The organism is Candidatus Palauibacter soopunensis (assembly GCF_947581735.1).
Lineage (GTDB): Bacteria > Gemmatimonadota > Gemmatimonadetes > Palauibacterales > Palauibacteraceae > Palauibacter > Palauibacter soopunensis.
On sequence record NZ_CANPVT010000002.1, the window covers coordinates 115,343 to 173,013 of the forward strand.

51 protein-coding genes (2 of these 51 running past the window's edge) are annotated in these 57,671 nt (G+C 68.4%); 30 read left to right on the forward strand and 21 right to left on the reverse strand.

The window, feature by feature from the left end; all coding sequences use genetic code 11:
- Nucleotides 1-1,753, forward strand: partial view of an FG-GAP-like repeat-containing protein gene (locus tag RN901_RS00810; RefSeq protein ID WP_310754824.1) — the 3' end only. The gene continues 1,970 nt to the left of window position 1, outside the view; only the last 1,753 of its 3,723 coding nucleotides appear in the window; its start codon lies off the left edge, out of view; its stop codon occupies nt 1,751-1,753.
- A gap of 67 nt (nt 1,754-1,820) precedes the next feature.
- On the opposite strand, the gene RN901_RS00815 is transcribed toward RN901_RS00810, so the two are convergent.
- Nucleotides 1,821-2,351 carry a nuclear transport factor 2 family protein gene (locus RN901_RS00815; protein WP_310754825.1) on the reverse strand — a complete coding sequence of 177 codons (531 nt, stop codon included), beginning with the start codon at nt 2,349-2,351 and terminating at the stop codon, nt 1,821-1,823.
- Between the two features lie 193 nt (nt 2,352-2,544).
- Here RN901_RS00815 and RN901_RS00820 point away from each other — a divergent pair, with 193 nt between their 5' ends.
- From RN901_RS00820 to RN901_RS00855, 8 genes are all read left to right on the forward strand, one after another.
- Nucleotides 2,545-3,822: an amidohydrolase family protein gene (locus RN901_RS00820; protein WP_310754827.1), complete on the forward strand. Its 1,278-nt coding sequence runs from the start codon at nt 2,545-2,547 to the stop codon at nt 3,820-3,822.
- Nucleotides 3,823-3,902: 80 nt separating this feature from the next.
- Complete coding sequence (locus RN901_RS00825) at nt 3,903-4,148, forward strand: hypothetical protein (RefSeq protein WP_310754829.1); 246 nt, start codon at nt 3,903-3,905, stop codon at nt 4,146-4,148.
- Between the two features lie 19 nt (nt 4,149-4,167).
- Nucleotides 4,168-5,313, forward strand: coding sequence for a hypothetical protein (locus tag RN901_RS00830; protein ID WP_310754831.1), 1,146 nt, complete (start codon nt 4,168-4,170; stop codon nt 5,311-5,313).
- Between the two features lie 54 nt (nt 5,314-5,367).
- Nucleotides 5,368-5,592 (forward strand): hypothetical protein, encoded by a 225-nt coding sequence (locus RN901_RS00835; RefSeq protein ID WP_310754833.1) that lies wholly within the window; start codon nt 5,368-5,370, stop codon nt 5,590-5,592.
- Nucleotides 5,592-7,085 (forward strand): sodium:solute symporter family protein, encoded by a 1,494-nt coding sequence (locus tag RN901_RS00840; RefSeq protein ID WP_310754835.1) that lies wholly within the window; start codon nt 5,592-5,594, stop codon nt 7,083-7,085. The genes RN901_RS00835 and RN901_RS00840 overlap by 1 nt, the downstream gene beginning before the upstream one ends.
- 27 nt (nt 7,086-7,112) lie before the next feature.
- A complete protein-coding gene (locus RN901_RS00845) occupies nt 7,113-7,565 on the forward strand; it encodes a hypothetical protein (protein ID WP_310754837.1) in 453 nt (150 codons plus the stop codon).
- Between the two features lie 16 nt (nt 7,566-7,581).
- Nucleotides 7,582-8,250, forward strand: coding sequence for a zf-TFIIB domain-containing protein (locus RN901_RS00850; RefSeq protein WP_310754839.1), 669 nt, complete (start codon nt 7,582-7,584; stop codon nt 8,248-8,250).
- A gap of 44 nt (nt 8,251-8,294) precedes the next feature.
- The gene (locus RN901_RS00855; RefSeq protein WP_310754841.1) at nt 8,295-8,744 is read left to right on the forward strand and encodes a hypothetical protein; all 450 of its coding nucleotides are present in this window, start codon (nt 8,295-8,297) and stop codon (nt 8,742-8,744) included.
- On the opposite strand, the gene RN901_RS00860 is transcribed toward RN901_RS00855, so the two are convergent.
- The 4 genes from RN901_RS00860 to RN901_RS00875 all read right to left on the reverse strand — a co-directional run bounded on the left by RN901_RS00860 (nt 8,689) and on the right by RN901_RS00875 (nt 13,985).
- Nucleotides 8,689-10,629, reverse strand: coding sequence for a PQQ-dependent dehydrogenase, methanol/ethanol family (locus tag RN901_RS00860; protein WP_310754843.1), 1,941 nt, complete (start codon nt 10,627-10,629; stop codon nt 8,689-8,691). The genes RN901_RS00855 and RN901_RS00860 overlap by 56 nt on opposite strands.
- Before the next feature lie 218 nt (nt 10,630-10,847).
- Nucleotides 10,848-13,070 (reverse strand): TonB-dependent receptor, encoded by a 2,223-nt coding sequence (locus RN901_RS00865; RefSeq protein WP_310754845.1) that lies wholly within the window; start codon nt 13,068-13,070, stop codon nt 10,848-10,850.
- Nucleotides 13,055-13,519 carry a hypothetical protein gene (locus tag RN901_RS00870; RefSeq protein ID WP_310754847.1) on the reverse strand — a complete coding sequence of 155 codons (465 nt, stop codon included), beginning with the start codon at nt 13,517-13,519 and terminating at the stop codon, nt 13,055-13,057. Before RN901_RS00870 ends, RN901_RS00865 begins: the two co-directional genes overlap by 16 nt.
- Nucleotides 13,520-13,697: 178 nt before the next feature.
- Entirely contained in the window at nt 13,698-13,985 is a 288-nt protein-coding gene (locus RN901_RS00875) for a DUF4342 domain-containing protein (RefSeq protein ID WP_310754849.1), read from the reverse strand.
- Between the two features lie 122 nt (nt 13,986-14,107).
- On the opposite strand from RN901_RS00875, the gene RN901_RS00880 reads away from it, so the two are divergent.
- From RN901_RS00880 to RN901_RS00895, 4 genes are all read left to right on the forward strand, one after another.
- A complete protein-coding gene (locus tag RN901_RS00880; protein ID WP_310754851.1) occupies nt 14,108-15,046 on the forward strand; it encodes a hypothetical protein in 939 nt (312 codons plus the stop codon).
- A gap of 137 nt (nt 15,047-15,183) precedes the next feature.
- Nucleotides 15,184-17,883 carry a DUF5916 domain-containing protein gene (locus tag RN901_RS00885; protein WP_310754853.1) on the forward strand — a complete coding sequence of 900 codons (2,700 nt, stop codon included), beginning with the start codon at nt 15,184-15,186 and terminating at the stop codon, nt 17,881-17,883.
- Between the two features lie 72 nt (nt 17,884-17,955).
- Entirely contained in the window at nt 17,956-18,192 is a 237-nt protein-coding gene (locus tag RN901_RS00890; protein WP_310754855.1) for a hypothetical protein, read from the forward strand.
- 46 nt (nt 18,193-18,238) lie between these two features.
- The gene (locus RN901_RS00895) at nt 18,239-19,399 is read left to right on the forward strand and encodes a hypothetical protein (RefSeq protein WP_310754857.1); all 1,161 of its coding nucleotides are present in this window, start codon (nt 18,239-18,241) and stop codon (nt 19,397-19,399) included.
- Nucleotides 19,400-19,454: 55 nt separating this feature from the next.
- On the opposite strand, the gene RN901_RS00900 is transcribed toward RN901_RS00895, so the two are convergent.
- The 4 genes from RN901_RS00900 to RN901_RS00915 form a co-directional block, all read right to left on the reverse strand.
- Nucleotides 19,455-20,591 (reverse strand): DUF3179 domain-containing (seleno)protein, encoded by a 1,137-nt coding sequence (locus RN901_RS00900; protein WP_310754859.1) that lies wholly within the window; start codon nt 20,589-20,591, stop codon nt 19,455-19,457.
- 185 nt (nt 20,592-20,776) lie between these two features.
- Nucleotides 20,777-20,923 carry a hypothetical protein gene (locus tag RN901_RS00905; RefSeq protein ID WP_310754861.1) on the reverse strand — a complete coding sequence of 49 codons (147 nt, stop codon included), beginning with the start codon at nt 20,921-20,923 and terminating at the stop codon, nt 20,777-20,779.
- A 543-nt stretch (nt 20,924-21,466) separates the two neighbouring features.
- The gene (gene glpD, locus RN901_RS00910; protein WP_310754863.1) at nt 21,467-23,248 is read right to left on the reverse strand and encodes a glycerol-3-phosphate dehydrogenase; all 1,782 of its coding nucleotides are present in this window, start codon (nt 23,246-23,248) and stop codon (nt 21,467-21,469) included.
- Nucleotides 23,196-24,293, reverse strand: coding sequence for a zinc-binding dehydrogenase (locus tag RN901_RS00915; RefSeq protein WP_310754865.1), 1,098 nt, complete (start codon nt 24,291-24,293; stop codon nt 23,196-23,198). Before RN901_RS00915 ends, glpD begins: the two co-directional genes overlap by 53 nt.
- 136 nt (nt 24,294-24,429) lie before the next feature.
- On the opposite strand from RN901_RS00915, the gene sufC reads away from it, so the two are divergent.
- Genes sufC through RN901_RS00965 form a run of 10 tightly spaced genes read left to right on the forward strand, consistent with a single transcriptional unit; the run spans nt 24,430 to nt 32,213 of the window.
- Nucleotides 24,430-25,206 carry a Fe-S cluster assembly ATPase SufC gene (sufC, locus tag RN901_RS00920; RefSeq protein ID WP_310754867.1) on the forward strand — a complete coding sequence of 259 codons (777 nt, stop codon included), beginning with the start codon at nt 24,430-24,432 and terminating at the stop codon, nt 25,204-25,206.
- A 25-nt stretch (nt 25,207-25,231) separates the two neighbouring features.
- Entirely contained in the window at nt 25,232-26,647 is a 1,416-nt protein-coding gene (sufB, locus tag RN901_RS00925; RefSeq protein WP_310754869.1) for a Fe-S cluster assembly protein SufB, read from the forward strand.
- A gap of 46 nt (nt 26,648-26,693) precedes the next feature.
- A complete protein-coding gene (gene sufD, locus RN901_RS00930; RefSeq protein ID WP_310754871.1) occupies nt 26,694-28,025 on the forward strand; it encodes a Fe-S cluster assembly protein SufD in 1,332 nt (443 codons plus the stop codon).
- Nucleotides 28,022-28,333, forward strand: coding sequence for a non-heme iron oxygenase ferredoxin subunit (locus RN901_RS00935; RefSeq protein WP_310754872.1), 312 nt, complete (start codon nt 28,022-28,024; stop codon nt 28,331-28,333). The genes sufD and RN901_RS00935 overlap by 4 nt, the downstream gene beginning before the upstream one ends.
- Before the next feature lie 46 nt (nt 28,334-28,379).
- Complete coding sequence (locus RN901_RS00940) at nt 28,380-29,702, forward strand: SufS family cysteine desulfurase (protein WP_310754874.1); 1,323 nt, start codon at nt 28,380-28,382, stop codon at nt 29,700-29,702.
- A 4-nt stretch (nt 29,703-29,706) separates the two neighbouring features.
- The gene (sufU, locus tag RN901_RS00945) at nt 29,707-30,204 is read left to right on the forward strand and encodes a Fe-S cluster assembly sulfur transfer protein SufU (protein WP_310754876.1); all 498 of its coding nucleotides are present in this window, start codon (nt 29,707-29,709) and stop codon (nt 30,202-30,204) included.
- A 40-nt stretch (nt 30,205-30,244) separates the two neighbouring features.
- On the forward strand, nt 30,245-31,156 hold the full coding sequence (gene rsgA, locus RN901_RS00950; protein WP_310754878.1) for a ribosome small subunit-dependent GTPase A: 912 nt from the start codon (nt 30,245-30,247) through the stop codon (nt 31,154-31,156).
- Entirely contained in the window at nt 31,153-31,749 is a 597-nt protein-coding gene (locus tag RN901_RS00955) for a CoA pyrophosphatase (protein WP_310754880.1), read from the forward strand. The genes rsgA and RN901_RS00955 overlap by 4 nt, the downstream gene beginning before the upstream one ends.
- Nucleotides 31,746-31,940, forward strand: coding sequence for a hypothetical protein (locus tag RN901_RS00960; RefSeq protein WP_310754882.1), 195 nt, complete (start codon nt 31,746-31,748; stop codon nt 31,938-31,940). Before RN901_RS00955 ends, RN901_RS00960 begins: the two co-directional genes overlap by 4 nt.
- Entirely contained in the window at nt 31,941-32,213 is a 273-nt protein-coding gene (locus RN901_RS00965; protein ID WP_310755757.1) for an OsmC family protein, read from the forward strand. It begins immediately after the preceding gene.
- A 62-nt stretch (nt 32,214-32,275) separates the two neighbouring features.
- Here the strand turns inward: RN901_RS00965 and RN901_RS00970 are convergent, their stop codons facing one another.
- Together RN901_RS00970 and RN901_RS00975 are read right to left on the reverse strand one after the other, a co-directional pair.
- Nucleotides 32,276-33,649, reverse strand: coding sequence for a dipeptidase (locus tag RN901_RS00970; RefSeq protein WP_310754884.1), 1,374 nt, complete (start codon nt 33,647-33,649; stop codon nt 32,276-32,278).
- 116 nt (nt 33,650-33,765) lie between these two features.
- On the reverse strand, nt 33,766-34,905 hold the full coding sequence (locus RN901_RS00975; RefSeq protein ID WP_310754886.1) for a diaminopropionate ammonia-lyase: 1,140 nt from the start codon (nt 34,903-34,905) through the stop codon (nt 33,766-33,768).
- 120 nt (nt 34,906-35,025) lie between these two features.
- Here RN901_RS00975 and RN901_RS00980 point away from each other — a divergent pair, with 120 nt between their 5' ends.
- The 4 genes from RN901_RS00980 to RN901_RS00995 all read left to right on the forward strand — a co-directional run bounded on the left by RN901_RS00980 (nt 35,026) and on the right by RN901_RS00995 (nt 40,052).
- The gene (locus tag RN901_RS00980; RefSeq protein WP_310754888.1) at nt 35,026-35,400 is read left to right on the forward strand and encodes a VOC family protein; all 375 of its coding nucleotides are present in this window, start codon (nt 35,026-35,028) and stop codon (nt 35,398-35,400) included.
- A 25-nt stretch (nt 35,401-35,425) separates the two neighbouring features.
- A complete protein-coding gene (locus RN901_RS00985; protein ID WP_310754890.1) occupies nt 35,426-36,700 on the forward strand; it encodes a hypothetical protein in 1,275 nt (424 codons plus the stop codon).
- Between the two features lie 191 nt (nt 36,701-36,891).
- Nucleotides 36,892-37,299: a hypothetical protein gene (locus RN901_RS00990; protein WP_310754892.1), complete on the forward strand. Its 408-nt coding sequence runs from the start codon at nt 36,892-36,894 to the stop codon at nt 37,297-37,299.
- A 185-nt stretch (nt 37,300-37,484) separates the two neighbouring features.
- Nucleotides 37,485-40,052, forward strand: a complete 2,568-nt coding sequence (locus RN901_RS00995; protein ID WP_310754894.1) for a DPP IV N-terminal domain-containing protein — start codon at nt 37,485-37,487, stop codon at nt 40,050-40,052.
- A gap of 48 nt (nt 40,053-40,100) precedes the next feature.
- On the opposite strand, the gene RN901_RS01000 is transcribed toward RN901_RS00995, so the two are convergent.
- From RN901_RS01000 to RN901_RS01040, 9 genes are all read right to left on the reverse strand, one after another.
- Nucleotides 40,101-42,854, reverse strand: a complete 2,754-nt coding sequence (locus RN901_RS01000; RefSeq protein WP_310754896.1) for a pitrilysin family protein — start codon at nt 42,852-42,854, stop codon at nt 40,101-40,103.
- An 82-nt stretch (nt 42,855-42,936) separates the two neighbouring features.
- Entirely contained in the window at nt 42,937-44,190 is a 1,254-nt protein-coding gene (icd, locus tag RN901_RS01005) for an NADP-dependent isocitrate dehydrogenase (protein ID WP_310754898.1), read from the reverse strand.
- A gap of 385 nt (nt 44,191-44,575) precedes the next feature.
- Nucleotides 44,576-45,685 (reverse strand): PDZ domain-containing protein, encoded by a 1,110-nt coding sequence (locus RN901_RS01010; RefSeq protein ID WP_310754900.1) that lies wholly within the window; start codon nt 45,683-45,685, stop codon nt 44,576-44,578.
- Nucleotides 45,682-46,380: a hypothetical protein gene (locus RN901_RS01015; protein ID WP_310754902.1), complete on the reverse strand. Its 699-nt coding sequence runs from the start codon at nt 46,378-46,380 to the stop codon at nt 45,682-45,684. Before RN901_RS01015 ends, RN901_RS01010 begins: the two co-directional genes overlap by 4 nt.
- Before the next feature lie 14 nt (nt 46,381-46,394).
- Nucleotides 46,395-46,952 carry a sigma-70 family RNA polymerase sigma factor gene (locus tag RN901_RS01020; RefSeq protein WP_310754904.1) on the reverse strand — a complete coding sequence of 186 codons (558 nt, stop codon included), beginning with the start codon at nt 46,950-46,952 and terminating at the stop codon, nt 46,395-46,397.
- 49 nt (nt 46,953-47,001) lie between these two features.
- Nucleotides 47,002-47,889 (reverse strand): phosphatase PAP2 family protein, encoded by an 888-nt coding sequence (locus RN901_RS01025; RefSeq protein WP_310754906.1) that lies wholly within the window; start codon nt 47,887-47,889, stop codon nt 47,002-47,004.
- Complete coding sequence (locus RN901_RS01030) at nt 47,886-48,839, reverse strand: NAD-dependent epimerase/dehydratase family protein (RefSeq protein WP_310754908.1); 954 nt, start codon at nt 48,837-48,839, stop codon at nt 47,886-47,888. Before RN901_RS01030 ends, RN901_RS01025 begins: the two co-directional genes overlap by 4 nt.
- Before the next feature lie 24 nt (nt 48,840-48,863).
- A complete protein-coding gene (locus tag RN901_RS01035) occupies nt 48,864-49,994 on the reverse strand; it encodes a hypothetical protein (protein WP_310754910.1) in 1,131 nt (376 codons plus the stop codon).
- Between the two features lie 16 nt (nt 49,995-50,010).
- Nucleotides 50,011-51,213 (reverse strand): aminotransferase class I/II-fold pyridoxal phosphate-dependent enzyme, encoded by a 1,203-nt coding sequence (locus tag RN901_RS01040; protein ID WP_310754912.1) that lies wholly within the window; start codon nt 51,211-51,213, stop codon nt 50,011-50,013.
- A 208-nt stretch (nt 51,214-51,421) separates the two neighbouring features.
- On the opposite strand from RN901_RS01040, the gene RN901_RS01045 reads away from it, so the two are divergent.
- On the forward strand, nt 51,422-52,894 hold the full coding sequence (locus tag RN901_RS01045) for an FAD-dependent oxidoreductase (protein ID WP_310754915.1): 1,473 nt from the start codon (nt 51,422-51,424) through the stop codon (nt 52,892-52,894).
- A gap of 21 nt (nt 52,895-52,915) precedes the next feature.
- Here RN901_RS01045 and fdhD read toward each other — a convergent pair whose 3' ends face one another.
- Entirely contained in the window at nt 52,916-53,752 is an 837-nt protein-coding gene (fdhD, locus tag RN901_RS01050; protein WP_310754917.1) for a formate dehydrogenase accessory sulfurtransferase FdhD, read from the reverse strand.
- A 111-nt stretch (nt 53,753-53,863) separates the two neighbouring features.
- Between fdhD and RN901_RS01055 the strand changes: the two genes are divergently transcribed.
- Nucleotides 53,864-55,528 carry an NADH-ubiquinone oxidoreductase-F iron-sulfur binding region domain-containing protein gene (locus RN901_RS01055; protein WP_310754919.1) on the forward strand — a complete coding sequence of 555 codons (1,665 nt, stop codon included), beginning with the start codon at nt 53,864-53,866 and terminating at the stop codon, nt 55,526-55,528.
- A gap of 113 nt (nt 55,529-55,641) precedes the next feature.
- Nucleotides 55,642-57,671, forward strand: partial view of a formate dehydrogenase subunit alpha gene (gene fdhF / locus RN901_RS01060; RefSeq protein WP_345782336.1) — the 5' portion only. The gene runs 700 nt beyond the window's last position; 2,030 of the gene's 2,730 nt are visible here — the first part of the coding sequence; it begins with the start codon at nt 55,642-55,644; its stop codon lies off the right edge, out of view.

Sequence of the window (57,671 nt, forward strand, 5' to 3'; positions counted from 1 at the left end):
GTCCGAGCTGCTTGGGCACCGTCACCGGGAGAACGCGTTCGACGACTTCGCGCAGCAGCCGCTCATCACGTGGCGCCTGGGCCAGGGCGGCCCGGGCGTCGCGTGGAGCGATATCGACGGTGACGGAGACACCGACGCTTTGGTCGGCGGCGGGGGCGGGGCCGGCCTCTCGGTCTTCCTCGGCGACGGCGAGGGCGGGTTCTCGCCGGACCGGGGAGCGCGTGGCGGCGTGGCGGCCGGGCCGGCGCCATCCCCGGGCGACCAGACGGGCCTCGTCATCGTCCCCGGCCGGGCCGGCGCCACGGTGGTCGTCGGAACCGCGACGTACGACGGCACCGACCGGGCGGCCCCCTCGGCCACGGCGCTGCGGGTCTCCGGCACGGCGCTCCGCGAGGTGCAGACGCTCCCGGCAGCCGAGTCGAGCACCGGCCCTCTCGCGGCGGCGGACTACGACGGGGATGGCGATGTCGATCTCTTCGCGGGCGGCCGGGTGGTCCCCGGCCAGTATCCGGCCGCGGCGACCTCTCGCCTCTTCCTCAACGAGGGCGGCCGTTATGTCCTCGACGAGTCGAACGCGGCGGTCCTGACCGACGTGGGCCTCGTGTCCGGCGCCGTCTTCAGCGATGTGGATGCGGACGGAGACCCGGATCTTCTGCTCGCCATCGAGTGGGGACCCGTTCGGCTCCTCGTCAATCGCGACGGACGATTCGAGGACGCGACCGCCGCCTTCGGACTCGAGTCCCGGACGGGGTGGTGGAACGGAGTGACGACGGGAGACCTGAACGAAGACGAGCTACCCGACCTCATCGCCTCCAACCGGGGCCTCAACTCGCAGTTCACCGCGAGTCCCGAGCATCCGGCGACCGCCTATCACGCGGATCTAGACAACGATGGTTTCCGCGATGTGATCGAGGCGCGCTACGACGAGTTCACGCGCTCGATGGTGCCGGTGCGGGGACTCCTCACGCTGGCTGGCGGCCTCCCCTTCCTTCGCGGCCGCATCCAGGGGTTCGAACACTACGGGCAGTTGGGCGTGAACGAGATCCTGGAACAACCGGCGGATCTCCTGCCGACGGTCGAGGCGACGACGTTGGCGCACACGGTGTTCATCAACCGCGGGGGGTCGTTCGAGGCGGTCGATCTGCCGCGCGAAGCGCAGTTGTCGCCCGCCTTTCACGCGGGCGTGGCCGACATGGACGCGGACGGGCACGAGGACGTCTTCCTGAGTCAGAACCTGTTTGCGCTGCGCGCCGAGGCGGACCGGAACGACGGGGGCCGCGGCCTGTGGCTGCGCGGCGACGGGACGGGGGCGCTGACGCCGGTCCCCGGACAGCGGTCGGGCATCGCTGTGTACGGCGAGCAGCGAGGGGCGGCCTTCGCGGACTACGATGGAGATGGACGCGTGGACGTCCTCATCGGCCAGAACGCGGGCGGGACGAAACTGTACCGGAACGCGGGAGCGAAGCCCGGGCTGCGCGTGCGGTTGCGTGGCGGCGCCGGCAACCCGGCCGCCATCGGCGCCGCCATCCGCCTCGAGTACGGCGGAGGAGCGCTCGGTCCGTTACGGGAGGTGCGGGCGGGCGGCGGCTACTGGTCGCAGGACGATCCGGTTCAGGTGATGGGATTCGCGGCGGAACCGACCGCCGTCCGGGTTCGCTGGCCCGACGGCTCGGAGACGGTTACGCCGCTCGACACGCCTACCCCGTTGGAGGTCACGATCGACGCCAGCGGCGCGCTCGCCGACCGCCGGTAGAAGCCGGAACCGCCCTCCGGCGGCGCAGCCCATCGTCCCACGCCTCAGCCGGGGCCTCGGCAGCCCCTCAGCCGCCCGTCAGGGCCCGGATCCGCTGGGCGACCTCGCGGGCCATCTCGTTCGGAATCGGGATCGTGAGATTGTACTGCGCGATCTTCCAGGCCCCTTCTTCCATCACGAGCACGCCGCTGCCGCGCGTTTCGCCGAGGTTGGCGTTCTCGAGGCGCTCGTCGAACCAGGCGGTGCCCCCGCCGGGCGCGATCGCGATGTGGCGCTCGAGCATGTGGTAGGTCCAGCCCGTGCCCGTGTCGAAGCGGGCCTTCGTGTAATCCATGAACTCTTCGCGCGTCCACCGCTCGGTCGCGTCGGTGCCGAGGAAGACGGCCTCGCCGGCGTAGAGGCTGAAGTAGCGGTCGAAGTCGGCCTCCGAGGCGGCCTCGTGGAGCGCGTCGAGGGTCGCGGAGACTTCGTCCCTGGCGTCATCCTGCGCGGCGAGGGGCGCGACTGGCAGCGCCGACGCGATGACGAAGGCGAAGACGGCGTGGCGACCTGGGGAGCGGCGCGACCGGCGGCCGGAGTCGTGCATCACGTTCAGCATGGATTCCTCGGGGTCTGGCAGCGCGTGGCTGCGGGGGTTTCGCACGTTTGGGGTGATCCTACCTGAGCCACCCGCGAGCAACTAGTCTCTCTGGGGTCCCGCCCAGGGACTCCGCATCCACGATCCTGTTCGCGCTCCGGAGGATGTCATGCCGCCACGTGCCCCTGGTTCGATGCGAGGCCACGGAGTTTCGATGGCCCGCCCGGCCGCCGTGTTCAGCCTCGCGATCCCGATCGTGAGCGGGTGCGCGACGGACGGCGGGCAGGACGCTTCGGATCCGTACCCCGCCGGTCCCGACGCGGCCGTCGTGATCCGGGCGGACCGGATCCTCGACGGACGCGGTGCCGTGCTCACGGGCCGGGAACTCGTGGTGCGCGGCGGGCGGATCGAAGCCATCGCCGAGGCGGGGGCCACGCAGGGCGCCGTGGTATACGAACTTCCGGGGGCGACCGTGCTGCCGGGGCTCATCGACACGCACGTCCACCTCGGTTGGCACTTCGACGCGACGACGGGGCGGCTGAGCAGCGCGGAGTCGACGGAGACGGCGGGGGACCGCGTGCTTTATGCGGCCGAGAACGCCTGGAACATGCTCGCGAGCGGCGTCACGACGGTGCAGAGCCTGGGCGGACCCGAGGACGTGCCCGTCCGGGACGCGATCGCGCGCGGCTCGCTGCCGGGACCGCGGGTCCTCACGTCGATCGAGCCCATCACGCTCGCGAGCGGCGGACCGGAGGAAATCCGGGCCCGCGTGGACGAGCTGGCGTCGGCGGGCGCGGACGTGATCAAGATCTTCGCATCCGCCAGCATAAGGGTCGGCGGCACCCCCACTTTGAGCCAGGAGCAGCTCGACGCCGCCTGCGGCCAGGCGCGCGAGCGTGGCCTGCGCGCCGTGGTCCACGCTCACGGTCCCGAGAGCGCGCGGCGCTCGGCCTTCGCCGACTGCCGGCAGATCGAGCACGGCGCCCTCCTCGACCGCGAAACGCTCGAACTCCTGGCCGAACGCCAGCTCTACTACGATCCGCACACCCACCTGATCTTCGAGAACTACTTCGTGAATCAGGACCGCTACCTCGGCATCGGGAACTACACGGAAGACGGATTCCGTCAGATGCGCGCGGCGGTGCCGATCGCGCTCGCCGCCTTCCGCGAGGCGCTCGATGTCGAAGGGCTCGATATCGTGTTCGGCACCGACGCCGTGGCCGGAGCGCACGGGCGCAACTGGACGGAACTGGTGTACAGGGTGCGTGAGGGCGGACAGGACCCCATGGATGCCATCGTCTCGGCCACGAGCCTGGCGGCGGCTTCGCTCGAGCTCGAGGAGACGGTGGGCACGCTCGCGCCGGGGTTCGAGGCCGACGTGATCGCGGTGGCGGGGGATCCGACGGCCGATATCGGTGCCCTCGAGCATGTCGTACTCGTGATGCGGCGCGGAGTGGTCTACCGGCACCGGCCGCTCGCGGGGACTCCGTGAAGCGGCGATCCTTTCACCGGCGGCGCGACGGCTTGCCGCCACGGCGACACCCGCGGAGCGGGACTCTCGTAAGGAGGCGCATGAAACGCTCGATCGAAGATGCGCAGCAGCGACTCGCCGAGAAGCTGCTTTCGCGCAAGGACGTATCCGCCGTGGGCATCGGGGCCGACAACGGCGACCCGTGCCTGAAGGTCTACCTCTCCGGGTCCTCTTCCCGGAAATCGATCCCCGACCGCTACGACGGACACCCGGTGCGGGTCGTCGGCGGGGGGCCGTTCCGGGCGCAGGGGAACGGTCCGGCGGGCCCATCGGCCGGCAGCGCGTGACGGGCGGAGAGGACGGGCGATGACGCCGCGGCGAAACCTCGTTCTCGCGCTCGCCATCGCGGCCGCCACATGCGTCGGAGTCAGCATCCACTGGACGCTGACATCCTGGCCGACGCGGCCCCCGACGCTGCCTCCGCCGCGGCTTCCCACGCGTCCGCCGTTGCGGCCCCCGGGCCCCTCGGCCCAGGAGTTGCTGACCGCCGCGATGCAGGTACAGAGCGACAACGAATCGATGCTCTTCGCCGTTCCGGGCGTGGTCGGCGTGGGGATCGGTTTCTCAGGCGCGGGGATGCCGACGATCAAGGTGTTCGTCGACCCCGCCGCGTCCCCGGAATCGCCTGGCCTGCAGAACATCCCGGAGGCGCTCGGTCTCTTCCCGGTCACCGTCGAGCCGGCCGGCCCGTTCCGCGTTCTGCCGCCCGAGCCCGTCGCGCCGGTTGCGTCGGACGAAGGGCCGGTGCCGACGGGGCGCTTCGATCGGCCGGTGCCCATGGGCGTGTCCACGGGGCACACCCGCTCCACGGCGGGCACGATCGGCGCCGTCGTGACCGATGGCGAACGCCGGTACGCACTCAGCAACTGGCACGTGTTCGTGCCGGGCGGCGAGGGACAGGTGGGCGACGTTCTCCTGCAGCCGGGCCCCGTCGATGGCGGCTCGGATCCGGGCGACGCGATCGGCACGTTGACGGAGTTCGAGCCGGTGGCTCTGTCGCCGTTTGCGTCGAACCGGATCGATGCGGCGATCGCGCGCACGGACGAAGTGCTGCCGGAGACGCCGGTGGGGGGCTATGGGTCGCCGCGCAGCACGACGATGGCGGCGAAGCCGGGGCTGGGGGTCCAGAAGTACGGGCGGACGACGCGCCTCACGGTCGGGGAAGTGGAGGCGGTCAACGCGTCGATCAACGTGACCTACGGGTCGGCCGGGTCGCAGGTGGCCCGCTTTGTCGGTCAGATCATGGTGTGCTGCAACTTCAGCAAGGGCGGCGATTCCGGCTCCCTGATCGTGGCGCGCGATCTGGACCGCGACCGGAACGCCGGCCCGGACGACCGCAAGCCGGTCGCGCTGCTCTTCGCCGGCGACGGCCGGCTCACGATCGCGAATCCGATCGACCTCGTGCTCGACCGCTTCGACGTGACGATCGTGGGCGAGGACGCGGACCGCTGACGCCGGATTGCCACGGCTGGCCGCTGGTGCGGACCGGCCAATAGTTTGGCGGTCATGACACGCTTCCGGTCGCACTTCCTGCCGCGAACGCCGACGGGCCGCCGGCTCGTCGCCCTCTTCCTCGTCCTGTTCGCGTTCACGCAACCGCCGCTCGTGTACTGGATCGGCAACCGCGTGGAGCCGTGGATCGGCGGCCTGCCCTTCCTCTACGTGTACCTGCTCGTCGTCTACATCCTCCTCATCGGCGTACTGATCCAGGTGCAGAGGCGAGGGCTCTGATGGAGGCCTGGGTCGTCGCGACCGGTCTCATCTTCGTGTATCTCCTGGCCACCATCGTGTTGGGGGCGATCGCGAACCGGCGCATGTCGGTGGACCTGGAGGACTTCCTCCTCTACGGACGGAAGGCCGGGTTCATCGTCCTCTATCTCACGGTCGTCGCGACCTACCATTCGGCGTTCGCCTTCCTCGGCTCGGGCGGTTTCTTCTACACGCACGGGATCGGGTTCTGGGCGGCAGGCGCGTGGACGGTGCTCGTCGGCGGGATCACCTACGTGCTCGGGAGCCGGATCTGGGCGCTGGGGAAGACGTTCGGCTACATCACGCCGGCCGATCTCCTGGCGGACTTCTACGAGTCGGATGCCGTGCGCGTCGTGACCGCCATCGTGTCGGTGCTGTTCACGATCCTCTACATCCAGGTCCAGGCCGTGGGGCTGGGCTACATCCTCTCGGTGGCGTCCGGCGACCGGATCTCGTTCGAACTGGGGACGCTGATCCTGCTCGTGGTCGCCGCGGGCTACCTCATCGCGGGGGGACTGCGCGCGGTCTACTGGACGGACGTGATCCAGGGCGTGTGGATGTACGTCGCCGTGTGGGCGGGCGCCCTCGTGCTCGCCTTCAAGCTGTTCGGCGGACCGTTCGAGCTGTGGCGGCAAGTGGCGGCGGAGCGGCCCGATCTGCTGACGCTTCCGGGGCCGGAGGGGTTCTTCACGCCGGGGATGTGGTTCGGGATGATCGTCGTGCTGTCGTTCGGGATCATCTTCCAGCCGCACCTCTTCATCCGCTACTACACCGCGGTCTCCGCCCGCACGATCAAGCTGCTGGGCGCGACGACGCCGATCTACCTCATGACGCTCTACATCCCGGCGGCGCTCGTGGGCCTCGGCGGTGCACTGGTGATGCCGGACATCGCGATTCCGGACCGGATCTTCCCGGAGATGCTCTTCGCGTACGCCCCGGCCTGGCTCACGGGCGCGATTCTGGCCGGCGCGACGGCGGCGGCGATGTCCACGCTCGACTCGATGCTGCATGCGAACATGACGGTGCTGACGCGCGATGTGTACCAGCGCTACATCCGCGCCGGCGCGAGCCAGAATCACTACATCCTCATCGGTCGGCTGATCGTCGTGGCGCTCCTCGCCGTCGGGTATTTCCTCTCCGTGAGCACGTTCGATTTCCTCGTGCAACTCGTGGCCCTGTCGGGTTCCGGGGCGCTGCAACTGATGCCGGCCGTCCTCGGGGTCTGCTTCCCGGGCCGACACCTGACGACGAAGGCCGGAGTGATCGCGGGCATCGGGGCGGGTCTCGCGACGCTGTGCGTCACGCTCATCTTCGTCCCCCATCCCCTGGGCCTGCACGGCGGCGTGTGGGGACTGCTGGTGAACTTCATCGTGACCTTCGTGGTGAGCCGGTTCACGCTTCCGCCGAGCGACGTGACCGTGTCGCGGATCCACGGCGCGGTCGAACGCTTCGTGTACGAGGGCGACCCCGCGTGAGCGTGGTCGCGGTCGGGGCCTGACGCAGTGGGAAAGCTCATCGGAGGCGTCGTTCTCCTCGGGCTGGCGCTGTTCATGGTCGTGGGGTTCCTTCGCTCGGGCGCGGATCCGCTCGCCTTGAGAACCCTCTTCGCGCTTTTCATCGCGGCCGGACTGCCCGCCGCCGGCGGCGGCCTGCTCCTGGCACGCCACTTCGGGATCGGACGCCGCATCGAACACCGACGCGAGGAACTCCGCCGCGACACGCTCGAGGCGGAGGTCCTGAAGATGGCCGGGCGCCACGGCGGGAGGCTGACGGCGGTCGAGGTCGCCGGGGAACTTGCGGTGCCGACGACGACGGCCGAGGAACTCCTGAACGAACTGATGGCGCGGGAGATGGCCGAGATCGAGATCACGGACTCGGGCCTGCTCGTGTACACGTTCCACGACGTGCGACACCTGTCGGAGAAGGACACCGCGCGCGGGCTTCTCGAGTCGTGAGGGGAGAGCCGCGGTCGTGAGCGAGACGCGCTGGCCGTGTCCCGTATGTCTCGGGGCCAAGATGGAGAAGACGTCGCTCGGGACCGGGGCCGGAGACGCCTCGGGCCCGCTGACGCTCGACCATTGCGCCCGTTGCGGCGGCATGTGGTTCGAGTTGGGAGAGGTGCAGCGCCTCCGTTCCGAGCGGCCCGAGTCGCTGTGGGCGCAGATCCCGGCGCGGGAGGAGCGGCACCGGGCCCAGTGTCACTCCTGCCGCGCATTCGTGGACCGCGACGCGCCTGCATGCGCCGCGTGCGGGGCGAAGACCCGCCTGAACTGTCCCGCCTGCGACACGCGGATGCTGCAGGTCCGCCAATCGTCGCTGACGCTGGACGTTTGCAAGCGATGCAAGGGCGTATGGTTCGACCACCACGAACTCGAGGCGATCTGGAAGATGGAGAGGGACAGGCTCGTCGCGCGGCGGGGACGCGACGGCGCCGTCGCGCGCACCGCGGACACCGGCGCCGATGTCCTGTTCGAGACGCTCTTCTGGGCGCCGGACCTCGTCTTCGTGGGCGCGCACGTCGCCGGCCACGCCGTGGCGGCCGCTGCGGAAGCGGCGCCGGCCGCGCTCGACGCCGTCGGCGATGCGGCCGCCAGCGTGTTCGAAGCGATCCTCGAAATCGTCGGCGGCATCTTCGGCTGACGCTCCGATCGCGGGCTGTTTCTTTCCTACTGGAGAACCGACGAATGGAAATCGTGCTGGCTACACTGGCCGACGCCGCCAATACCTCGAGCGACGGCAAGCTCAATCTCATGGGCCTCTTCGACACGCTGTACGCCGGGGCCATGCCGGTAACCCACCCATCCATGCAACTGGTCCTGAGGATCCGGGCCGAGCCGTCCGAAACCGACCGGCAGCACGAACTCGAAATCCGGTGCATGGACGAGGACGGGCAGGAACTGTTCAAGGTGACCGGCGGGTTCTCCGTTCAGGCCCCGCCGGGGAAGGCGGCCACCTTCAATCACGTCGTGGGCATCAGCAACCTGACGTTTCAGAAGTACGGCGGGTACACGTTTCCGATCTTCATCAACCGGGACCTGAAGCGGACGGTCGAACTCGACGTGATGAAAGCGGAGGGACCTACCGACCCGCCCCGGCCGACTCCGCCTCCCACAGGCGCCTCTGCTCGCTCGTGAGATAGTGCCGGATCGCGGTCACGTCCTCCATCGAGAGAAGGTCGCCAAAGGCCGCCATGCCGTTCACGGCGAGCGCGCCGCCCAGCACCACGGCGTCGAAACTCTCCCACGCGCCGCCATCCATGCGGCGCAGATCGGGATAGGCGGAGAGGTGTTCGTCCGAGGCCCGGTGACAGATGCCGCAGTGGATCCCGAAGAGTTCCGCCCCGCGCCGGACCCTGGCCGCGTCGAGTGCGAGATCCGGCGGTTCCGGCGTGGTCGGCACGATCTGCGCGGGGGGTAGCGGCACCTCCCGGCCATCGAGCCTGAAGACGAGCAGCCGCCCCGCGCTGTCGTAGTCGTACGCCGCCGAGCCGAGCGGATAGGCGGAGCCCCTCGGCCCGCCGTAGCCCGCCATGACCGCGATGTACTGCACGCCGTCGACCTCGTACGTCATGGGCCCCGCCATGACGCCGGTGCCGAGATGGATGCTGTGGATGCGCGCGCCGGTGTCGGCCTGATGGAAGTCGAGCGTCCCCGCCGCCGTCCCCTGGATGACGAGGTTCCCGCCCGTTACGAGAGTGCCCCCGTTCCACATGCTGCCGCGCGGAACCCGCCATAACTCGCGCCCCGCGACGGGGTCCCACGCGAGAAGAAACTCGTTCGGGCCGATATCGGGAAGACCGTCGGCGAGGTGCGCGAACTCCTCGGGGAACGGCGGCCAGGAGGCCGTGAAGCCTTCGTACGCGACCTCGGGGCGATGGTCGAACTCGGCCAGCGAGCGCCACAGCATGGCTTGTTCGCGGGCGGGGATGTAGGCGATGCCCGTCTCCGGATTGAAGGACATCGGCTGCCAGTTGTGCCCACCCGCGGAGGAGGGGAAAACGACGCGCGGTTCGTCGCGATAGTCCGCGGCGGGGTTCGGGATCGGCCGACCCGTCTCGAGATCGATCCCGTGTGCCCAGGTGACGGTCACGAAGTTCTCCGCCTGCAGAAGTTCGCCCGTGGCGCGGTCGAGCACGTAGAAGAAGCCGTTCTTCGGAGCCTGGAGCAGGACGTCGCGCGGGCGGCCGTCGATCGTGACCGTGCTCAGGATGATGTTCTGCGTCGCGGTGTAGTCCCAGATCTCGGCCGGCACCGTCTGGTAGTGCCAGACGAGGCGACCCGTCTTCGGATCGATCGCGAGGATGGAGACGAGGTAGAGGTTGTCGCCGCCCGACGGGCTTCGGTGCCAGATCGGGTAGGGGTAGGAGTTTCCCGTGCCCACGTAGAGAAGATCGAGCGCGGGATCGTACGCCATCTCTCCCCACACGGTGCCCCCGAGTCCTCCCTCCCAGGCCGAATCGGGATCCCATGTCGCGGCGGCCGCCTCCAACTCCGGGTGCTCGAAGCCGTCGCCCGGATCGCCGGGAACGGTGAAGAAGCGCCACGCCTCCTCGCCGGTCTCGACGTCGTAGGCCGTAATGTACCCGCGCACGCCGAAGTCGCCGCCGGCGTTGCCGAGGACCACGACGTCACCGGCGATCTGCGGCGACCCGGTGCTCGTGTAGGAGAGGGACCGGTCGATGAAGGTGTCGACGCGCCAGATCTCCTCGCCCGTCGCCGCCTCGAGCGCCACCAGCCAGCCGTCGAAGGTGCCGACGTAGACGCGGCCTTCCCACACCTCCAGTCCGCGGTTGATCGGGCCGCAGCAGCCCTTTCGCGTGTAGCTCGGGTCGACCTGCGGGTCGTAGCGCCACACCGGTTCGCCCGTCGCCGCGTCGAGCGCCGCGACGCTGCCCCAGGGTCCCGGCGAATACATGACGCCGTCGACGACGACTGGGGTGGCCTCGAGCCCCCAGTGCACGGAGCCGACGTGGGACTGCCACGGATACTCCCAGGCGAGACCCACGGCGGCCGCGTTCATGACGAATGCGCCCGAGCGGCGAATACCGCGTTTCCCCGAAATCCCGGCCGGAGGTCAGCCACTCCGCCGGGACGGTGTCCGTCGCCAGCAGGCGGTCCCGGGTGACGTCGCCGGCCGCGTCAGGGGGCGGCGACGGTTCGCAGGCCGCCAACGCGCAGGCTGCGAACAGCGTGCCGGCCAACCGGCGGGCGCCGGGATTTCCGCAAGCCACGGGCGTACTAGAAGCGGGGAGTTACGGTGAGGCGGAAGCTTCGGGTGGGTCCCGGACTCCGTTCCTGCACGTCCACGTAGGTCGTCTGGAACAGGTTCTCGATCTTCGCCTGCACGCGGGTCCCCAGAATCTGGGCGCGCACGCGCAGGTCGACGAGGTTGATGGCGCTACGCTCGTCGAGCGGGAAGGCGAGCACCTGCTCCACGCGGCTCCGGTGGCGGAAGTCGACCGCGACCGCGCCTCTCCAGCCGGACGCCGTGGCCGTGAAGTTGTGGCGCGACCGGTAGGGGAGCGCGCGCCCGGTCCGGTCGTCCCGGGTATCGAGGAAAGTGTAATTCGCGTTGAGGTCGAGGCGGGTCGGAATCACGCCGATCCGCAGGCCCGCGTCGACTCCCCGCACCATGGCTTCGGCGACGTTGCGGAACTGGAACACGAACACGTTGTTGGGCGCCGGCGACGGTTCGATGAGATCCGTGTAGTCGCTCCAGAAGAGTCCGGCGTCCAGCCAGACGCGATCGCTCACGTGCACGGTCGCCCCGACCTCCCGGGCCCAGGCGGACTCTCCCCGCAACTCGAGATTGGGGATGACTCGAAAGCCGAACTGGGTCGTCGAAGTGAACTGCTCGGACACGCTCGGCGCCCGGTATCCGCGGCTGAGGGACCCCCGAAGGCTCAACCGGTCGCTCGCCTCGTAGACGATCCCGAGTTTCGGATTGACGAACCGGTCCTCCATCGCCGCCGAGGCGTTGTGGTAGTCGAGTCGCAGGCCCACCGAGCCGCGAACCCGGTCCGAGAACGTGATCTCATCCTGCGCGAATAGCGCGAGGTCCGTCACATCGGGCGACGGCGCGAGGAAGTTCGAGGTCACGCCGGTGAAAGCGCCTTCCGCCCCGATCGTCAGCGCGTGCGACCGGTTGGGGAAGAGAGACCACTGGACATCGGTGCCGATGCGCGTCGAGCGGTGGAAGTCCTCGTTGTCGTGGAAGTAGTTCTGGTTCCGCGCGTGGTAGATGTGGGGGCGTATCTGCACGCGATGTTTCGGCGTGACGATCGGATTGGCCGTCACACCGAGGACGAGGTCGTCCGACCGAATCCAGTCCCCGAGTTCCGTCGGATCGACCTCCAGCGGACGATCCGCCGACAGCCAGGTGAAGAACTCCTCCTCGTCCTTCCGCGTCCAGTTGACGAAGATCTCCCACGGATTGGCGGATTCCGCCGGGAAGACGGTCTTGAGCCGCACCCTCCAGCGTTCCAGCGCGCCGTTCTGCCGGAACCCGTCCGATTCCTCGCGCGCGACGTACAGGGTGGTGCCGACATCGCCGAGGCGCCGGGAATGTTGGAGCGCAATCCCTTCCCTGCTCAGCCGCTCGTCGGTGAACGAATGTCGGGCCGGCGTGTCGAAGAGGCCGAAGTACCCGCGCACGATGGTCTCGGGCGCCGCGGATGGCCGCTTCGTGATCACGTTCACGACGCCGCCCAGCGCGTTCGTCCCCCACAGCGTGGAATGCGGACCCTTCACGATCTCGATCTGGTCCACGTCCAGCACGGGCAGACCGCTGAAATCGATGGATGCGCCCACGCCGGAGAGCACGCGGTGGCCATCGAGGAGCATGAGAACGCGGCTCCCAACGCCCCGCGCCAGACCGGTGGCGCCGCGGATGTCCATCTGGCCGGAATTGAAGATCACACCCTGCGCGAACGGAAGCGCTTCGTCGAGCGTCACGATGTCGCGGTTGCCGAGTTCGTCGCCGCTCATGACGGCAACGCTCACCGGGGCTTCGCCGGGGCGGGCGGCGGATCGGTTCGCCGTCACGGTCAACTCGGGAACGTCGAACAGCCGGCGCTCGAGCAGAATGCTGAGTTCTCCGGACGCCTCGGGCTCGATTCGACGTTCGGAGGCGCGAAAACCATCCGCGACCACGATCAGCGTGTAGGCCCCATCGGACGGCGAGGGGATCGCGAAACCGCCATCGGGCCGCGTGGTCGCACGCAACGGAGTGTCGCGGATGAGCACGGTGGCGCCGGCGAGCGGTGCGCCCGTTTCCGCGTCGAGGACACGGCCGCGTACGATGGCGTCCTGGGCCTGGGCGGCGAGCGGGGCGCTCGCGTAGAAGGAGACGAACGCCGCCCGCGCGTAGAAGGAGGCGAGCGCCGCGCGCGTGTAGAAGAAGGCGAGCGCGGCGCCTGCCGTGAGACGTCGTCGGATCCCGGCCGCTACTGCCGCTGCCAAATCGTAGTCGCGACGGCCGCCGGGGGCTCCGTCACCTGGACGGTTAGAACGTTCCCCGCCAGCGTGTACGTGCCGATGTTCTGTTGCAGCTGGCCCGAGAACTCCCAGCTTCCGTCCGTCCGTAGCGTAAACGTCCCCTGGTCCTCGATTGTCGTCACCTCGCCGTTCAGCGGGTTCGTCACCGTGAGGGTCATGGACATCGAGCCGGTCGCACTGTCGCCCGTTCCGGGATTCTGCGTCAGCATGGCCGTCCCCACGGCGATCGGCGGTCCGATCGTCGCCCCCTGGGTGATCACACCGGTCAGGGATACGAGACTGTAGGTGCCCGAGACGTCCGGCGGCCCCGCGACGTCGGGCGGCTCCGGCTCCACCATGTCGTCGCCGCCGCAGCCTGCGACAACCGCCGCGACGACAACCGGCACAAACAACGTAAGCAAACGCTTCTTCATGAACCCTCCGTCCGTTTTGAAGTGGGGCCGGGGCTCCCGCCCGCTGGCACTCCACGTTTCGCTAATGTTGGATCGGGCATCCTCGTGAAGACGCCGCTTCTTCAAGGTAGTCGACAAGTTCCGAGTTGCCGAGACCGATGCCCCGCTCAGCAGTCCGTGGCAAGACCCCGCGGGCTGCTTATCCGTCGCCCTCGTCGTCGGCGGACACCGGGTATTGGTTCGTTTCTCCCTCGGGTTCGTCGCGTTCGACGACGATCGAGCAGTTCGTGACGAGCGCGGCGATGGCGCCGATCGCCGCCCAGGCGGGCAGCATCAACGTGCCCACTACGCCGATGGAGAGCGGCACCTCGATGAGCTCCTTCCCGTCCTCGTTCCGGATCGAGATGCGGCGGACGTTCCCCTCCCGGATGATCTCCTTGATCTTCCGGACGAGGTTCTCACCCGGCACTCTGTGTTCCTCGGTCATGTCCACCTCCCTTGCGGCGCGGCCGTGAGTCCGGCTTGATGTTGGATTCTCGCAGTCCGCCGTACGCTCGCAATCCGGTCCGGGTTTTGCGAGCCGCGGAAACCCCTCTCCCGAGGAAAACGATGAAACGCTATCGAATGGAACTCCGCGCCCTCATGGTCGCACTCTGCCTTGCGGCCTGCGGGGAGGCGGCGGACGAGGCACAAACGTCGGCTGCCGGAGACGGACTCCCGGAGGGGGCGGAGGCGATCTCCCCCGCTTCGGCCGAGCAGGCGCAAGACATCGAAGTCGCCCGAGCCGATTACGACGCGGATCCGGATGATGCGGACGCGATCATCTGGCTCGGACGGCGCGTCGGGTACACGGGGGCCTTTCGCGACGCGATCGAGATCTTCTCGGAGGGGATCGAGAAGTACCCGGACGACGCGCGGATGTACCGCCACCGGGGCCACCGCTGGATCAGCGTGCGAGAGTTCGATCGCGCGATCGAGGACCTTTCCCACGCCGCGGACCTGGTGCGAGGAGAGGAGGACGAGGTCGAGCCGGACGGCCAGCCCAACGCTCGCGGCATCCCGACGAGCACGCTGCAGTCGAACATCCACTACCACCTCGCCCTGGCCCGTTACCTGCAGGGCGACTTCGCGGGCGCGCTGCCGTCGTACGAGGCTTACATGGCGGTCACGACGAACCCCGACCAGCTCGTGGCCATCTCGCACTGGTGGTACATGGCGCTCCGCCGTCTGGGCCGCGACGCCGAGGCGGCGGCCGTCCTCGAACCGGTGACGGCGGAACTCGATGTTATCGAGAATACCAGCTATCACCGGCTCCTCCTCATGTACAGGGGGGAACTCGATGCCGACGAGCTGTGGGATCCCGAGAGCGGAGATCCGGCGGGCGTAGCGGTGGCCTACGGGGTCGCGACCTGGCACCTCTACAACGGCCGCGAGGCGCGGGCGGCGGAGATGTACCGCCGCATTCTCGAGGGCTCCGGCTGGGCGGGATTCGGCTACATCGCGTCCGAGGCGGATATCGCCCGCCTGGAGGCCGACGCGGGCGGCTGACCCGCTGCAACTTTTTCCCTGGCAACCTCGTTCCGGCCAGGGATGCGACGCGCCGCAACCTTTCGACGGCTCGACGCGTCCTACTTCGCAACGTTTCGGGTTCGGGCTGCCTAAGGAAGGTCACGTTGAGGTTCTCCTTGTTTCTGATAGATTCCGCCGCCCCGGTGCGCCGGTTGGCGGCATTCCTGCTGTTGTTGGGCCTGGCCGCGCCGCTTGCGGCGCAGGACTCCGTCATCGGCGGCGAGACGCACGCGCGGGCCGCCGCGGCCCCGGCGCTCCGGGCGATCCGGGCGACGGAGCCGCCGCAGATCGATGGACGGCTGGATGAAGCCGCCTGGAGCGGGGCGCCCACTGCCCGCGACTTCGTTCAGTTCCGGCCCGACCCGGGGGAGCCCGCCAGCGAGCGCACCGAGGTTCGAGTGCTCTATACGGACGACGCCGTCTACGTCGGCGCGCGGATGTACGACCGCGATCCCGGCGGGATCATTCGCCGGCTCGCGCGCCGCGATGAACAGGTGACGACGGACGCCTTTCATGTCTCCTTCGACAGCTATTTCGATCACCGGACCGCATTCCGCTTCTCCGTGAGCGTGGCGGGCGTCCAGAGCGACGGCCTGCTGTTCTCCGATACGCAGGCGGACGACGATTGGGACGCGGTGTGGGAGAGCGCGACGCGCACGGACGAGACGGGCTGGACCGCCGAACTGCGGATCCCCCTCTCGCAACTCCGGTTCGCCGGATCCTCCGAAGACGGCGCCGAAAGCACGTGGGGCATCAACTTCCGGCGCGAGATCGCCCGCCTGGAGGAATCGAGCGTGTGGTCGCCCCTGCCGGAGGATGGCTCGCGGGTCGTCTCCGCCTTCGGCACGCTGCGCGATCTTCAGGGCCTCCGGCCGCGCCGCAATCTGGAGGTGCGGCCCTATGTCCTCTCCTCCGCGACTCGGGCGCCGGGCACCGCCGCCGATCCGTTCTACACGGCCACGGCGTTGCGCCAGACGGTGGGAGGCGACCTGAAGTACGGAATCACGGAGAACCTCACGCTCGACGTCACCGTAAACCCCGACTTCGGGCAGGTCGAGGCGGATCCGTCCGTCGTGAACCTCTCGGCGTTCGAGACGTTCTTTCCCGAGAAGCGGCCGTTCTTCCAGGAGGGATCGGACATCTTCGGTTTCTCCTTCGGTGGGGGCGATGACAACAACGAGTCGCTCTTCTATAGCCGCCGCATCGGGCGGACGCCCCAGGGATCCGTGACGAGCCCGGCGGACTACCGCGACGTGCCGGCGGCGACGAGCATTCTCGGCGCGGCGAAGCTGTCCGGAAAGACGGCGAACGGGTGGTCGATCGGTTTCCTCGACGCGCTCACGTCGAACGAGATGGCGCAGTTCTCCACCCCGCAGGGGACGCTGGGCGAGCAGTTGGTGGAACCGGTGACGAATTACGCGGTCGGACGGGTCATCCGGGACTTCCGCGACGGGGAGAGCGCCGTCGGCCTCATCGCTACCGCCACCAACCGGCGCCTGGACGCCGGGGGGTCGCTCGCCTTCCTGGCGGACCAGGCGTACACGGGTGGGATCGACTTCCGGCATCGGTTCGGAAGCGGCAACTACGAGATCAGCGGCCATGTGATCGGGAGCACCGTGAGCGGGAGCCCGGAGGCCATCGAGCGCATCCAGCGTTCCTCCGTCCACTACTTCCAGAGCCCGGACTCCAGGCACGGACTGGACCCCACCCGCACGCGTCTCTCGGGCAGCACGTCGACGATCAATTTCTCCAAGGTCGGAGGCGGAAACTGGCGCTACGGGCTGTTCGGCGAGAACCGGTCGCCCGGCTTCGAATCGAACGACCTCGGATTCCAGCAGAACGCGGATTACCGGGTCGGGGCGGTGTGGGTGAACTACGAGCAGTTCCGGCCGCAGGGGCCGTTTCGGAACTGGGGAGTGAACGCGGCGACGTGGTCCGGCTGGACATTCCGCGGCGAACGGCAGTTCACGGGCGGCAACGTGAACGGGAACTTCCAGCTCAAGAACTTCTGGCGCGGCTTCGCCGGGTTCAATCAGGAGTGGGCGGGACTCGCCACGACGGCGCTGCGCGGAGGCCCCGCGCTCTACCAGCCGAGCCAGTGGAGCAGTTGGGGCGGGGTGTTCACGGACTCCCGAAAGCCCGTGCGCCTCGGGGCCGTCTTCAACGCCGGAGGAGAGTACAGCACCGCGACCCGCCGCCTGGGCGTGTCGCCGAACGTGATGCTCCAGCCGTCGAGCCGCCTCCAGTTCAACATCGGCCCGAGCGTGCAGTGGAACGAGCGGGCGTGGCAGTTCGTCTCGCGGCCCGATGCTTCCGACGGAGCGCACTACGTGTTCGCGCGCCTGAGCCAGCAGACGATCTCGATCACGACGCGCCTGAACTACACGTTCAGCCCGGATCTTTCGCTTCAGTTCTACGCTCAGCCCTTCGTGAGCGCGGGGAGCTACGACCGTTTCATGGAGGTCGATGATCCACGGGCGTCCGATTTCTCCAATCGCTTCCGGACATACGGGGAAAACGAGATCCGGCGCCTGGAGGCGAACGGCTTCGGGCTCTACCAGGTTGACGCCGACCGGGACGGGAAGGCGGACTTCGGTTTCGCGGACCCCGACTTCAACGTGAAGTCCTTCCGCTCCAACCTGGTCCTGCGCTGGCAGTATCGACCCGGATCGACCGTGTTTCTCGTCTGGAGCCGCGACCAGCAGTCGTTCCGCAACGACGGCGCTTTCCGCTTCGGGGAAGATCTGGCGGATATCGCCCGGATCCCCTCCACCAACGTCTTCCTCGTCAAGTTCGAACACTGGCTGGGGCTCTAGCTTAGCGGCACCTTGCGGGCACAGGGCCGGCGGACGACTTGCCGCGGCTTCTCCCAGGACCCGCGAGGGGCGGTGATCGGATACGTATTCGTGGCACTCGCCGTGATCGTGGCGGTGGCCGGCTGGAGACTCCGGAGCCGGCTGCGCCGCCAGACCCGTAGCGGCGTCACGGACGAGATCGTGCGGCGCATCGAGACGGTGGGCCGCGTCGACGCGGAAGACGTCGAACCGGTGGATCTCGAGTTGGCGAGGGCCGAGGAAGACGAATTCTGGGCCCAGACGTGGGACGAGCCCGAAGAGAACTGGTAAGGGGACTGGTGGGAAATCGATGACGAACACAGCACGGAGTTCCGGCGTGATCCGCGTTGCGCTGTCGGCGATGACGCTGTCGCCGGCGGCGGTTTGCGTGGCGGAGGCGCAGGAGACGCCGCGGGTTTCGTTCGGGATGGCGGCCTCGACCTTCGAGGATGGTCTTGGTTCCATGCGTGGCGTACGCGAACTGGCAGACGGCCGCGTACTCATAGCGGATGGCTTCGGCGCCGCGGTCATCGCGTGGATGCCCGGGAGCGGCGCGGACACGCTGACGAACACGGGCCAGGGTCCGCAGGAGTATCGGACGCCGGACGGTCTCTTCCCGCTTCCGGATGGCGCGTCGCTCCTCGTCGATCTCGGCAACGCGCGGCTCACCCGCATCGAAGCCGACCTCAGCTTCGGGGAGACGTGGCCCATCGCTCAGGGAGCGCCGAATACCGGGATGACGATGATGATTCCGGTCGGGACCGACCGCCAAGGCGGGATCTTCTTCCAGCGGCGACTCGACGGGATGGCGGGGACATCGGATTCGGCGGCCGTGGCGCGCTTCGATCCGGCGACGGGCGAGATCTCCGAGGTCGGCCGGATCCGGCTTGCGGCGCAGACGCGCGTGGAGTCGGGCGACGCGAATAACCGCAGCGTGAACATCCGGCCCGTGCCGTTCTCCAACCAGGATGCGTGGAACGTGGCCTGGGACGGCCGGGTGGCGGTCGCGCGCGCGGACGGCTACCGGCTGGAGTGGCTGGACCCCGCGGGCGGGGTCACGCGGGGGCCCGAGATACCCTACGAGCCCGTGCGGGTGCGGCGGGCGGACCAGGATGAGTGGCTCGAGGGACTCGGCGGCGGTTTGCGTGTCGAGGCCGCGGACGATGGGAGCGGGATGCGGATGTCCATGAGCCGAGCGCCTTCCGGCGCGAGTAATGCGGATCCCTCCGACTTCGAGTGGCCGGATGTGAAGCCGGTCATTCCGGCCGGGGCGGTCGCGGTCGATGCGGAAGGCCGGGCGTGGGTCCGGCGTCATGTGCCCGCCGGGGAAGCGCACCTTTACGATGTGTTCGACGCGGGCGGGCAGCGAGTGGCCCAGGCGGAATTGCCCGCGGACCGGCGGCTCGTCGCCTTCGGAGCGGAAAGCGCCTACCTGGTCCGAAGCGACGAACTCGGTTTCGCCTGGCTCGAGAAGTACCCGATGCCCGCGTTGCCCTAGCGGTCCGTGGCAAACCCCTGCGTCAGCGCCGAGAGCGGTGAGGCGCCGGCGCAACTCAGTGCGGACGCCGTCTCACCAGGTCGGGATCCGGCGGCAGCAGCGCCGTGTCGTCCGCCGGCACGAAATCCGCGGAACCCGTGAGAGGAACCGGAGCGACCCACACCTCCGTGTCCGGTTGGAAGGCCGCCCACGCAAACCAGAAAGCGTGGTACGCCTCGGGGTGAGCTTCGAGTTTTTCCCCCTCCAGCGGTCCCTCCACCGCCTCTCCCGCGAAATTCCACACGCTCCCCGTCTCCACGTCCTGTCGGCGACCGTCGACGACCTCGAACGTGAGCGGCCGCCCGTTGGCTCGAGCCCGGTAGATTCTCGCGCTCTGAGCGCTGGAGTTCCAGAACGCGACGATCGGCTCTCCACCCGCCCTCGCACTCGCGGCCCAGACGAACGTGTTCTGACCTTCCTGGTCCCGGGCCGCGACTTCTCTCAGGTCCGCGATGGCGAACGCGATGCCGCCGGTTCCCGCCGGGACGCCGACCACGCGCTCCTTCGGCTTTCGGCGAGGATCGATCGGGGCGGAAGTCGGATAGAAGAGCAAGGCGTTGTCGGGGTCCCGATAGTTCCCGTACGGGTAGAGCGTGTAGAGGAAGTCGTGCCCCGTCGCGCGTGTCGCGACCCACGTGTCCAGAAAGATCTGGAGCCAGGCCCCGTACAGCATCAACTCGTACGGCACGCGCGTCAGGCTGCTGCCGTCCCGCGGGCCGCACGTGGCGGAGCGCGTCAACTGGGGGTAGAGCGTCCCGGAGCCGTCGTCCATCACGAGGTTGTTGTCGAGAACGTAGTTGGACACCGCGAAGTCGGGCGTGCCGCTCGGCTCGGGATCGAAGACGCTGACCGACCCCGTCAGCGGCGAGTAGGTGATCGTGAGCCGTTCTCCCGTCGCATTCGGGTCGGCCGGATCGACTTCGGCCTGCAGGTTCAGAACCTCGTGGTACCAGAGGAGCTTCAGGGGTATGGCGAGGGGCTGGCCGTTGAATTCGAGCCCGATCACGAGATCGCCGCGAGTGACGTAGCCGACGTGGGGCGCGATGAGCCGCGTGGCAACTCCGGGATTCGTGAGCGCCGGAATACTCGAGCGCTCCACGCCGGCGTCCGTGAAGTTCGCGAGCGGGAGCGAGCAATCCGAGAACCCGGTCAACGGGCCAAAGCTCTCTCCGGAGCATGCGGCGAGCCCCACCGCACACACCACCACGGCAATACTGCTGCTAGCTGGATTCATCCGGTGCCTCGCACCTGTCATGCTCCGTCACCGTCCGACGCGAGAGTGCCCGACGGCTCCTAAGACGGAAAGACCGGCGAGGCCGCCGGCCGTGCCACGGGCTGCTAGATGAACAAGGCCTCGTTCTCGGAATCGACTCCCTGAACGTCGGCCTTCTGCGTCCGCACATCCTTCTGGCCCACCTGACGCTGCCCGACGACGATCATCGCGATACTCGCGACGAGCGCCAGCGCGATCCTGAACTTCTTCATGGCGTCCCCCCTCCTCCATCGTCCCTGCACCCAACGCCGCACCTAAAGCCGGATCCGGACACAGATCGCTCCCATAGTATAAGGCCTTCCTGCCGTTTAACGAATTCTCCGGTCCGATGGTGACACGCCGGATGGGTGCGTCGGCCTCGATGGCCCAGCGGTTGAGGGTGTCCCTGGCCAGCGCGAGGTCGATCTCCGCCAGCAGCGTGCCTTCCGTATCCCGGGCCTCGAGGCGAACGAGGTCGGCGCGCACGCGGATGTTCACGCGAACCGAATCCCGACGCGGCACGGTATCGAGCACCACGCTCCCGGCTCCTGCGGCGGCGAAGACGTACGCGTCCACGTCGAGCGGGTTGACGAGGAGAATCCGGTACTCGCGGGTCGGACCCTCGCCCGGGAGCGGGGCGACCGCCGCGGCGGCGTCGGACGGCACGGAATCGGGCGGGACACCGGACGAATCGGGGGTGTCGTCGACCGGGGCGCACGCCGCCGTTAGCCACACAAGCGCGCAAAGAGTGCGGCCTGCTCGGAAAGGCCGCCGGTTCAGCGGACCCCCTTCCCGTGGGCCGCCAGCTCGCGGATCGCGTCGTCGTCCACGGCCCTGAATGTCAGCGCCCGTTTCATTTCCTCCGCCTGCCGTTCGCCTGTCCAGCCCAGCTCCGGGGCCATGACTTCGGCGACGCGGCGCGCCGCCTCCGGCGTCCCGGAGCGCGTCTCGAGGCCGACCCGCATCCGCCGAAAGAGAATGTCTTCCACGTGAAGGGCCATCTCGCTCCGCACCGAATACACCGCTTCGGCCAGAAGGTGCGGCCTCTCCGCGACGACCCTCTCGCCGAGTCGCGGGTTTCGCTCGACAAGGTCGAGGACCCGGTTCGCTCGTGTCCCGTATGCGCGGGTGAGGCGGTCGGCGGAGGCGCGCCCGAGTCCCTGCGTGCGGGCGCGCTCCTGGATCCGGCCGCGAAGCGCGTCCAGGTCCCGGAACCGCGCACCGGGAAGCGGAACCTTGTCCGTGTCCACCTTCCGAAGCGCTTTCACGCCGGCCGGCGCAAGGAACGCCTGTACGCGATCCATCGTTGCCTCGGCCATGTGCCGGTGAGACGTCAGTTTTCCTCCGCTCAGCGTGAAGACGCCCGGGGGATGCTGATGAACCTCGAACTCCCTCGACACGCCGCCCTCCTCGGCACCGTCCGCGGGCGGCGCGACGAGCGGCCGCAGGCCGGCCCAGGCGCTGATCACATCCTCCGGTCCCAGCTTCGATGCGGGGAGCAGGCGACGGGTGGCCTCGAGCAGGTAGGCGATGTCCGCGGGGGTGGCCGCGACCTCGTGCGGGCGGCCGTCGAAGAACTCGTCCGTCGTGCCGATGAGGGTCAGGTCCTCCCGCCACGGCAGGACGAACATCACGCGGCCGTCCTGGGGAGCTTCGAAGATCAGGGCACCGGAGTGACCCACCCGTTCGCGCGCCACGTGGATGTGCGTCCCCCGCGAGGGACGGATGCGCACGGCGGACGTCGCGCCACTCCCCGGGCGGGACCCCGCCGGGCCCGCAATGACGCGGTCGAGCATCCGTTCGGCCCACGCGCCGGTGGCGTTGACGATCGCAAGGGCGTCGACTCCCACTTCCCGTCCGCTCTCCGCATCTCTCACCAGCGCCCGGTGGCCCGGCCAGTCCGAGGCGTCGATACGGACGACCTCGGCCCGGTTGACCACGGTCGCCCCGGCCTCGACCGCCGCCACGATGGTCGTGACGACGAGCCGGGCATCGTCGACCTGGGCATCGAAATAGCGCGCGCCGCCGAGAAGCCCTTCGGTGCGCAGCCCGGGCTCGCGGGCGAGCATCGCCTCGGTGTCGAGCATCTGATGACGCTCGATGTTGCGGAACAGCGAGAGCGCATCGTAGAGCCACATCCCCGCGTCCAGCTTCGTCCGGCCGATGCGGCCGTCCCGAAAGATCGGAAAGTGGAACTCCAGCGGCCGCACGAGGTGGGTCGCGATCCGGAGCAGGGTCCGCCGTTCCTGGCTCGCCTCGAACACGAGGTCGAACTCGAAGTGCTCCAGGTAGCGCAAGCCGCCGTGGACGAGGCGGGAAGAACGGCTGCTCGTGCCCCACGCGAAATCCGCGGCTTCGACGAGAGCGGTGCGAAAACCGCGGCGGGCCGCGTCACGCGCGACGGCGGCGCCGGAAACGCCGCCCCCGATGACGAGGACATCGAAGGCGGTCTCCGCGAGGCTCCGGAACCGCTCGGCGCGCCCGGGAGCCGTCACGGCGCCGGGGTCACGGCTCGAGGACGAGCTTCCCGAAGACTCCGCCCGCCTCCAGCCGCTCATGGGCCTCGCGCGCGCGGTCCAGCGGCCACACGTCGTCGACGACCGGGGTGAGGGTACCGTCCAGCACGAGCCCCATCACGGCCTCGAACTCGGCACGCGTCGCCATCGTGGTCCCCATGATCGATGTCTGACTCCAGAACAGACGTGCGATGTTGAGCGTGCCCTGCGGTCCGGTCGTCGCCCCGTACACGACCATTCTGCCCGCGCGCGCCAGGGTGCGAACGCAGCCCTCCCACGTCGCGGCGCCCACGCTGTCGAGGACGAGGTCGACGCCGCGCTTCTCCGTCTCCAACCACACGCGCCGCGAGAAATCCTCCTCGAGACGATCGATGACGAGGTCCGCCCCCAGCGCCTCCACCCGCTGCACGTTCAGCGGTCCGCTCGTGACCGCGAATACGCGCGCCCCGCGGTGTTTCGCGATCTGGATCGCGGCGGTGGAGACGCCGCCGGACGCCCCGGTTACGAGGACCGTCTCTCCCGGCGCCAGCCGTCCACGCGAGAGGAGTCCGCGCCATGCCGTCTGGTATACGAGCGGCGCGACGGCCGCGGTCGCGAACGGGAAGCCGTCGGGGAGCCGGACCAGGTTGCGCACCGGAACCGCGACCAGTTCCGCGAAGCCGCCGGGCACGTGCTCGCCGAGGATGCGGTAGGAGGCGCAGAGGGGGTGCTCGCCGCGGGCGCACCACTCGCAGTCGTCTCGGGCGCACCACAGGCCCGGATTCACCGCGACCCGGTCGCCGGGGGCCCAACCCTCCACTCCATCCCCCGTCACCGTGATCTCGCCCGCCACATCGGAGCCCCCGACGTGCGGCATCTCCAGCGTGAGTCCGGGCAGGCCGCGCCGCGTCCAGAGGTCGAGGTGGTTGAGGCCCGCCGCGCGCACGCGGATCAGCACTTCACCGGGACCCGCCGTCGGCTCGCGCAGGTTGCCGACGCGGATGACGTCGGGCCCGCCGTGTCGTTCGAAGTAGGCCGCTTTCATGGCCGCCAACCTACCGTCGCGCCGCAGCCCCTGCAGGAGCCGCCAGTTGAGAACGGGTCTCAACGAGGCTTGATAAGGGGTCGTGCGCCGCGTACCTTGTTTCGCCGATAATCGTTATCGGTTCAGCTTGATTCGATCGCTGCGTTTTCCAGGCCGGCGCCCCTGGGTGACCGGCCTTTTGCAACACAAGAGGACACGAATGTCAGAACCGCTTCTGTCGATACGCGGACTCCGGGCGAAAGTCGAAGGCGAGGACGGGGAAATCCTCCGCGGCGTCGACCTGGACCTCGCGCGTGGCGAAGTGCATGCGCTGATGGGACCCAACGGCTCGGGCAAGAGCACGCTCGCCAAGGTCATCGCGGGCCACCCGGCCTACGAGGTGACGGCCGGCGAGATCCTGTTCGAGGGGGAGGATGTCCTCGAGTTGGAGCCCGATGAGCGGAGCCGGGCGGGCATCTTCCTCGCCTTCCAGTATCCGGCGGAGATCCCGGGCGTCTCGATCGCCAATTTTCTGCGTACGGCCGTGAGCTCGCGGCTGGGCGAGGGCGAGGAGATGGATGTGTTCGGGTTCCAGCGCACGCTCACGGAGAAGATGGAGATGCTGAGGATGGATCCGGGCTTCGCGGCCCGGTATGTGAACGACGGCTTCTCCGGCGGCGAGAAGAAACGGAACGAGATCCTGCAGATGGCCGTGCTTCGGCCGGCGCTCGGGGTTCTGGATGAGACGGACAGCGGACTCGACATCGACGCGCTCAAGATCGTGGCCAGCGGAGTGAACCGCCTGTCCGAAGCCGACGAGGCGCTCGGGGTTCTGCTCATCACGCACTACAAGAGGATCCTCAACTACATCCAGCCGGACGTCGTCCATGTGATGATGGCGGGTCGCATCGCGGAGAGCGGCGGCGCCTCGCTCGCCGACAAGCTGGAGGCCGAGGGTTACGACTGGCTCCAGCAGCAGCCCGTGGCGGCTGTCTGACTCCGTAAGGGAAGGTAGAAGAATCATGCCTCAGAACGAGACGATCACCGGACTCGGACTCGACGAGTACAAGTACGGATTTGTCACGGAGGACAAGCCCGTCTTCAAGGCCGTCCCCGGCCTCTCCCGCGACATCGTCCAACAGATCTCGCACCACAAGGAAGAGCCGGAGTGGATGCTCGACTTCCGCCTCAAGGCGCTCGATGTCTACTACTCGAAGCCGATGCCGAAGTGGGGCGGCGATCTCTCGAGGCTCGAGGACACGCTCGACGAGATCTATTTCTACCTGAAGCCGCAGGACCAGATGGAGCGGTCCTGGGACGACGTCCCGCAGGAAATCAAGGACACGTTCGAGAAGCTCGGGATCCCCGAGGCGGAGCGTAAGGCGCTCGCCGGGGTCGGGGCCCAGTACGAGTCGGAGATGGTCTACCACTCCCTGAAGGAGCAGTGGGAGGAGCAGGGCGTGATCTTCGAGTCGATCGAGGATGGGCTCGCGAAGCACCCCGAACTGTTCCGGCAGTACTTCTCGACCGTCGTTCCCACGCACGACAACAAGTTCGCGGCGCTCAACTCGGCGGTATGGTCGGGCGGGTCGTTCGTCTACATCCCGAAGGGGGTGAAGGTGGAGATCCCGCTCCAGGCCTACTTCCGGGTCAACGCGGAGCGCATGGGCCAGTTCGAGCGCACGCTCATCATCTGTGAGGAGGGGGCGGAAGCCCACTACATCGAGGGCTGCACGGCACCGGTCTACTCGACGGATTCGTTCCACTCCGGCGTCATCGAGATCGTCGTCAAGAAGGGCGCGCGCTTCCGGTACACCACGATCCAGAACTGGTCGAACAACATGTACAACCTCGTCACGCAGCGGGCGCTGGTGCACGAGGAGGCGAAGATGGAGTGGCTCGACGGGAACCTGGGCTCGAAACTCACCATGAAGTATCCGTCCTGCTATCTGGTCGGAGAGCGCGCGCACGGCGAGATCCTCTCCATCGCGTACGCGGGAGACGGTCAGCACCAGGACACCGGCGGCAAGGTGATCCACGCCGCCCCCAACACGACGTCGCAGATCACCTCGAAGTCGATCTCGAAGGGGCTCGGACGCTCCTCCTACCGCGGACTGTGCAAGGTGTATGACGGCGCCGTGGGCGCGAAGTCCAACGTCGAGTGCGATGCCCTGCTGCTCGACGAGCGGTCGCGCACGGACACTTACCCCTACATCGAGATCGACGAGAACACGGCGTCGATCGGGCACGAGGCCACGGTCTCGAAGGTCGGGGACGAGCAACTCTTCTATCTGATGAGCCGCGGTCTCGACGAGGCGGAGGCGATGGCGATGATCGTGCGCGGCTTCATCGAGCCGGTGGCCAAGGAGTTGCCGCTCGAGTACGCGATCGAACTGAATCGCCTGATCGAGCTGGAGATGGAAGGATCGGTCGGATAGCCCCGACTCCCGCTCCCGGACACCGACGACGAGGGATTCTCAGGATATGAGCACGATGACGGCCGGGCCGGCGGAGTCGACGCTGGCCGCGGCGGATTTCGATACGCTGGCCGGCGGGCTGCCGGAGCCGGAAGTGATCGCGGGGGCGCGGGCCGCCGCATGGGAACGGTTCGCCGCCCTTCCCTGGCCGACGAAGAAGTCGGAGGAATGGCGGTACACGGACCTCACGAAGGTCGGCTTCGAGGCGCTCACGCCGGTGGTCCCGGCGCGCGCGACGGCGGAAGCGCTGTCGGCGGATGTGCGCGAGGTGCTCGGACGCTCAGGGGAGCGCGCGGGCGTCGTCGTGCTGCGGGAGGGGCGGGTCGCGCATCTGGAGCTTGAACCCGAGGTAGCCCGGAGCGGCGTGGTCCTGTGCTCGATCCGGGACGCGGCGGACCGGCATCCGGAGGTGCTGAGACGCGCGCTATTGGAGGCGCAACCGGGCCCCGCGGAGGAGAAGCTCTGGGCGCTGCACCTCGCCCTCCTGGGCGGAGGCTATTTCCTCCACGTGCCGCGCGGGGTGGAGATGCCGGCGCCGATCCACGCGTTCCACATCGTCGAGCGGGCGGGGACACTCTCCTCTGCACATTCGTTCGTGTACGGGGAGTCGGGCGCCCGGGCCGCGGTCATCGACGAGTTCCTCTCCGACGACCTCGAGGCGGAGACGGTCTCGCTTCACGGGGCGACGATCACGGGGGAGGGAGGCTCGGGTATCGAGTACGTCGCGCTCCAGCGTTTCGGCCGGGGCGTGAAGCGGTTCTCGACGCAGCACATCAACGCGGGCCGCGACTCCCGTGTCGTGACCTTCAATGTCGCGCTGGGCGGTGACCTCTCGCGGGCGGACGTCACAAGCCGTCTCGACGGGCCCGGGAGCGACAGCGAGATGCTCGCGCTCTGGTTCGGGGACTCCGACCAACACTTCGACCATCACACGCTGCAGCATCACGCGGCGCCGCACGCGCACAGCGATCTGCTGTTCAAGGGGGCCCTGACGGATGCGGGTTCGAGCGTCTTCCGCGGGCTGATCCGGGTCGACAAGGGAGCGCAGCTCACGGACGCCTATCAGACGAACCGCAACCTGCTTCTGAGTGAGGGCTCCCACGCCTCCGCGCTTCCCAACTTGGAGATCGAGGCCGACGATGTGCGCTGCTCGCACGGGGCGACGATCGGACAGGTGGAGGACGGGCAACTCTTCTATCTGATGAGCCGCGGCCTCACGCGGCGACAGGCCGAGCGCCTGCTCGTGTTCGGGTTTTTCGATGAGGTTCTGGGGCGTCTGCCGATGGAGGGGGTGCGCGCGCGCGTTCGCGAAGCGATCGAGGAGAAGATCGGGCTATGAGCCGTTTCGTCACGGTGGCCAAGGTCGGCGACGTGCCGGAGAACGGGACGTGCGGGGTGATGGCCGAGGACCTGGCGATCGCCCTCATCCGGAGCGGGGGCGAGGTCTACGCGCTCGAGAACTGCTGCTCGCACGAGGAGTTCCCGCTCTCGGAGGGTGAGGTCGAGGCGGGCGAGATCACCTGTCTTCTCCATGGGGCGCGCTTCGATCTTGCGACCGGCGCGCCGAGGGCGCTCCCGGCGGTCATGCCCGTCCGACGCTTCGACGTGCGGATCGACGGGGACGACATCCAAGTCGACCTCGACTGAGCGGGACCCAGCCGAGGACCGGGGTCCGATGACGGAGACAGCGGAGATGACCGGTACGAAGCCCGCGACGGGCGTACTTGCGTCCGGGGGCCCCTCGGAGGCGGCCGGCCGGCGCGATGCGGGTGAGGCTTCGGAGAAGGACGGCTGGGACCTCGCGGCGATCCGGGCCCAGTTCCCCATTCTCTCGCGGGAAGTCAACGGCCACCCCCTGGTCTATCTCGACAACGCGGCGAGTTCACAGCAGCCGCTCCGTGTGCTGAACCGGGTCGAGCGCTACCTGCGCGAGGAGCACGCCAATGTGCACCGCGGCGTGCATCAGCTCAGCGCGGAGGCGACGGAGGCATACGAGGACGCGCGCCGTGCGGTGGCGGCGCATGCCGGCACGAGGGAGCCGGCGGAGATCGTCTTCACCCGCGGCACGACGGAGGCGGTGAACCTCGTCGCGTCGAGTTGGGGAGGGGCGTTCATCGGCGCGGGCGACGAGATCGTGCTCACGAAGATGGAGCACCACTCGAACCTCGTGCCGTGGCAGCTGCTCGCCGGCCGCACGGGGTGCAGTCTCCGCTTCGTCGACGTCACGCCCGAAGGCACGCTCGATCTGGACGATTTCGACCGGCTCCTCGGGAAGCGAACCCGGCTGGTCGCCTGTACGCACGTCTCCAACAGCCTCGGGACCGTCAATCCGGTCCGCGAGATCGTGGATCGCGCGCACGCCGCCGGCGCGCTGACACTCATCGACGGAGCGCAGGCCGCACCCCATATGCTGACCGATGTGGCGAAGATCGGGTGCGACTTCTACGCGTTCAGCAGCCACAAGATGTGTGGCCCCACCGGCGTCGGAGCGTTGTGGGCCAGAAGAGAACTGCTGGAGGAGATGCCTCCGTACCAGGGCGGGGGCGAGATGATCTCGGACGTGAAGCTCGAGAGATCAACCTGGGCCAAGGTTCCGCACAAGTTCGAGGCCGGAACGCCCAACATTTCGGGCGTCGTGGGCTTCGGGGAAGCCGCCCGCTTTCTCGCGGACCTCGGACCGGAGGCGATCGCGTCTCATGAAGGCGCCCTGAAGCACGCCGTGTTCGAGCGACTCGACGGGATCGAAGGGCTTCACCTGTACGGGCCGCGCGAGGAGAGGACCGCGGTCTTCTCCTTCACGTACGGTGACGTACATCCGCACGACCTCTCCACGATCCTCGACCAGCGGGGAATCGCGATCCGGGCGGGGCACCATTGCAACCAGCCGCTGATGGACCACTACGGGATCAGCAGTACGGCCCGGGCGAGCTTCTACTTCTACAACTCGCTGCGGGAAATCGACGTGCTGTGCGACGGCATCGCCCTGGCGGCCGAAGTCTTCGGCGGCATCGCCTGAATCCATGATCGAACCCCGTCCGAGAGCGCCCGGGACCATCGACCGGGAGATCCCTTCGTCGCTCAACCAGCTGTACCAGGAAGTCATCCTCGATCACTACCGGAAACCCCGGAACAAGGGGCATCTGGACGAAGCCACGCACGCGATCACCATGAACAACCCGCTTTGCGGCGACGTGATCGAACTCATGTTGCGCGTGGAGGGGGGGAGCATCGCCGAGGCGCGCTTCCTGGGCCGCGGGTGCTCGATCAGCCTGGCGTCCGCGTCGATGCTCACGGGACGCGTGCGGGGGAAGTCGCTCGAGCAGGCGCTGGAACTTTCCGGAAAGTTCACGCACCTCCTGCACGGAGACGGAGCGCTGCTGTCCGACGACGACCTCGGCGACCTCCGCACGCTGGCGGGGGTCTCGAAGTTTCCGGTCCGCATCAAGTGCGCGCTGCTGGCGTGGAACTGTCTCGAGGAGCTGGGGGACGGGACGGACGCGGACGGCGGCTCCGCGTGAGCTCGAGCTACGCGACTCCGGACGGAAGCCGCGGCTCGGCGTGACATCCGGCGGCCCCTCCACCGCCGTCGGCCGCGTGCTGCGGATCGCGGGTGGGATCTATCACGTGGACGATTCCTCGACCGTGGTCCGGGCGTCGCTGCGCGGGCGCCTGAAGCGCGCGGACTCGCGGATCGTTTCGGTCGGCGACCTCGTCGAGCTGGAACGCGTCGGCGACGAGATGCGGATCGTTCGGCTCCGTGAGCGAAGCGGCGCGCTGTCCCGGCACGGCGTCTCCAAGCGGCGCGAGCAGGTGATCGTCGCGAACGTCGACCAGGTCGCCGTCGTCGTTTCGGTGACGGCGCCCGATCCCGATTTCCTCATGGTGGACCGACTCCTCGCGCTTGCGGCGCTGAGCGGCATCGACGCCTTCCTCGTCGTGAACAAGACGGACCTCGCGGAGCCCGCGCCCGCAGACGGCCTCGAGCAGTACGCGGCGCTCGGCGTGGAGACGCTGCGGACGAGCGCCGAATCGGGGGCGGGACTGCCGGCGCTTGCCGGACGCCTCGCGGGCCGGATCACGGTGCTCAGCGGGCAGTCGGGCGTGGGGAAGTCGAGCCTGTTGAACGCGATCGTGCCGGCACTCGACTTGCGTGTGGGCGAGATCAGCGAGCGGCGGGGGCGAGGGCGGCACACGACGGTGGCGTCGGCGCTCTATCGATACCCGGACGGCGGCTACGTGGCGGACACGCCCGGCCTGCAGTATCTGGCGCTGTGGGGGCTGGATCCCGCGGAGCTTCCGGTGGGCTTCGGCGAGATCGCCACGGCGGGCGAGGGCTGCCGGTTCGCGGACTGCCGACATCGAGTGGAGCCGGACTGCGCGGTTCGCGCGGCCGTGGAGGATGGGACGATCCGGCGGCGACGGCTGGAGAGCTACCTGCGGCTCCTCGACGAGGCGGAGAAGGGTCGGTGAGCGAAGGCTGGAGCGCGGCGCGGGTCGCGCATCGGCTGGTGGCGGCGGGGCACACGGTCGTCGACCCCGGGGCGGCGGAGCGCCACGCGGCCGTGACCCTCGTGGTTCGTCCGCGGGGCCACGACCTGGAAGTGCTCTTCGTCCGGCGGGCGGAGGTCCCCGGCGACCCGTGGTCCGGCCATATGGCGCTTCCCGGCGGACACCGGGACGCGGTGGATGCGGACCTCCTGGAGACGGCGCGCCGCGAGTTGCGTGAGGAGGTGGGACTCGACCTTCCGCGTGGCGGGTTCCTTGGACGGCTCGACGACCTGCACCCTGTGACGCGCCGGATCCCGTCGATCCTCATCTCCCCCTTCGTAGCCTGGCACGGGGAGGACATCCGCGTCTCGACGAACGCCGAGGTGCAGTATCACGTCTGGGCTCCGCTCCGCGCGCTGCGCGACCCCTCCCTGCGTTCCGAAGTCCGCTACCCGGATGGTGGCCGGGAACACGTGTGGCCTTCCATCTTGTACGAGGGCGACGCCATTTGGGGGCTCACGCACCGCGTCGTCATGAACTTTCTCGACATCATCCTGGAGAGAACCAGCCAATGAGTGAAGTCGTCTATCGCTCGCACGTGAAGATCGTGCGGCAGAAGGGCCCATACCGCACCGCGGAGATCCCGGCCACCGACGCGCCGGTCGACTTCGGCGTCCATTCCGCGATCGCCGAGTACTACGGGGTTCGCGACAACCGCGACGTCGCCACGACACTCGACTATGTCATCGCCGCAACCGGCGGCTGACTGGCCGGAACCTTCGGGGGCGCGCTGGAAGCGCGCGGCGTAAAAGCGGATGAAGGACGGTTGGTGGCGAACGTGGAGGGCGACGTCGAGACGGACGACGGCGTGCTCGTGATCCGGCGGATCCGGGCCCGATATCGTCTCCAGGCGGACGAGGCGCACGCCGATGCGATCCGGCGCGCGTTCGAAGCCCATCCGCCGAAGTGTCCGGTCTACCGAACGCTTTCCGGCTGCATCGAGATCACGACGGAACTCGACGTCGTGCCCGTCGCCTAGTAGCCCGTGGCAAGCCCCGCTGCGGCGCCGCTCGAACGCAGCAGGGCTGTTGCCACGGGCTGCTAGGCCAACGGCTCGCCGAGGCGGCCGTAGAGGTCGGCGAGGGCCGCGATTCCCTTTCGGTAGACGCCGAGATCGATCCATTCGTCCGGCGCGTGCATGTTGCAGCCGGGAAGCGCGAAGCCGATGAGGAGCGCGGGAGCGCCGAACGTCTTCTCGAATTCCTGCACGATCGGGATCGAGCCGCCCTCGCGGATGTACGCGGGCGGGGCGCCGAACCCCGACTCCAACGCGGCGGAGGCAGCGTCGAAGATGGGATGTTCGGTGTCGGCCACCCATGGCGCGCCGCCGTGTGAGCGCTTGATCTCGACGGTCACGCCTTCCGGCGCGAGTTCGCGGACGCGGGCCTCGAAGGCCTCGACCACCTGCGCCGGGTCCTGATCCGGAACCAGCCGCATCGACACCTTCGCCATCGCCTGCGAGGGGAGAACGGTTTTCGAGCCTTCGCCGGTGAAGCCGCTGAGCAGTCCGTTTACATCCAGCGTCGGGCGATACCATAGCCGCTCGAGCGCCGAGAACCCGGCTTCTCCGCCCAGGGCCGGCGCTCCGACGCCCGCCCGGAGCGTCTCTTCATCCATGGGGAGGCGTTCGAGATCGGCGCGTTCGCGGGGGCTGATCGGTCGGACCGCATCGTAATACCCCGGCACGGTGGCCCGTCCGTGCTCGTCGCGGAGGCCGGCGAGGATGGCGGCCAGCGCGTTGGCGGGGTTCACGACCGCGCCGCCGTAGGTGCCGGAGTGCAGGTCCGACCAGGGGCCGTGGACGTTGATCTCCGTGTAGACGATGCCCCGCAGCCCGGTCGTGATGCACGGCAACTCCGGGGAGAACATCCCGGTGTCGCTGACGAGGATCGCGTCGCAGGCGAGCCGCTCGGCGTGCTCGTGGAGGAACGCCGCGAGGTGGCGGCTCCCCACCTCCTCCTCACCCTCGATCACGAGCTTGAGATTGACGGGGACGTCCGCTCCGGAGGCCAGGCGCGCCTCGAGCGCCTTGATGTGCATGTGGACCTGCCCCTTGTCGTCGATCGAGCCGCGGGCGTACAGGCGGCCGTCGCGAACCTCCGGTTCGAACGGCGGGCTCGTCCACAACTCGTCGGGCTCCGAGGGCTGCACGTCGTAGTGCCCGTAGACGAGCACGGTCGGAGCCTCTTCGGAGTGGATCCGTTCGCCGACGACGATGGGATGCCCCCCAGTTTCGATGACCTCGGCTTCCCCCATTCCCGCCGCGAGGAGGTGCTCGGCGACCCAGTCCGCGCAGGCGCGGACATCGTTCGCATGCTCTGGATCGGTGCTGATGCTGGGAATGCGGAGAAAGGCCTCCAGTTCGTCGTGAAACCTCGTGAGTTCGCGGTCGATATGGGCAGCGAAATCGGACATGTGATTCCTGGGCGGGTTGAGGGGACTCAGGGTGCGGTGGCGGTTCGGGTGTGCGACTCGATCATCGGCGTGATCGACTATACGGACGAGGGGGGCTGCGGCAAGCGGCCGCGCGGTCAGTCGAAACGCTGCTCGGTGACGATCGCGCCGACCCGCGCGGACGCGTCGAGGCCGAGGAGCCGGCACAGGCCGGGGAGGCGGGCCAGGGCGAGGAGCGCCCCTACGCCGGCGGCGCCGGACGGGCCCGCGATGATGCGGGCGCCCAGCCGACCGGACGCGAGCGCCTCGGCGCCGGCGGCCCAGACGGGCTCGGGGAGCGCGATCGCCGCGTCGAGCAACGGAGCCAGATAGTCCCAGGCGATCGTCGACGCGACGCCGGCGGCGAGACCGCCCATCTCGGTGTGGAACGGCGGCTCCGCGACGCTCGCCCGGCCGAATCGCAGGCTCCGGCCGAAGCAGTCGGCCCGCCACGGCTCGACGGCGATGAAACGCGGCCGTCCCTCGCCGCACGCCTGCCCGAAATGGCCGCACACGCCGGTCGCGAGGCCGCCGACGCCCGCCTGCACAAAGAGGTGCGTCAGCGGCGCCGAGCCGGCAGCCGCGAGGTCGTCCAGCATCTCCGCGCCGAGGAGCGTGTAGCCCGCCATGATGCGGCGCGGCGTCTCCTCGTAGCCTTCGTACGCCGTGTCGGAAACGACGATCCAGCCGTTCCGCGCCGCCTCCCGGTCGGTGTGCCCGACGACGCCGTCGTACTCGCCGGGTACGCGGACCACCCGTGCCCCGTGTCCCTCGATCGCGCGGGCGCGAGCGGGGATCGCGTCTTCCGGAAGGAAAATCACGCAGCGGCAGCCGAATTCGGCGCTTCCCCACGCCACGGATCGGCCGTGGTTCCCCGCCGAGGCAGTCGTGACCGTGATCTCGGCCGCCAGCGGATGCCCGGCGCGCAGTTCCGCCGCCGCGGGTCGCGTGCCGGTCCGGCGCTCGATCTCGTCCTGCAGCGCGCGCAGGACCGCGAACGCCCCGCCGAGCGCCTTGAACGAGCCGAGCCCGAAGCGCGGCGATTCGTCCTTTACCAGGACCGATTCCACTCCCAGCAACGCGGCGAGCCTCGGCAGTGTTACCATCGGCGTCGCGTCGTATCCATGCCAGCCCCGGATCACGTCCCGAGCTTCCGCGGCCGCGCCCGGAACGAGGATCCCTTCAGCGGCTTCGCGCCGCAGTTGCGGTGAGCGGAGCGAAAGGCGGAGTAGGCTCATTGCGTGGATGGTCGGAGTCGGAGAGGCGGGGGGTCTCGGCGCACACCGTTGGCCGCGCGGCCTCGGAGCATCAGTTTCCCGGCGACCATCGCCACAGCGCCCTCAACGCGGAGCGATCCCTTGGATCTCGGCCTCTTCTCGATCAGTCTCACGGTAAAGGACCTCGCCGCCTCGAAGGCGTTCTATGAGAAGCTCGGTTTCGTACAGACGGGCGGTGACCCCGAGGCAAACTACCTGATCATGATGAATGGAGGGACGGTGGTGGGCCTTTTCCACGGCATGTTCGAGAAGAACATCCTCACCTTCAATCCGGGGCTCACGCGCGAGGGCAAGCCCATGGAGTCGTGGACGGACGTCCGGGAACTCGAACGGACGCTGCGGGAACGCGGCGTGGAGATCACGCGCGGGACGGAGGAGGCGGGCGATTCCGGACCCGCCCATGTCGTTCTCGAGGATCCCGACGGCAACCCGATCCTCATCGACCAGTTCTTCTAGTGTCGCGTCCCACGGATATCCTCGAATGAAACCCTCAGCCTGTCTCGCTGCCCTGGCCTGCCTGGTCGCGGCCCCCCTGACCGCGCAGGAGGTGACGCCCATCGCCAACGGCAACGGCGCCCTCCGCGTCTTCTTCGATTGCGACGGCGGCCGCGGGATGTGCGACTTCGACTTCTACCGCCGCGAGATCCCGTACGTGAACTACACGCGCGACCGCGAGGACGCGCAGGTCCACGTGCTCATGACCTCCGAAGACACCGGCAGCGGAGGCCGGCGCTTCACGCTCGACTTCATCGGGCGGGAGGAGTTCGCGGAGGTCACGGACCGGCTCGAAGTCGTGACGCGGGCCAACCTCGCGTTGGAGCAGCGGCTGACGGACGTGGCCCGCACGCTCGAACTGGGACTGCTGCGCTACATCGCCCGCACCGACCAGGCTTCCAGCATCGACATCCACTACGACGGAGCCGACCACGGCGAGATCGCGGCACGGCCCGAGGACGACCCCTGGAACTTCTGGACCTTCCGGCTGCGCGCGAACGCCGAACTCGATGTGGACGAGCGCACCGAATCGTACGAACTCGAGAGCGGGTTCTCGGCCGACCGGGTGACGGACGCCCTGAAACTCGAATTCTCCGTTGACGGGAGCTACAACCGGCGGCTGTTCGAGACCTCCGACACGACGTCGGTCACGAGCATTCGCGAGAGCTACGAGGCCGAAGGGCTCAGCGTGTGGAGCCTGTCGGACCACTGGTCGGCCGGGGCCGCGTTCGAAGTGGGACACTCCAGCTTCGGAAACGAGAACCTGCAGCTCCGGCTGGGGCCCGCGCTGGAGTACAACATCTTCCCCTACTCCGAGTCGACCCGCAGGCAGTTCAATTTCCTCTACACGATCGGCCTCCGGTACCACGACTACATCGAGCAGACCGTCTTCCTGAAGGATGAGGAAACCCTCCCCCACCACCGGTTCAGCGTCCGCCTCAGTGTCCGCCAACCGTGGGGCGAGTCCTACGGATTTCTCACGTTCTCACAGTTCCTCCACGATCCCTCGAAGAACCGCTTCACCGCTTTCGCCGGGGCCGATTTCCGGATCTTCCGGGGCCTGTCGCTCCGGCTGAACGCGAACTACTCGCGCATCCGCGACCAGCTCAACGTGCCCGCCGGCGACGCCACGACGGAGGAGGTGCTCCTCAGACAGCGCATCCTCCAGAGCGGCTTCGAGTACGGCGTGTCGGTGGGCTTCTCCTACACCTTCGGGTCGATCTACTCCAACGTGGTCAACCCTCGGCTGGACCGGTTCTAGCCGTCCGATCGCGGATCGTCCCGCGACGCGGGGCGCGGGGCGGCCGGTCTTGCCGGTCGTGGTTCAATTCCTATGCTTCAAGGCAGGGTGGCCGCGCTCGGTGAGCCGTTGGCGCGAGCCGCACGCGTCTGCCCGCGGGGGGAAGGGACGTGTGCGGGGGGGCTTCACCACCTTCAGGCGGAGGGAACGCCATGAACACGAAGTGCCTCATCGCCTCGATCGCCGGCGCCGTCGTCCTCTTTGTGGGCGGCTACGTCCTGTACGAACTGCTCCTGGGTGGCTTCTTTGAAGCCAACATGGGCTCAGCCACCGGTGTCATTAAGGAGTCTCCCGAATTCCTCTGGATCGCCGTAGGCCAACTCGCCTCCGGCGGAGTGCTCGCGACCGCCCTGGGCTGGAAGGGCGCGACGGACGTCGCGGGCGGCGCCCAGGCGGGCGCCAAGCTCGGCGCCCTCATTGCCGCAGCCTTCGGGTTCGTGGCGCTGGGCGCGATGAACACCTCGACCCTCACCTCGGTCGTCGTCGACATCGTCGTCACGGCCGTACTGTGGGGCGCCGCCGGCGCGGTCGTCGGCATGATGCTCGGACGCGGCGACTAGCCACATGAGCTGCTGACCCGGCTTGACCCCTGTCGGTGGGGGGTCGGTCGCCCGGACCGGCTCCCACCGATCGGGCTTGCCTCCGCGCGCCGCGGGGCGGCCATCTGGACAGGCCGCCCCGACCTCCTCCACGTTCTCCGGCGTTCTCTCATTTCGTTCCGATCACGACAGCCACGAGTCTAGCCATGAACTCCGCATACCGTCCCGGCTTACGCCTTTTCCTCGCCCTCGCGACCGCGATCCTGCTGGCGGCGCCGCTCGCCGCGCAGGAAACGGGCGACGGTCCGGCGAACTACCGCCTCGCGGCGCGCTTCGCGCCGTACAAGATCCAGGACCTGATCTACTCGACTTCGGTGGATCCGCAGTGGATCGAGGGCTCCGAGTCGTTCTGGTACGAATGGGAGACCTCGGACGGCTCCTTCTACTACATCGTCGATCCGGTGGCCGGGACGAAGCGGCAGATCTTCGACAACGACCGGATCGCGGCCGAGCTGACCCGCATCACGCGCGATCCCTGGGACGGCCAGCACCTCCCGATCCGGGCGATCAAGTTCATCGACGCGAACACGCTCCAGTTCGAGGTCGAGTCCTCGCAGGACGAGGAGGAAGACGACACCGGGTCGGAGATGGAGGAACTGGACGAGGAAGAGGAAGAGGGCGAGCAGCAGCGACGGCGCGCCCGGAAGAAGGTGTTCCACTTCGAGTACGACGTGAACACGCGGGTGCTGCGGGAACTCGAGGACTGGGAGGCGCCCGACAATCATCCGTCCTGGGCCAGCGTGTCACCGGACGGACAGACGGTGGTCTTCGCCCGCCACCACAACCTCCATGTGATGAGCGGCGACGACTACCAGCAGTTCCTCGAGGCGCGCCGCGGGAAGAGCGGAGACGAGGCGGACGAGGCGGAGGAGGGGATCGAGGTCGAGGAGACGCAGCTCACGACGGACGGCGAGGAGCACTACAGCTACGCCGTGTTCGAGCGCGGAGACACGGACATCGAGCGGCAGGAGAACGCGGACGAGCGGAAGCGGGTGTCGATCTCGTGGTCCCGTGATTCACGCCGCTTCTCCCTGATCCGCCGCGACCGGCGCGAGGTGGGCAACCTCTGGGTCATCCACATGGTCGGCAACAAGCGGCCGGAACTCGAGTCCTACAAGTACGACATGCCGGGCGAGGAGACGGTGAGCCAGCCCGAGCTTCTCATCTACGACCTCCAGGACCGGAGCATCGTCGAGGTCGCGATGCCTGAGGAGTGGAAGGACCACCGCCTCTTCACGACGTCCGCTCGGCAGTTCCGCTATCCGGACAGCGAGGAGCCGTTCCGTTCCCTGTGGCTCTCTCCCGGCTCGGACGAGCTTCACTTCGTGAGGCAGAGCCGCGACCAGCACCGCGTCGACGTGATGGTGGCGGACGCCGCGACGGGCGCGGCGCGCGTGCTGTTCGAGGAGCGGCTCAACACGTACGTGGAGTTCCAGCGGCTCGAACTCCTCGAGTCGGGCGACATGCTGTGGTGGTCGGAGCGGGACGGGTGGGCCCACCTGTACCGGTTCGGGCCGGACGGTACGCTTCGCAACCGCCTCACCGAAGGTCCGTGGTCGGTGCGCCAGGTGGTCGGGATCGACGAGTCGGCCGGTGTGGTCTACTTCCAGGCCAACGCACGGGAGGCGGGCGAGGACCCCTACTACCAGCACCTGTACCGGGTGAACCTCGATGGCTCCGGACTGACGCTCCTCAACCCCGGCGATTTCGACCACCGGGTGGAGATGGGGGAGTCGAACCGCTTCTTCGTCAGCAACTACTCGCGCGTCAATACGACGCCGACCTCCGCGCTCCACGCGGCCAACGGCCGCCGGATCATGGACCTCGAGACCGCGGACTTCTCGAAGCTCGAGGAGGCGGGGTACGGATTCCCCGAGCCCTACACGGTGAAGGCGGACGACGGGGTGACCGACCTGTACGGCGTCATGTACAAGCCGTTCGACTTCGACCCGGCGAAGACGTACCCGATCGTGGCCTACGTATACCCGGGGCCGCAGACCGAGTCGGTGGCGAAGGCGTTCTCGACGGCGCGCTACGAGACGGCGCTGGCCCAGTTCGGGATCGTCGTGATCACGGTGGGGAACCGCGGCGGCCACCCGGCCCGCTCGAAGTGGTACCACAACTACGGGTACGGGAACCTCCGCGACTACGGGCTGGCGGACAAGAAGACCGCAATCGAGCAGCTCGCGGACCGGCACGACTTCATCGACATCGACCGGATCGGCATCTACGGGCACTCCGGGGGCGGCTTCATGTCGACGGCGGCGATGCTTGTCTACCCCGATCTCTTCAAGGTCGCGGTCTCATCCTCGGGGAACCACAACAACGACGTCTACAACCAGAACTGGTCCGAGAAACACCACGGCGTGCGTGAGGTCGTCGACGACAGCGGGAACGTGACCTTCGAGTACGAGATCGAGCGCAACTCGGACCTGGCCGCGAACCTCAAGGGGCGTCTGCTGCTCACGACGGGGGACATCGACAACAACGTCCACCACGCCGGCACGCACCGCATGGCCGAGGCGCTGATCCGGGCCAACAAGCGCTTCGATTACTTCGTCTTCCCCGGCCAGCGGCACGGCTACGGGGACATGAGCGACTACTGGTTCTGGCTGCGCGCGGAGTACTTCGTGAAGCACCTGCTGGGCGACACGCGGTGGAGCCCGGACATCATGCAGTTGAACGTCGAACAGGAGCAGACGGGCGGCCGCTGACCGGGCCGCCCGCCGCTTCCTGTCGGCGGGTCCGGCAGTCCGTGACTGCTAGGGAACGAGCTTGTTGGCGAAGTCGCCGCCGCGGATGATCGTAAGCTTCGCCGGGTCGATATGGCGCCGCATCGCGGCCACGACATCGCCCGCCGTCAGCGCTTCGATCGCGGTCTCCTGCTCCGCGGTGAAGAAGAGCGGACGGTCCAGGAACAAGCTGTTCGACAGCATGTTCGCGATGACCGCGTCGTTCGCGCGGCCGTTCTGCTGCTGGTCCAGGTAGCCGCGCTTCGCGGTCTCGAACTCTTCGGGCGAGAAACCGTCCGCGAGGGTGGTCTCGAGAACGTCCTCGAACGAGGCGACTACCCTGTCGGCGTTCTCCGGCGCGAAGATCGCGAACGCCAGGAACTGCGCGGCGTCATCGATCGGGGGCGCACCGTAGTTGGAACTCACGCCGTACGACAGGCCTTCCTCTCCCCGGATCCTGCTGAACAGCCGGGAGTTCATGCCGCCGCCCAGAATGTGGTTGCCGAGGAGGAGCGCCGGGTAGTCCGGGTGATCGTCGCGCATCTGAACCGCGAGTCCGGCGAACATCATGGCGTTCGCCTTGTCCGGCGTCTCGATATCGAGGGTCAGCGGCTCGATTTCACGGTACTGGACCGGCACGCGGGCGTAGGCTTCGCTCGCGGTCCAGTCGCCGAACAGTTCCGCGATCAGCGCGCGGATCTCCTCACCGTCGAAATCGCCAATCACGGACACGGTGCCTCCCTGCGCCCCGTAGAAACCCTCCCAGAAGGCGCGCACCTCGTCCACCGTCGCGGCCTCGAGGCGCTCGATCTGCTCCTCGAAGGTCGGCGCGTAGCGGGGATGATCCGCCGGGTAGTCGGCGAAGTGGCGCTGAAACGCCTGCAGCACGAGGGCCTGCGGCTCCGACATCTGCGACTCGATGCCGGCCAGACGCTCCTCGCGCAGCAGTTCGAACTCTGTCGGATCGAAGGCCGGCTGCTGGAGGATCTCGGCGCCGAGCCGGAGGACGGCCGGAAGATTCTCCCGCACGGTGGTGAATGATCCGCTCGCCGTAGTGGCACCCCCGTTGACGAAGCCCTGGGCCTTCAGGCGATCGAGTTCGTCGGAGATCTCCTGGCGGGAGCGGCTCTCCGTCCCGCGCATCAGCATGGAGCCGGCGAGCGAGGCGGCCGTGGCTTTCCCCATGAGGGCGTTTTCCGTGCCATGCCGCAGTACCAGGCGCACGCTCACTGCGTCGCCGCGGTTTTCCTTCGCGAGAAGGGCGACCTTGAGGCCGTTGGGCAGTTCGAACCGCTCCGTCCGAGCCTCGATGTTCTCGATCGTGGGATCGAACGCCTCGCCCTCGGCCACCGCCTCGCGCCCCGTGTACGAGGCAACGAGCGCACCGACGTCCGGCGGCGCGGGAATCTCGGCTCGAGCCGGCGTCTCATCCGTCGGGTAGAAGTAGCCGATCGTCCGATTCGAAGGCTTCAGATAGGCTTGCGCGACCTGGTGAACCGCGTCAGGCGTCACCCGTTCCAGGCGGTCGCGGTGCAGGAAGAAGAGACGCCAGTCGCCCATCGACGCCCATTCGCTGAGCTGCAGGGCTATCCCCTGGGGGTTGTTGAACGAGAGCTCGATGCCCGAGAGAAAGTCCGTCTTCGCCCGGTCGACTTCCTCCTCGGTGGGAGGTTCGTCGACGAGCGCCTGAATCGTGGCGAGCATGACGTCGGCGGCTTCGTCGAGCGAGTCACCCTCGCGCACCTCCGTACCGGCGAACAGGATGCCCGGCTCGCGCAACTGGAAATTGCCGGCGAACGCGTTGGCGGCCAAACCCGGCTCGACGAGCGCCTGGTAGAGGCGCCCTGCGGGACGCGCGGTAAGGATGTGCGTCATCACGTCGACCGCGGCGAAGTGCTCGTGAGAACCGGGCGGCATGTGATAGGCCGCCATCGCGAACTGGACATCGCCCACGCGCCGCAGCGTGACGGTCCGCTCGCCGTCCTGGGCGGGCTCGGCGGTGTACGTATTGAACAGCTGGTTCGCCCCCGTGCGATCCGGCCGCGGGAGGGGGCCGAACTTCTCGGCCACGAGTTCGAGCGCCCGCTCCGGATCGAAGCGTCCGGCGACGACGAGGACCGCATTGTCCGGCTGGTAGTACTTCCGGTAGAAGGCCTGCAGCCGGTCGATGGGCACGTTCTCGATATCCGCGCGCGCGCCGATCGTGGAGTTCCCGTAGTTGTGCCAGTCGTAGGCGGCGGACAGGACCCGCTTCTGGAGTACGCCGCGCGGGCTGTTCTCGCCTGCCTCCCACTCGTTCCGGACGACCGTCATCTCGGAATCGAGATCCTCCTGGGCGATGAACGAGTTCACCATGCGGTCGGCCTCCAGATCGAGCGCCCACTCGAGGTTCTCGTTCGTGGCCGGGAACGTCTCGAAGTAGTTCGTGCGGTCGAACCACGTCGTGCCGTTCGGGAAGGCGCCGTGCTCGTCCAGTTCCTTCGGGATGTCCGGGTGGTTCGGGGTCCCCTTGAACACCAGGTGCTCCAGGAGATGGGCCATGCCCGTTTCACCGTACCCTTCGTGTCTCGAACCGACGAGGTAGGTGATGTTCACTGTGATGCGCTGGTTGCTCTGGTCGGGGAAGAGCAGGAAGCGCAGCCCGTTATCGAGGTGGTACTCCGTAATCCCTTCGACGCTGGCGACCTCTGTGACGCCTGCGGGAAGCTGGGCCTCTACCGTACCGGGTACGGCCAGCACGGACACGAACCCCGCCACCGCCGCAAACCTGCCTGTCTTTCTCATCTCTTTCTCCATCGGATACAACGACTGCGGGATCGGACCTCCCGATCCCCGATCGCCCGGCGTACGACCGTTGCCGGGTCCATCACATGTTGTCGATCATGGCCTGACCGAACTCGCTGCACCTGAGGAGCGTCGCTCCTTCCATCAGGCGCTCGAAGTCGTACGTCACGCGCTTCTCGCTTATGGTTGCGCTCAGGGAGGATACAATAAGGTCGGCGGCTTCGTTCCACCCGATATGCCGCAGCATCATCTCCCCGGACAGGATGACGGATCCCGGGTTCACCTTGTCCTGTCCGGCGTACTTCGGCGCGGTACCGTGCGTGGCCTCGAAGATCGCGTGGCCTGTCTCGTAGTTGATGTTCGCCCCGGGGGCGATGCCGATCCCGCCCACCTGCGCCGCGAGCGCGTCCGAGATGTAGTCCCCGTTCAGATTCATGGTCGCGATCACGTCGTACTCGGCGGGCCGCGTGAGGATCTGCTGAAGGAACGCGTCGGCGATCACATCCTTGACGACGATGCCGTCCGAGGTCCTGCACCAGGGGCCGCCGCCGAATTCCCGCGCCCCGAACTCGTCCTTCGCGAGTTCGTAGCCCCAGTCGCGGAACCCGCCCTCGGTGAACTTCATGATGTTCCCCTTGTGGACCAGCGTGACGCTCCCGCGCCCCCGGTCCCTGGCGTATCGGATCGCGGCGCGGACGAGTCGCTGGGTCCCTTCCCGCGAGATCGGCTTCACCCCGAAGGAACTGGTCTCCGGAAAACGGATCGTCGAGACGCCCATCTCGTCGCTCAGGAAGGCGCGCAGACGGCGGGCCTCCTCGGTCCCGGCCTCCCATTCGATGCCGGCGTAGATGTCCTCGGTGTTCTCGCGGAAGATCGTCATGTCGACGAGGTCCGGCTGGCGAACCGGCGACGGGACGCCGTCGAACCAGCGTACCGGGCGGACGCACGCGAACAGGTCGAGTTGCTGGCGCAGCGCCACGTTGAGCGACCGGATCCCGCCACCCACGGGCGTCGTGAGGGGCCCCTTGATCGCGACCCGGTGATGCCGGACGGCGCGGAGCGTGTCCTCGGGGAGCCAGTCCCCGGTGCGATCGAACGCCTTCTGACCGGCGAGCACCTCGAACCACGCGATCCGCCGCCCGTCACCGTAGGCCTTTTCGACGGCCGCTTCGAGAACCGCGCTTGCGGCGCGCCAGATATCGGGACCGATCCCATCTCCTTCGATGAAGGGAATGATCGGACGGTCGGGCACGTCGAGGCGGCCGCCGGCCATGCGGATGGTGTTCCCGCCGGAGGGCGTGCGCAGGGTGTCGTATGCAGGAGACGCGTCGGACATGGGGGTTTCTCGAGTGAGTTTCGGGGATCTTCGGTCACCGGAGATCGGTGGCGGCGGGAGGGGAGAGTACGCCCGCCCTTCACCGATGACAAACCATGCAGGTTGTATACAGATACATCGTCTGTATACGCTCCGCGCGCACTCAGGACCTCAAGTGAAATCTCCAGGCGGCGCCGCACGGGAGCCGAATGAGGCGGCCCCCGTACAATAGCGCGTTGCCGGTCAGTGGCTTATGGGTACGATCTGCAGACCCGGCACGAAGGTCAGGTCGGTTTCGAGCTGGGGACCCTCGAGGTCGCGAACGAGGGGCAGGAGCACCTCGTTCCGGACAGGTTCGAGCCATGGGTAAATCTGGTGCGATGCCGCGGAAAGTCGCGAGCCACAATCAACGCCGGGGCCAGACTCCGCTCATCTCTTCACCTCCCCGAACCCACACCACGCCGAGACCTTGTTCCCGGTCCGATTCCAGCGCGGCGACGAGGTCGTCCAGGTCGCGTATCGGACGGTCGCCCGCTCGCACGAGGAGATCTCCCGGCCCGAGCCCGAGCCGATCGGTGACCGTCCCCCCGGCGACCCTGAGCACGAGGAGACCGTCGAGGCCGGGCCGGTCGGAATAGTTGCGCACAGGCTCGAACTCGGCCCCCGCGAACGTGCGGTGGAAGCGGACGGCAAGTTCGGTTTCCGTCAATGCCAGTTGAGCGATGCGAATCGCGCGGCGCCGGAACTCCGTCGGTGACAGGCGGGCCCGTACGGCCCCGACACGCTCCAGCGCGATCGTGAAGTCGCGATACGCCGACTCCGATTCCCGCTGCAGATCGCTCAGCACTTCCCGGCGGACCTCCGGCAACTCCGAGGCCGGTCGGTCGCGCACCGGAAGTATGTTGAGTCGACCGTCGACGACCCGCACGGCGGAAGGCTCCACGGCGACCCCGATATCCTCCGTATCGCGGACGGTGAGAGCGAAGCCTGGACGATCCCGCTCGGTCGGATCCGTCAGCCAGAGGACGAACATGTTCCGCTGCGGGTTCCCGGTCGTCGCCACGACCGTCCGGCGGCCCACCATCGGAACGTCATCCGCATCCGGCGGCCGGACATCGGGAATGACTTCGAAGGTGTAGCGCCCTCCGTCTCGAGTCACTTCCAGACGAACAGGAACGCTCGGTCGGATGGATGCGAGTGTCTCGGGCAGGTTGGCGAGGGTGAGCTCCACGCCGTCCATCGCCGCGAGTCGATCGCCCGCAAGGAGCCCCGCGCGCTCCGCCGGCCCACCCTCCTGCATCTCGCGAATCCGGAGGATGAGCGTACAGTTTTTCCAGTCTTCCGACGTCTCCCAGCCGCAGTTGTAGCGTTCGTCGACCCGCACGCCGAGCCAGCCGGCGGATTCCGCCGTCCCGGCTTCCTGCGCGGCGCCGACGAGGGCGGCGAACGGCAGGGCGGCCAGAGCCAGAGCCGAGGCCAGCGGCGTGCGCGGGGGCCGCCGGAAGAGCCGGGTCACCACGTTCGCGTCCCGCTTGCGCGGCCGAGTTCTTCCGCGAGTCGATCGCGCGTCTCCACGAGTTCCAACAGATAGGCGCTGGCGAACGGATCGTCGGGACTCGTCTCGAGCTGGTCCCGCAGCGCCCGGATATATCCCTCCAGCATCGCCAGTCTCTGCGCCATCTCCAGGGGATCCCGCTCGCTCGACGCGCCTTCCGAAGCGGGGTTCACCCCCCCATCTCCGACCTGCCTGAGCGGCGATCGCAGCGATTCCATCCGGCTGAGCCCGTCCACGAGGGCGCGACCATCATCGGTGGAGACGACCGCCGGGAGGTCCGCGAGATCCGCGGCCGGCGAGTTCGCGGACCGCACGCCGGTGAACTGGAGGCCGGCGACCACGCCGCCGGCGAACAGTATCAGGGCGGCGGCGGCCTGGAGCGGTCCCCGGACGAAGAGACGGCCCGCGAGGCCTCCTCCGATCCGACGGACGCCGGCACGCGTCTCGCCGGCATCGAGCGCGGCTTCGATGGCGGTCCACTGTCCCGCCGGCGCCTTTTCGTCCGGAAGCGCGGACAGCGCCATGCGCAGCCGGCTCAATCTCTCGAACTCGGCCTGGCAATCCCCGCACGCCTCGAGGTGGACCCGGCAGTCCCTGTCGGCCCACGGCTCGTCGAGCAGCGCCGAGATTCGCTCGGCATCCATGTGGTTCGCCATCTCGTCTATCCCTCTCAGAGGCGCGCTTCGCCCCGCGCACCGCCGTTCCCGGAATCTTCCGGAGCGATGAGCTTCCGCATGCGCGCCCGCGCCTTGTGCAACTGCGATTTCGACGTGCCGGGCGAACACCCCAGAGCCTCGGCGATGTCGTTGTGCGTCCAGCCTTCCACGTCGTGCAGCACGAGGACCCTCCGGTACCCCGGCGGCAATTGGTCCAGCGCCCGGGTCAGGACCCGACGCGTCACGATCACGTCGTCGTGCGCCCGCGCGACGCGGGGAAGCTCGGCGGCGGCTTCCACCGGACGCCGTTTCGACGATCGGCGCAGGCGGTTGAGCGCCACGTTCGTCGCCAACCGGTAGAGCCACGTGCCGAAGGCCGCATCGCCCCGGAAGAGGTGGAGCTTCTCGAACGCACGGATCCACGCTTCCTGGGAGAGGTCCTCCGCGAGGTGATCGTCGCCCACGAGGCGGCGAATCACGGTGTAGACGCGCCGCGCGTGGAGTTCGTACAACTCCCCCATCGCGGATCGCTCTCCCGCTTTGGCGCAGGCGATCAGGTCGCGTTCTTCCACGTCGTCCCTCTGAAGGTCACCTTCCGGATCCACCGCTTTGATGCGCGGTTCAGCCCGCGGGTTGCCCGCCTTCGGCTGCCCGGGCGCCGTTCGCCCCGGCGCCGGCTGCTCGCAGTACGGCGCAGACCAGCAGCCCGAGCAGGATGCCCGCGAGGGCGTCGGTCGCGTAGTGGAAGCGACCGTACACCGTCCCCGCAGTCAACGCGAGTTCCGGGATGAGGAGGAGCCAGAACCAGCGCCGATCCTCGCGCCCGGCCGCTACGACCCCGGCCAGGGAGGCGGCGATGTGGGAACTGGGGAAGGCCGTGCCCTTCGACGATCCGGCCTCCAGGATCCCGTGCACGATCCCGAACAGCGTGCCCTCGCCGATCTCGCCCCCGATCTGTGCGAACTCGTATCGGGGGCCGGCAACCGGGAAGAACATGAAGATGAGATAGGAGGCGAAGAAGGCGGCGGCCACGGCGAGGGCGGTGCGCTGCATGGCCCGGGTCCCCCGCGTCGCGAACACGCCCAGGATCGCGGCGGGAATGATGGCGTAGTAGGCGAAGTAGCCCAGATGCAACACCTCGGAGAAGGGGAGCCAGGGGAGCCACGCGCTGAGGTCGATGCTAGGCTGCCCACCGAACACGGCGGCATCCCACGCCTGCACCGTCGCGTCGAAGTACCGTTGCGTGAAGAAGCGGTTGAGGACCGAGAGTTCCGCATACAGGACGGGCGTCAGGAGCACGGCGTACGCCGCCCGTGCGATCGCGGCGAGGCCGGCGCGCGGGTGCCAGGCCGCGAGCCGCGTGATCCCGAAGACGGCGACCGCGTGGGCCGCCGCGATGCCGGCGCCGGGCAGGCCGCCGAACGCCAGGGAAACGAGACCCGTGCAACCGAAGTAGCCGATGGCGACGCGGTCGACGGGCAGGAGCCCTCCGCTTCGGCCGCGGATCACAGCCAACCCGTGCGGCGATACCACGCGGCCGTGCGCGCGAGCCCCTCTTCGATGCCGACCCGCGGCCGCCAGGGATCGAGATGCCTTCGGCTCGGCTCGATGTCACACGTCCAGGCGTATGCGGACAGATCGCGCGCGCGTCTCCGGTCGAACGCGGGGGCCTTCCCCGTGAGGCGGCCCGCCAGCTCCGACAGCGCCCCCACGGCGAGAAAGAGTGCGGACGGCAACCGCAGGACGCGGCCCGGGCGATCCACGGCGGCCATCAACGGACTCGCCAGGGCGCGCCAGGAATGGCGCTCCGCCGCGGCGATGGGAAGCGGGTGCGGCGCCGGCTCGACCTCGAGGGCGGCGAGGACGGCCGAGGCGACATCGGCAACGTACACCGGCTGCAGGGGCGCGTGGCTGCGCGGAATCGCGATCCAGCCTCGCGCCGCCAGCCGGAAGAGCGGCAGCAGGTCGGAGTCACGCGGGCCGTAGACGCCGCCCGGCCGGAGCACGGTGACCTCCATCGGCCCGCGGATGGAGGCGAGCGCGGCCTCCGCCTCGGCTTTCGACCGGCCGTACGGGCTCACAGGGCCGTCCGCGCCATCCGGGCCCCGGGCGGCGAGGCTGCTGATGAAGACGAACCGTCGAACTCCCGCGTCCGCCGCCGCCTTGGCGAGCTTCAGCGTTCCGACCGCATTCACGGTCATGAACTCGGACTCGTTGCGCGCCCGCGTGAGCGCGCCGCAATGCACGATGGCGGCGCAGCCCGCGAGCGCCGCGGCCGCCTGCGGTCTGTCCTCGGCCGCGAGATCGAGCTCGACTTTCCCCAGTTCGAGGCGATCGAGACGACGCGTGTCGCTCGTTCGCCGCACGCTCGCCGTGACCTGGTGTCCGGCCCCGACGAGGGCCTCGGCGAGATGACCGCCGAGGAACCCGCTTCCCCCCGTCAGAAAGACTGATGCCATGAGTAAAGCGACATAGTAAAGCGCCTACAGCGCCGCTTCGTACAGTCGGTAGGTTCGGTACATCCTGCCGCCGAGACGCTCGATGGCCTGGTTCATCTTCTGGTTGTCCTCGAGGATCCACGACTGCTCGGCGGACGTCATCCCGGCGGCGATCCCTTTCCTGAACAGCCAGAGGTAGAGGAGGACGTCGACGGCCTTGCCGCGCCATTCCTCCGCCAGCCCCAGGATGATGACGCGCATGCACGTGATCTTTCGTCTGTAGATGAGCGCCTTGAAAATCCCGAAGGGAAAGAGCCGGCCGTTCATCCGGCGCAGCACCTGGTTGAAGTCCGGGAGGGCAAGGGCGAAGCCGGCGGTCCCGCCCTCGGGCGTCTCCGCGAAGAGCGCGAGTTCGGGATCGAGTATGGGCTTGAGCTCGGCCGCCATGTGATCCATCTCGGCCGCGGTCATGGGGACGAAACCCCAGTTCTTCTCCCAGGCCGCGTTGTACAGGCGCTGGACGCGGCCGAGTTCCTCGTCGAACCGCGACATGTCCATCGTCTTGATCCGGATGCCGTACCGGCGTGTCACGACCTTTTCGGCGCGGAAGAGGTGAGGCGGCCAGTCGCCCTTCTTCATGAGCCACGCGAAGAGATCCTTGACCTTCCGCAGTCCGGCGGCCTCCAGCAGCCCGGGGTAGTACGGCGGGTTGTAGGGCATGAGGACGACGGGCGGCCCGGGATCTCCGTCGATGAGCAGGCCGCAGGTCTCGTTGGTCGAGAAGCTCGTGGGACCCCGCATCGCCACAAGGCCGCGTTCACGGAGCCATGCCCGCACCGCGTCGAGCAGCGCCCCGGCCACCTCCGGGTCGTCGACGCACTCGAACCAGCCGAAGAACCCCACGGATTCGTCGTGCTCCCGCTCGTGATTCCGGTTCCGGATGGCGCAGATCCGGCCCACCGCCCGGCCGTCGCGCAACGCGAGGTAGGGCTGGACTTCCGAGTGCTGGTGGAACGGGTGTTTCGCGGGATCGAAGGCGGCCCGCACGTCCCTCTTCAGCGGGGGGACCCAGTCGGGGTCGCCCCGGTAGATCGACCACGGCAGGTCGATGAAGCGCTTGAGATCGGCGCGGCTCTCGACGGGGACGACGCGCACGGAGGGAGCGAGACTCATCATGGTGGGAGGCGCCGGTTCAGACGACGCCGAGCTTCTTCCCTACGCGCTCCACCTGTTCGAGCACGAAATCGAGATCGTCGTCCGAGTGCGTGGCCATGTAGCTCGTGCGCAGGCGGCAACTTCCCTCTGGCACGGCGGGCGGGACGACGGGGTTCGTGAAGACGCCCGCTTCGAACAGCGCGCGCCAGAACACGAACGTCTTCTCCATGGGCCCGATGAGAATGGGGACGATCGGGGTCTCGGTCGGCCCGATGTCGAATCCGATCGACTTGAAGCCCTCCATCATCCTGTACGTGTTCTTCCAGAGCTGCTCCCGGCGCTCCGGCTCATCGCGGATGATCTCCAGCGCCTTCAGCACGGTGGCGGCCGAGGCGGGGGGCATGCTCGCGCTGAACATCAGGGCGCGGGCGTTGTGCTGGAGGTAGTCGATGACGTCCGCGCGGCCCGCCACGAAGCCACCGATCGAGGCGAAGGACTTGGAGAAGGTGCCGAGGATCAGGTCCACTTCGTCGGTGAGTCCCCAGTGCTCGGCGGTCCCGGCCCCGGTTTCTCCCAGCACGCCCACGGCGTGCGCGTCATCCACCAGGATGGCCGCGCCGTACTCTCGCCTCAGTTCGACCAGGGTGGGCAGATCGGCGATGTCGCCTTCCATGCTGTACACGCCGTCCACCGCGATCAGCTTGCCCCGGCCGGGGTTCTCCGCCTCGAGCATGCGGCGCAGGGTGGCGAAGTCGTTGTGGTTGAAGCGTCGCGTGCGGCCGAGCCCCAGACGCACGCCGTCCTGGAGGCTGGCGTGATCCAGCTTGTCGATGTAGACGGTGTCCGCGCGGCCGATCAACGCGCCCAGCGTGCCGAGATTCGTCTGGTAGCCCGTCGAGAATACGAGCGCAGCCTCCATGCCGGTGAAGTCGGCGAGCTCGGCCTCGAGTTGCTCGTGAAGATCGAGGTTGCCGTTGAGGAAGCGGCTGCCCGTATTGCCGCTTCCGAACTTGTTGAGGGCGTCACGGGCCGCCTCGAGGACGCGCGGATCGTGCGTGAGCCCCATGTAGTTGTTGGAGCCCACCATGATCTTGCGGGCGCCCTCGATGACGACCCACGTGTCGTGAGAGGCCTCGATGGGCCGGAAGTACGGATAGAGACCGGCCTCGCGGAGGTTGTTCACCGTCGCTAGTTCACGACACTTGGCGAGGATCGAAGGCGTCTCGACGCGGCTTTTCATTGAGCCCGACGGTGACACCGCGGCTTGGGATGTAGGATTCTGCACGAAGCGAAGCTAAGCCGGAATCGGGACGCCCGGCAAGGAAAAACGGCCGTCTCCGGCGCGGTTTCTTCGCGGCGGGTGTACCGTGAGGGAGAGTTCGCGGAGCCGCGATCGCTTGCGGGCGTCTCCGCGTGCGAAACGATCACCCTCCATGGGGAGTAGCAACGTGACCCAGGACCGGACGTTCGACATCGTCGCCATTGGCGGAGGGACCGCGGGGCTCGTGACGGCCGCCGGGGGCGCGGGACTGGGTGCGAACGTGGCCCTGGTCGAGCGTGACCGCCTTGGCGGGGACTGCCTGTGGACCGGATGCGTACCGTCCAAGGCCCTCATCGGCTCGGCCCGGGTGGCCCGGCACGTTCGCGACGCGAGCGCGTTCGGTCTCGGGGTCCCGCGGCAGGAGATCGAGGCGGCCGACGTGCTCTCGAGCGTTCGCGATGTCCGCGCGCAGATCGAGCCGCACGATGATCCGGAGCGTTTTCGCGCCATGGGCGTCGATGTGGTCGAGGGAGCGGCCCGCTTCGTTTCGCCGCATGAAGTCGAGGTGGACGGTCGGCGCCTCCGCGCGCGGCGCTTCCTGATCGCCACCGGCTCCAGGGCCGCGGTGCCCCCGATCCCGGGGCTCGAGGACGCGGGTTACTTCACGCACGCCGAGGCGTTCGACCGGGACACGATCCCCGGCTCGCTCGCCGTGATCGGCGGCGGGCCGATCGGCGTCGAACTTGCTCAGGCGTATCGCCGTCTCGGGGCCGACGTCACGGTCGTCGAACTCCTCGACCGGCTCATGGTGCGCGAGGAACCCGAACTCGCGGACCTGCTGACGAGCAGACTGCGGGACGAGGGCATCCGTATCCGGACGGGCCGCATCGTGACGCGTGTCGACCGCGCGGGGAACCGGCGGCGGGTGACGATCGCGCCCCCCGCGACTGCGGAGGCAGGGCCCGGCCAGGAGGGGCGTGCGGAGACGTTCGACGTCGACGAAGTCCTCGTCGCCGCGGGGCGGGCGCCCAACACGGAGGACCTGGGGCTGGACGCCGCGGGGGTCGAGACGGCCGGGGGCTGGGTCACCGTCGACTCCAGGCTCCGCACCTCCCGCAAGCACATCTTCGCGGCCGGCGATGTGACCGGCGGGTTCCTGTTCACACACGTCGCCGACCACGAAGCGCGGACCGTGGTCCAGAACGCGCTCTTCCCGGTGCGCGCGAACATCGACTACCGCGTGATTCCCTGGTGCACCTATACCGATCCCGAACTCGCGCACGTGGGCCTCACCGAAGCCGAGGCCCGCGACCGACACGGGCCCTCGGTGTCCGCCCACGTCTACGACATCGGGAATCTCGACCGCGCGATCGCGGAGCGCGCCGCCATGGGCCGCGTGAAGATCGTCGTCGGAAAGGGGGGCCGGATTCTGGGCGGACACATCCTGGCGCCCGGCGCGGGGACGATGATCGCGGAGATCTCGCTCGCCATGAAGGTGGGGGTGAAGCTGGGGACGCTCGCGTCGCTGGTGCATCCGTACCCGACGATGAGCGAGGGGGTGAAGCGTACCGCCGATGCGTACCGCAGATCGACGCTGACGGGATGGCGGAAGTCGGCCGTCGACCTCGCGCTCAGGATCGGGCGGGCCCTGCCGCCTTGAGGAGCCGCGCCCGGAAGACCGTCAGCCGACGCGGTGGCGGCCCGTGTAGACGTTGAATCCCGTCGGCTTCGCGAAGCCGATCAGCGTCATCCCGAACTCCCCGGCCACGTCGACGGCGAGGCTCGAGGGGGCGCCCACGGCCGCTACGATCGGGATTCCGGCGGCAAGCGCCTTCTGCATGATCTCGAAGGAGGCCCGGCCGCTCACGGCCAGCACCGTATCGCCCAGGGGCAGATCTCCCTGGAGGAACCTGTCTCCGATCACCTTGTCGAGCGCATTGTGGCGCCCGATGTCTTCCCGCAGGAGACGCAGTTGACCGGCCGTGTCGAACAGGCCGGCCGCGTGCAGCCCGCCCGTCCGTTCGAACACCGGCTGGCGGCTGCGAAGCGCTTCCGGGAGGGCGCGCACGATCTCGGCCGCGACGGTCGGTCCCTCCGCCGGCACGGGAGCGCAGCCCCGAATCTCGATCGCCTCCAGGGAGGCCTTCCCGCAGACGCCGCAGCTCGACGTCGTATAGAAGTTGCGGGTCAGTTCCTCCGGGTCGAACCGCGCCGTCTCGCTCAGATGCGCGGTGACGATGTTGTATTCCTGCGTCTCCACGTCGACGCAGTACCGCAGGTCGGCGATGTCGGACCGCTGTGCCAGCAGCCCTTCCGAGAAGAGGAACCCGGCCGTGAGGTCGAAATCATCCCCCGGCGTGCGCATCGTCACCGCCACCTGGTGCTCTCCTCCGTCCGCGGGCGCGATCCGGATCTCGAGCGGTTCTTCGACCGCGACGGCGTCGCGCCGCCTTCGGCTCGAGGCCTCGGACACGCGATCGATGTCGACGCGGGCGGTGTTCCTTCGGGGCGTAATCATGGGCCGAAGCTACGTTGTCGACCTCCAAGGTGCCGGAGCAAGCGCTCCGTCGGCCGTCGTGCCCGACACCCTCGTTTGCCGCTATTCGTGTCGGCGGGTAACTATGACGGCATGAACACGCCCTCGGACGCGGATCTGCTCGCGAAGTGGCGGGCACGACCCGCTCCTCTGCTTCCGCTGCTGCATGACTTCCACGAGAGGGATGGGTTCCTCTCGGAGGCGTCTCTCAGAGCCATCTCCGAGGATCTGAGGATTCCGATCGCCGACCTCTTCGGGACCGTGACCTTCTACCATCACTTTTCACGCAATCCCGAGGGCTACTCTCGTGCGCGCGTCTGCACCGGGCCGATCTGCGCGCTGGCGGGGGCCGACGGACTGCTGGCCGGGCTGCCGAACGCGCAGGCGATGCCCTGCCCCGGCCGCTGCGACGAGCCGATTCCGGTGCTGGACCGCGACCGGGTTCTCTGCGGAACGACGGCGGCGGAACTCTCCTCTCGACCCTCTCCTCTTCCGCCCGCGCCGCACGCGGACATCGAGGAATGCGTATTTGCCCACATCCGGACTCCCGGACGCGCCACGCTGGCGGGCTATCGGGCGACGGGCGGCTATGCCGGCCTCGAGAACGCCCTCCGCGGGCGGCCCGGCTCGCTCCTCGATGTCATCGACGCAAGCGGCCTGGCGGGGCGTGGCGGCGCCGGCTTCCCCACCGGACGGAAGTGGCGGGCGGTGGCGGAGGCCGCTGGGGAGCCCAAGACCATCGTCTGCAATGCCGACGAAGGGGAGCCGGGCTGCTTCAAGGACCGGGCGCTGATGGACTACGATCCGCACGCGGTGATCGAAGGGATGATCGCCGCCGGCTTCGCGACGGGCGCCACGCGAGGGTTCATCTACCTTCGTTACGAATATCCGGACACGCTGAGCATTCTGGAGACGGCCCTGGAAGAAGCCCGCGGCGCGGGGCTGCTGGGGCCGGAAGCCCGCGGGCCCGGACGGCCGTTCGACCTCTGGGTACGCCGCGGCGCGGGCGCCTACATCTGCGGCGAGGAGACATCTCTTCTCAACAGCCTCGAGGGCAAGCACCCGTTTCCGCGTAACCGGCCGCCCTTCCCGGTGACGCACGGGTATGAAGACCTTCCCACGGTCGTGAACAACGTCGAAACGCTGGCTTCCGTGCCACATATCCTCGTGCACGGCGCCGACTGGTACCGGGGGCTCGGGATCGGCGACCACGCGGGGACGAAGGTGATCTCGCTCTCCGGGGACGTCACGCGCCCCGGCAATTATGAAGTACCGATGGGCTTCCCGCTGATGACGCTGATCGACGACTGGGCCGGCGGTGTGCCGGGCGGGCGGAAGATTCAGGCGGTGACGATGGCGGGGCTGTCGGGCGGCTTCCTGGCGGGCGACGATCTCGAGGTCACGCTGGACGAGCCCGACATCCGCTCCAAGGGTTCTTTCCTCGGTGCGGGCGGCATCATGGTCTTCGACGACTCCCGGGACATGATCGAGGTCGCGCATTCCGCCATGGAGTTCTTCGCCGAGGAATCGTGCGGTAAGTGCTTCCCCTGCCGCATCGGAACACAGCGCCTGACGGAGCGCCTGCACGGGGAAGGCCCACCAGAGGTCGGTGTCTGGATCGACGAGGTGCACGATCTGGGCGACACGATGATGCAGACGAGCGCCTGTGGACTCGGGCAGGCCGCCCCCCTCATCACGGAGAGCCTGATCCGTTACTTCCCCGATCGCGTGTCGAGCCACGTCACCGAGTCCGCCTAGCAGGCCGGAAAAACGCCGGCCGGATTTGTCGCGGCGCGCGCGGCGCGTCATGTTAGTGGGCCCGGCAGTTTCCAGCAGTGCGGGGTTCCGGGACACGACACCTGCCTCCGGAGGTGGGTTTGAGCGACAATTCGGGCAACGGCACCGGCTTCGACTTCGAGATCGCTCTCGACGGCGAGAAGGTCGGCGTCCGTCGGGGCGAGAGCCTTTACGAGGTCTCCGAGCGGCACCGCAAGGAGATCCCGACGCTGTGCTACGATCCGCGCCTGGAAGCCTTCGGTGCCTGCCGTCTCTGCATCGTGGAGCTCGAGGGCGCCCGCAACCCCATCGCCTCCTGCACCATGCGGGCGGAGCCCGGCATGCGGATCACGACCCGCTCGGCGCGGCTCGACATGCACCGCCGTGTGCTCATGGAGATGGTCGCCTCCGAGAACCGCGACACGGACGTCGACCCGCTCTCCGGATACGCCTCGCAGGAGATGGCGGTCCTGCTCGACCGCTACGACGCCCGGACGGGCCGCTTCGCCGGGGCCCGGTCCGGCCGCAGCCGGCCGGACGACGACAACCCCTTCATCCTCCGCGACTACGACAACTGCATCTCCTGCTATCGCTGCGTGCGGGTCTGCGCGGAGCAGGAGGGCGACTACGCGATCTCGATCATGAACCGCGGCTTCGAGACGCAGATCACGACGGAGTTCGAAGGCCTGCTGGGGACCTCCGCGTGCACGTTCTGCGGGCAGTGCGTGCAGACTTGCCCGACCGGGGCCCTCGCCGACATCAAGGCGCTCGCGAAGGCGGACGTGCCGGGGGAGACCGAGAAGACGCGTACCGTGTGTCCCTACTGCGGCGTCGGGTGCTCCGTCGACCTGCTGTCCCGCGGGGACACGCTGATCGGCGTCCAGCCGGCGATGGATGGACCCGCCAACGAGGGCGCGCTCTGCGTGAAGGGGCAGTTCGCGTTCGACTTCGTGCAACACCCCGACCGGCTTGCCTATCCGATGGTACGCGGCGAGGACGGCGAACTCCACGAAACCGACTGGGACACGGCCCTCGACCGCGCGGCGGCGGGTTTCACGGCGGCGGTGGAGAATCACGGCAGGCATTCCGTGTACGGCGTCGCCTCAGGCCGCGCGCCGCACGAAGCGGCCTACATGATGCAGCGGTTCATCCGGGGCGCGTTCGGTACGAACCAGATTGACAACTGCAGCCGTGCTTGACACGCCCCCACGGTCGCCGGTCTGGCGGCCTCAATCGGACGGGGGGCGATGTCGAATCCGCTCCGGGACATGGATAAGCCCGATGTGATCTTCTGCATCGGGACCAACATGACCGAGTGCCATCCCGTCGCGGCCACCCGCATCAAGCGCGCGGTGGCCCGGGGCGCCAAGCTCATCGTCGCCGATCCGAGGCGGATTGCACTGGCCGAGATGGCGGACATCTACCTGCCGCTGAGGGTGGGATCGGACGTCGCCCTGTTGCTCGGCATGGCCCACGTGATCGCCCGCGAGGGGCTGATGGACGACGATTTCGTGGCCGACCGCACGACGGAAGGCCGGGACTTCATGGAGCACGTCCTGGAGTACCCGCCGGAATGGGCCGAGTCCATCACCGGGGTGGACGCGAAGCTGATCGCCGAGGCGGCGCGCTGGTATGCGAAGGCCGAACGCGGAGCCATCTACTACACGCTCGGGATCACGGAGCACATCTGCGGCGTGGACAACGTGCAGAGTCTGTGCAATCTCGCCCTCATGACCGGCAACGTCGGCCGCGAGGGAACGGGGATCAATCCGATGCGCGGCCAGAACAACATCCAGGGCGCGGGAGACTCCGGGGCGCTGCCGAACAACTATCCCGGCTTCCAGGACGTGCGCGACCCGGCGTACCAGGCGAAGTTCGCCGCCGCCTACGGCCGGGAGGTGGACCTTGAACTGGGGCCCACGAAGGTCACGGCGCTCGACATGTGCGGCGACCGGATCCGCGCCATGATCATCAACGGTGAGAACACCGTCGTCACGGACCCCGACCGTGAACATTGCGAGCATGCCCTCAGGAGCCTCGACCATCTCGTCGTGATCGACATCTTCCTCACCGAGACGGCGCAGCTGGCCGATGTCGTGCTCCCGGCCACCGCCTGGGCGGAGAC

What these genes read in the sequence shown, in the direction of transcription:
- RN901_RS00815 (WP_310754825.1), bottom strand. Translation starts at nt 2,351, where the DNA reads ATGCTGAACGTGATGCACGACTCCGGCCGCCGGTCGCGCCGCTCCCCA.
- RN901_RS00820 (WP_310754827.1), top strand. Translation starts at nt 2,545, where the DNA reads ATGGCCCGCCCGGCCGCCGTGTTCAGCCTCGCGATCCCGATCGTGAGC.
- RN901_RS00825 (WP_310754829.1), top strand. Translation starts at nt 3,903, where the DNA reads ATGAAACGCTCGATCGAAGATGCGCAGCAGCGACTCGCCGAGAAGCTG.
- RN901_RS00830 (WP_310754831.1), top strand. Translation starts at nt 4,168, where the DNA reads ATGACGCCGCGGCGAAACCTCGTTCTCGCGCTCGCCATCGCGGCCGCC.
- RN901_RS00835 (WP_310754833.1), top strand. Translation starts at nt 5,368, where the DNA reads ATGACACGCTTCCGGTCGCACTTCCTGCCGCGAACGCCGACGGGCCGC.
- RN901_RS00840 (WP_310754835.1), top strand. Translation starts at nt 5,592, where the DNA reads ATGGAGGCCTGGGTCGTCGCGACCGGTCTCATCTTCGTGTATCTCCTG.
- RN901_RS00855 (WP_310754841.1), top strand. Translation starts at nt 8,295, where the DNA reads ATGGAAATCGTGCTGGCTACACTGGCCGACGCCGCCAATACCTCGAGC.
- RN901_RS00860 (WP_310754843.1), bottom strand. Translation starts at nt 10,629, where the DNA reads ATGAACGCGGCCGCCGTGGGTCTCGCCTGGGAGTATCCGTGGCAGTCC.
- RN901_RS00870 (WP_310754847.1), bottom strand. Translation starts at nt 13,519, where the DNA reads ATGAAGAAGCGTTTGCTTACGTTGTTTGTGCCGGTTGTCGTCGCGGCG.
- RN901_RS00875 (WP_310754849.1), bottom strand. Translation starts at nt 13,985, where the DNA reads ATGACCGAGGAACACAGAGTGCCGGGTGAGAACCTCGTCCGGAAGATC.
- RN901_RS00880 (WP_310754851.1), top strand. Translation starts at nt 14,108, where the DNA reads ATGAAACGCTATCGAATGGAACTCCGCGCCCTCATGGTCGCACTCTGC.
- RN901_RS00905 (WP_310754861.1), bottom strand. Translation starts at nt 20,923, where the DNA reads ATGAAGAAGTTCAGGATCGCGCTGGCGCTCGTCGCGAGTATCGCGATG.
- glpD (WP_310754863.1), bottom strand. Translation starts at nt 23,248, where the DNA reads ATGAGCGGCTGGAGGCGGGCGGAGTCTTCGGGAAGCTCGTCCTCGAGC.
- sufC (WP_310754867.1), top strand. Translation starts at nt 24,430, where the DNA reads ATGTCAGAACCGCTTCTGTCGATACGCGGACTCCGGGCGAAAGTCGAA.
- sufB (WP_310754869.1), top strand. Translation starts at nt 25,232, where the DNA reads ATGCCTCAGAACGAGACGATCACCGGACTCGGACTCGACGAGTACAAG.
- sufD (WP_310754871.1), top strand. Translation starts at nt 26,694, where the DNA reads ATGAGCACGATGACGGCCGGGCCGGCGGAGTCGACGCTGGCCGCGGCG.
- RN901_RS00935 (WP_310754872.1), top strand. Translation starts at nt 28,022, where the DNA reads ATGAGCCGTTTCGTCACGGTGGCCAAGGTCGGCGACGTGCCGGAGAAC.
- RN901_RS00940 (WP_310754874.1), top strand. Translation starts at nt 28,380, where the DNA reads ATGACCGGTACGAAGCCCGCGACGGGCGTACTTGCGTCCGGGGGCCCC.
- sufU (WP_310754876.1), top strand. Translation starts at nt 29,707, where the DNA reads ATGATCGAACCCCGTCCGAGAGCGCCCGGGACCATCGACCGGGAGATC.
- RN901_RS00960 (WP_310754882.1), top strand. Translation starts at nt 31,746, where the DNA reads ATGAGTGAAGTCGTCTATCGCTCGCACGTGAAGATCGTGCGGCAGAAG.
- RN901_RS00970 (WP_310754884.1), bottom strand. Translation starts at nt 33,649, where the DNA reads ATGTCCGATTTCGCTGCCCATATCGACCGCGAACTCACGAGGTTTCAC.
- RN901_RS00975 (WP_310754886.1), bottom strand. Translation starts at nt 34,905, where the DNA reads ATGAGCCTACTCCGCCTTTCGCTCCGCTCACCGCAACTGCGGCGCGAA.
- RN901_RS00985 (WP_310754890.1), top strand. Translation starts at nt 35,426, where the DNA reads ATGAAACCCTCAGCCTGTCTCGCTGCCCTGGCCTGCCTGGTCGCGGCC.
- RN901_RS00990 (WP_310754892.1), top strand. Translation starts at nt 36,892, where the DNA reads ATGAACACGAAGTGCCTCATCGCCTCGATCGCCGGCGCCGTCGTCCTC.
- RN901_RS00995 (WP_310754894.1), top strand. Translation starts at nt 37,485, where the DNA reads ATGAACTCCGCATACCGTCCCGGCTTACGCCTTTTCCTCGCCCTCGCG.
- RN901_RS01000 (WP_310754896.1), bottom strand. Translation starts at nt 42,854, where the DNA reads ATGAGAAAGACAGGCAGGTTTGCGGCGGTGGCGGGGTTCGTGTCCGTG.
- icd (WP_310754898.1), bottom strand. Translation starts at nt 44,190, where the DNA reads ATGTCCGACGCGTCTCCTGCATACGACACCCTGCGCACGCCCTCCGGC.
- RN901_RS01015 (WP_310754902.1), bottom strand. Translation starts at nt 46,380, where the DNA reads ATGGCGAACCACATGGATGCCGAGCGAATCTCGGCGCTGCTCGACGAG.
- RN901_RS01030 (WP_310754908.1), bottom strand. Translation starts at nt 48,839, where the DNA reads ATGGCATCAGTCTTTCTGACGGGGGGAAGCGGGTTCCTCGGCGGTCAT.
- RN901_RS01035 (WP_310754910.1), bottom strand. Translation starts at nt 49,994, where the DNA reads ATGATGAGTCTCGCTCCCTCCGTGCGCGTCGTCCCCGTCGAGAGCCGC.
- RN901_RS01040 (WP_310754912.1), bottom strand. Translation starts at nt 51,213, where the DNA reads ATGAAAAGCCGCGTCGAGACGCCTTCGATCCTCGCCAAGTGTCGTGAA.
- fdhD (WP_310754917.1), bottom strand. Translation starts at nt 53,752, where the DNA reads ATGATTACGCCCCGAAGGAACACCGCCCGCGTCGACATCGATCGCGTG.
- RN901_RS01055 (WP_310754919.1), top strand. Translation starts at nt 53,864, where the DNA reads ATGAACACGCCCTCGGACGCGGATCTGCTCGCGAAGTGGCGGGCACGA.